A 57,671-nucleotide genomic window follows, 5' to 3' on the forward strand; every position below is an offset into this window, starting at 1 on the left:
CGGGCTGGACATCAGGCTGACCACACCGAACGCGCCCAGGCTGCTGAACAGGTAACCGGCCAGGTAAACCCCGGCAGTTTCCAGCGACAGCTGATGGGTTTGCACCGCAATCAACGCCACCAGCAGATAACCCAGGTGGGCGATCGACGAGTAACCCAGCAGACGCTTGATGTTGGTCTGGCTGATGGCCATCAGGTTGCCGAACAAAATTGAGCAGACGGCAATGATTGACAGCACCATGCGCAGCGCTTCGTTGTCGGCGGCCGGTGCATACAGGAACAAACGCATCACTACGGCAAAGATCGCAATCTTGCTGGCGGTCGCCAGGAAGGTTGAAACCGGCGCAGGCGCACCCTGATACACATCCGGCGTCCACAGTTGGAAGGGTACCAACGACAGCTTGAAGCCCAGACCAACAATCATCATGCCCATACCCGCCAGGATCAGCGGCTGGTGCATCATGTTTTCTTGCATGCTTTTGCCCAGGCCGGCCAGTGACAGGTCACCGGACTCCGCATACAGCAGCGCCATACCGAACAGCAGGAATGACGACGCGGCAGCAGACAGCAACATGTACTTGATAGCCGCTTCCAGCGGGCGCTTCTGGCGGTAGGCATAGCCCACCAGGCCGAACAGCGGCAGCGAGATCAGTTCAATACCGAGGAACAGCGACGCCAGATGGTTGGCGCTCGCCAGCAGAATGCCACCCATGGTCGCAATCAGCACCAGCAGGTAGAACTCTTCGCGGTTGTCCGGGTAACCGACCAGCCAAGGATAGGCAAAGGTACAGGTCGCCAGACTCGCCAGTATCACCAGCCCGGTATAGAACATCGAGTAGCCGTCTACCCGCATCAGCGGGGTGACGTCCATTGGGCCTACCTGGCCAACAAAGTACAGTGAAAGCAGCGCCAGGTTGAGACCGATCACGGTCAGGGTGGCGTTGATAAAGTGGTCGCGTCGCCACGCAATGCCTAGCATCACAACCACCACCGTCAATCCGACGATCAACAGTGGTAACAATGCGATCAGTTGTTGAGGAGTTATTGTCATGGCGAATTACGGCCTTGTTGTTGAAATTGCTGAAACTGACGAACCAAACCAGTGTTGCACGTTGCTCATCGCCGCATTGGAAGTATCCAGAATCGGCTGCGGGTAAACCCCGAGCAGAACCAACAATACCACCAGCAACAGAACGATAAACAGCTCACGCGCGGTCATGCCCGGCAACGGTTGGTCAGATTTGGCTTTGCCGTAATAGGCACGCTGCATCATGATCAACGAGTAAACCGAAGCAAACACCAGACCGAAGGTAGAAATCACGGTGATCACCGGCACAACCTGGTAGCTGCCGAACAGGATCATGAATTCACCGACGAAGTTACCGGTACCCGGCATCCCCAGCGTCGCCACTGCGAAGAACAGCGACAGCGCAGGGATGTATTTGATACGACCCCACAGACCGCCCATTTCACGCATGTCACGGGTATGCAGACGTTCGTACAGCTGGCCACAGATGATGAACATACCGGCCGCAGACAGGCCGTGCGCAATCATCTGGATCACCGCGCCCTGGTAAGCCAGTTGGCTGCCGGTGTAGATGGCGATCAGCACGAAGCCCATATGGGAAACCGAGGTGTAAGCAATCAGACGCTTGATGTCGGTCTGCGCAAACGCCATCCAGGCGCCGTAGAAGATACCGATCACACCCAGCCACATGGCGATAGGCGCAAACTCGTGCGACGCTTCCGGGAACAGCGGCAGGCTGAAACGCAACATGCCGTAGGCCGCGGTCTTCAGCAAGATCCCCGCCAGGTCCACAGAACCTGCGGTAGGGGCCTGGCTATGCGCATCAGGCAACCAGCCGTGCAGCGGTACCACCGGCATTTTCACCGCGAAGGCAATGAAGAAGCCCAGCATCAACAGGTATTGCACGTTGTGCGACATTGGCGTCTGCAGCAGATCTTCGTAATCGAAGGTCCACACGCCGGTCGCGTTATAGTGCACGAACACCAGGCCCATAATCGCAATCAGCATCACCAGACCGCTGGCCTGGGTATAGATGAAGAACTTGGTGGCCGCAGTGATGCGGGTTTTCCCGTCCGACGCCTTGTGACCCCAGAGCGCAATCAGGAAGTACATCGGCACCAACATCATTTCCCAGAAGAAGAAGAACAGGAACATGTCGATGGCGAGGAACACGCCGATTACCCCACCCAGGATCCACAGCAGGTTCAGGTGGAAGAAGCCCTGATATTTCTGGATTTCACGCCAGGAACAGAGGATCGCCAGCACGCCCAGCAGGCCGGTCAGCACCACCATCAGCAGTGACAGGCCGTCCAGCGCCAGGTGGATGGAAATACCAAAGCGTGGGATCCACGGCAGCAGGAATTCAGACTGCCACTGCGGAATGCCTTTCGGCGTAGTCAATGTGTAGCCACCCTGCATCCACAGATACAGAGAAAGCGCCAATGTCAGCCCCATTGCGATCAACGCAATCCAGCGCGGCACCTTAGTACCGAAGCGCTCAAACTGCCAGCACAGCAGACCGCCAATAAAGGGGATAAGAATTAGCCAAGGTAATAGCATGGCGTTTTGTGTCCCTTATACGAATAATTTCAAACTTTGTACGTAGCGCCTGCCCTGCAGGGCGCTACGCCCGAAAAATGCGTCTGTTTAAATTATTCAATTAAACCAGAATCAACAGAGCCAATACGACCACTGCACCCACACCCATAGACGCTATATACCAACGCACCTGACCGTTCTCGCTCACTGTCAGACCTCGGTTCCCCCAGCGGGAGAAGATGGCCGGCAGATTCATCATCGAGTTCAGCGGATCACGCTGCAGCAACTTCGCAATACCCAGGTACGGCTTGACGAACACTTTGTCGTACAGCCAGTCGAAGCCCCAGGCATGGAACCACCAGGTCGAGAAGAAACGTCCCGGTGCGCTCTTGGCAATGCGGGTCACCAGGCTACGTTTGCCCAGCCACAGTGCCGCCGCCAACAGGATGCCGACAATAGCCACTACGCCGGAGGTGATCTCCAGTTGCAGTACGCTACCGTGCGCCAGCTCGGTGGTGTCTGGCAGTACGCCCTGCAGTGGCGGAACGATCATCGCGCCAACGAAGGTGGACAGCACCAGCAGAACCAACAGCGGCAGGTGGTGAGTGATGCCTTTACCGGCATGCGCTTTGATTTTCTCTTCGCCATGGAACACGATGAAAATCATACGGAAGGTGTACAGCGAGGTCATGAACGCACCGATCAGACCGGCAATCATCAGGTTGATGTGACCGTTAGCCATCGCACCGGCCAGGATCTCATCCTTACTGAAGAAGCCTGCGGTGATCAGCGGCAAGGCCGACAGCGCAGCGCCACCCACCAGGAAGCAGACGTAAACCAGTGGAATGCTCTTGCGCAGGCCACCCATCTTGAAGATGTTCTGCTCGTGATGGCAGGCCAGGATCACCGAACCGGAGGACAGGAACAGCAGCGCCTTGAAGAACGCATGGGTCATCAGGTGGAAGATAGCCGCATCCCACGCCTGCACGCCCAACGCCAGGAACATGTAGCCAATCTGGCTCATGGTGGAGTAGGCAAGTACGCGTTTGATATCGGTCTGCACCAGCGCAGCAAAGCCGGCCAGCACCAGGGTCACCGCCCCGATAATCCCCACCAGATGCAGCACTTCCGGCGCCATCAGGAACAGGCCGTGAGTACGGGCAATCAGATAAACGCCTGCGGTCACCATGGTCGCTGCGTGGATCAGTGCGGAAACCGGGGTTGGACCCGCCATCGCATCTGCCAGCCAGGTCTGCAACGGCAACTGCGCCGATTTACCGACCGCACCACCCAGCAACATCAGGGTAGCCCAGGTGATCGCGGTATCGCCGATCGCCAGTTTTTGCGGTGCCAGGATCATCAGTTCACGGATGTTCAGCGTGCCCAGCTCGTTGTAGAGAATGAACAGCGCAAACGCCAGGAACACATCACCAACGCGAGTCACGATGAAGGCTTTCATCGCCGCCGCACCGTTGGCCGGATCCTTGTAATAGAAGCCGATCAACAGATAGCTGCACAGGCCCACGCCTTCCCAGCCCAGGTACAGCAGCAACAGATTGTCTGCCAGTACCAATATCACCATGCTGGCGATAAACAGGTTGGTGTAAGCGAAGAAGCGTGAGTAGCCCTCTTCACCGCGCATGTACCAGGAAGCGAACATGTGGATGAAGAAGCCCACGCCGGTCACCACTGACAGCATGGTCAACGACAGGCCATCCAGCGTCAGAGTCACGCCAATGTTGAAGTTACCGACGCTCATCCAGTTCCACAGGCTTTGCTCAAACAGCTGCACGCCAGTGGCTTTCTGGGCGAAGAAATCCATCCCCACATAGACCGTGACCAGAGCAGCCAGGCCGATAGAGCCTACGCCGACGGTTGCCGAGGTGTTCTCAGACCAGCGGCCACGGGAAAAGGCCAACAGCAGGAACCCGATCAGCGGTAGCAGAATAGTTAAATATAATAGGTTCATCCGCGCATCTCACTGACAGTATCAATATTCAGGGTATGACGACGACGGTAAAGCTGCAGCAGCAATGCCAGACCAATACTGGCCTCGGCGGCTGCCAGGCTGATCGCCAGGATATACATCACCTGCCCGTCCGGTTGGCCCCAGTAGCTGCCCGCAACGATAAACGCCAATGCTGCGGCGTTGATCATCACTTCCAGACTGATCAGCATAAACAGCAGATTGCGACGGACCAGCAACCCGGTCAGACCCAGGACGAACAGGATCGCCGCCAGGATCAGGCCATGTTGAAGAGGGATCATGCTTGCTCCTCCGATTTTCTTCTCGCCATTTCGCTACTGGCCGGGGCGTTGCTCAACACCTCACCCGGTTTGTGCTCACGGCCAATGTGGAAGGCAACAACCAGACCTGCCAACAGCAGCATTGAAGCCAGCTCAACCGCCAGAACGTAAGGACCAAACAGGCTGATCCCCACCGCTTTAGCGTCAACCATCTCACCGCTGATGCCCTGATCGGACACGCTGCGGATAGCGACAATCAGCACCGCCAACAGCGCCAGCGACAAGATGCCAGGGCCGATCCACACCGACGGCTTCAGCCAATCGCGCTCTTGCTGCTGCACCGCGTTGCCGAGGTTCAGCATCATCACCACGAACACGAACAACACCATGATGGCGCCGGCGTAGACGATGATTTCCAATGCCGCGGCGAAGTACGCGCCGAGCGAGAAAAAGACTGCAGAGATCGCCAGTAACGAAACGATCAGATACAGCAACGCATGCACAGGATTGGTATGCGAGATCACGCGAATTGTCGAGATCACCGCAATAAAACCTGCCAGATAAAAGGCAATTTCCATGCTTGCTGGCTCCTTAAGGCAACAGACCTTTGACGTCGATCGGTTTGGCTTCGTTTTCGGCTTCGCCCTTGGCTTTGCCGTCAATCGCCATACCGGCCATCCGGTAGAAGTTATATTCCGGATATTTACCCGGCCCCGAGATCAACAGATCTTCTTTTTCGTACACCAGATCCTGACGCTTGAACTCACCCATTTCGAAATCCGGCGTCAGCTGGATCGCGGTAGTTGGGCAAGCTTCTTCGCACAGGCCGCAGAAAATGCAGCGCGAGAAGTTGATGCGGAAGAACTCCGGGTACCAACGGCCGTCTTTCTGTTCTGCTTTTTGCAGCGAGATACAGCCCACCGGGCAGGCAACCGCACACAGGTTACACGCCACGCAGCGCTCTTCGCCGTCCGGATCGCGCGTCAGCACGATGCGGCCACGGTAGCGCGGCGGCAGGTAAACCGGTTCTTCCGGATACATCTGGGTTTCGCGTTTGGCGAAGGCGTGCAGGCCTATCATCCAAATACTGCGCACCTGGGTGCCGAAACCAACCAATAACTCTTTCAATGTCATGGTTTATTCACCCCTTATTGAGCGTTGTACAAAATGACTGCGGCAGTCGCCAGCAGGTTCAGTAGCGTCAACGGCAGACAGACTTTCCAGCCGAAGGACATCACCTGGTCATAGCGCGGGCGTGGCAGAGCAGCACGAATCAGAATGAACATCATCATGAAGAAAGCCGTTTTCAGCGCGAACCAGATGAATGGCGGTAGGAAAGGACCCTGCCAGCCACCGAAGAACAACGTCACAATCAGGGCAGAAACGGTGACGATACCTATGTATTCACCCACGAAGAACAGACCGAACTTCATGCCGGAATATTCAATGTGGTAACCGTCAGCCAGTTCCTGCTCGGCTTCCGGTTGGTCAAACGGGTGACGGTGACACACCGCCACGCCGGCAATCGCAAAGGTAATGAAACCAAAGAATTGCGGGATGACGTTCCACATGTGCGCCTGAGATTCAACAATCGCCTGCATGTTGAAGGAGTCCGCCTGCGCCACCACACCCATCAACGACAGGCCGATGAACACTTCGTAGCTCAGGGTTTGCGCAGAAGCACGCATCGCCCCCAACAGCGAGTATTTGTTGTTGCTCGACCAGCCGGCAAACAGCACGGCGTAAACCGCCAGGCCGGCCATCATCAGGAAGAACAAAATACCGATGTTGAGGTCGGACACCGCCCAGGTCGGACTGACCGGGACGATGGCAAATGCCAGCAACAGGGAAGTAAAGGCGATCATCGGCGCCAGGGTAAAGATCACCCGGTCGGAGAATTTCGGTACCCAGTCTTCCTTGAAGAACATTTTGATCATGTCGGCGACCAGCTGCAGTGAGCCACCCCAGCCGACACGGTTCGGTCCATAACGGTTCTGGAACAAGCCGAGCAAACGGCGTTCGCCGAAGCTCATGAATGCCCCACAGGTGACTACGACCAGCAGGATCACTACCGCTTTAAGAATGGAGATCAGAATGTCGATCACCTCAGGGGTAAACCAGCTCATCGTGTTGCCTCCCGCAGATTTTCAACCGTTGCACCCACCAGTACCGGCGAGATCCCTGGCAAGCCGAGCGGTAAGCCCACCTGGCCCTGGGCCAGGGTTTCACTCAGACGCACCGGCAGACGCAAGGTCTGGCCCGCACAGCTAAACTCCACCAAGGCACCGGCATTGACGCCAAGTGCAGCAGCATCGGTCGGGTTGACCATCACATAAGCATCCGGCATGCGCTGCTGAATCACCCCGGAACGCTGTGACATTTCATCACTGCCGAACAGGTGGTAATACGGCGCGACACGCCAGCCTTGCTGTTGACCAAAGGCGGCAGGCACTTGGGTGAAGTAACCCAGCTTGCCCTCCCCCGCTTCGATCAAGCGCACGCCCGGATCGCCATGACGCAGCTTGCCACCCACTTCGGCTTGGAATTTGTTCCAGGCTTGCGGTGAGTTCCAACCTGGTGCCCAGGCGAACGGGATCTGCTGACGATCGGCAAACGGGCTGTTGTTCCCTTCCATTGAGAAGGCGAACATGGTGTCTTTATCCTGCGGCTGACGCGGTTCGTGCACGCTGATATTGGCGCGCATCGCCGTACGGCCACTGGAGCGAATCGGAGAACGTGCCAGTTTCTGGCCGCGGATACGGAAACTCGCGTCCGGTGCGGCGTCGACAATACCCTGCAACTGCGGCAACGCGGTGACACAGGCTTCGATCACATGGTCGAGCTGCGTCCAGTCCACGTGGCGGCTGGTATAGGTGGAATGCAGCGAGTGCATCCAACGCCAGCTTTCCAGCATCACGGTGTAAACGTCTTTCTTCGCATCGTCGTAGTACGCCGGATCGTAAACCTGGAAGAAACGCTGTGCGCGGCCTTCCTGGTTGACCAGAGTACCGTCGCTTTCGGCGAAGCTGGCCGCCGACAGGATCAGGTTAGCCTTGTCCATGATGGCGGTACGCTGGTGATCGACCACGATCAGGTTGCTGACCTTGGCCAGCGCAGCGTCCACTTTCGCCGCCGGCGCATGCCGGTAGAGATCGTTTTCCATCACGATGGCCGTGTCGGCTTCGCCGCTTTCCAGCAGGGTCAGAGCCTGATCGAGCGAACCGCCGCCGATCATTGACAAACCGATGCTGTTGGCAGCGCTGGCGACAAAGGTGATGCCGACGTCAGAACCGCGATCCTTCAGCGCTTTGGCGATGTTGGCCGCCGCTTCGATGATGGCTTCGCTGCCGGCGTTGCTGCCGGTAACGATCAGCGGTTTACGCGCGTCGGTCAGCGCCTGCACGATGATATCGACTTTCTTGTTCAGGCCGTCAGCCAAATCGTTGACCGCCGGTGCCGCGTTGTCCAGCGCATGGGCGATAGCGAAGCCGAAGCGCGCCTGCTCATCCACCGGTGCACGGTAGTTCCATGCCGCGATATCGTCCAGACGGGTGTTATCCACGTTGGTAACGAACAGCGGGTGTTTGGCGTGCTGGCCGATGTTCTGCACCGCAGCAATCTGCCAGTCGGCAACGCGTTGGGCCGCAGCCATGGCGCGAGCCTTGCCCTTCACCGCCTGACGTACCGACAGGGCAATACGTGCGCCGGTCTGGGTCAAATCTTCACCCAGCACCAGCACCGCGTCGTAACCTTCGATTTCGCGCAGCGCAGGGGTGTGAACACCGCTGTTTTGCAGCACGTTCAGCATCAGGTCCAGACGGCCCTGCTCGGCCTGCGAGATACCGGTGTAGAAGTTCTCGGCACCCACCAAATCACGCAGTGCGAAGTTACTTTCCAGGCTGGCGCGTGGTGAGCCAATGCCGATGGTTTTCTTCGCCTGACGCAGAATATCCGCCGCGCCCTGCATCGCCTGCTCGGCGTTCAGGGTGATCCAGTCGTTGCCACGCAGTTGTTGTGGCTGACGCGGACGATCTTTCTGGTTCACGTAGCCATAACCGAAGCGGCCGCGGTCACACAGGAAGTAGTGGTTCACGCTGCCGTTATAACGGTTTTCGATACGACGCAGTTCACCATAGCGCTCGCCCGGGCTGGTGTTACAGCCGATGCTGCACTGCTGGCAGATGCTTGGCGCAAACTGCATGTCCCACTTACGGTTATAGCGCTCGGAGTGGGTTTTATCGGTGAACACGCCGGTCGGGCACACTTCTACCAGGTTGCCGGAGAACTCGCTTTCCAGCGTGCCGCTCTCGGTACGACCGAAGTAGACGTTATCGTGCGCGCCGTACACACCGAAGTCGGTGCCGTCCGCATAATCCTTGTAGTAGCGCACACAACGGTAACAGGCGATACAGCGGTTCATCTCATGCGAGATAAACGGCCCCAGCTCCTGGTTGTTGTGAGTACGCTTACTGAAGCGGTATTTACGGAAGCTGTGGCCGGTCATTACTGTCATATCCTGCAGGTGACAGTTACCGCCTTCTTCACATACCGGACAGTCGTGCGGGTGGTTGGTCATCAACCACTCAACCACGCTTTCACGGAACTGTTTGGCTTCGCCATCGTCGATGGAAATAAAGGTTCCATCGGATGCCGGTGTCATACAAGACATCACCAAACGGCCACGCGTATCTTCCGCGTTTTGGTATTGCTTTACCGCACATTGGCGGCAAGCGCCGACGCTTCCCAGCGCCGGATGCCAGCAAAAGTAAGGAATATCGAGCCCGAGGGAGAGACAAGCCTGCAGCAGGTTGTCGGCCCCATCTACGTCGTATTCTTTGCCGTCTACATGAATCGTAGCCATAGTCAGCATGCTTCCAAGTGGCCTGCCTTGCGGCAGGCGTTAATCAAAAATTCTGGCCGTGTCGTCGGGGCGAGTCGGCTTACCAGCGTTGCTTCAGCAGATTGTTCGGCTGAATACCGCCAATCGCATGCGCGTTACTGAAGTGCTTCACGGCAATGCCCGCTTCGAACTCTTCACGGAAATATTTAATCGCGCTTTGCAGTGGCTCTACGGCACCTGGCGCATGGGCGCAGAAGGTTTTGCCCGGGCCGAGAGAACGGCACAGCTGCTCAAGGGTTTCGATATCCCCCGGCTGCCCTTCGCCATTCTCCAGCGCACGCAGGATCTTCACGCTCCACGGCAGACCGTCACGGCATGGCGTACACCAGCCGCAGGACTCGCGAGAGAAAAATTCTTCCAGGTTACGCACCAGCGGAACCATGCCAATCTCGTGGTCTACGGCCATCGCCAGCGCGGTACCGAGACGGCTGCCGGCTTTACCGATGCTCTCGAAGTCCATCGGCAGATCGAGGTGATCGGCGGTCAGGAAGTCGGTGCCCGCGCCGCCTGGCTGCCAGGCTTTGAAACGCAGACCGTCACGCATGCCACCGGCGTAATCTTCCAGAATTTCACGTGCGGTGGTGCCAAACGGCAGCTCCCAAACGCCTGGGTTTTTCACCCGGCCGGAGAAGCCCATCAGTTTGGTACCGGCGTCGTTACTCTTGCCGGCGGAGATCCCCTTGTACCAGTCAACGCCGCTTTCAAGGATCGCCGGAACGTTGCACAGGGTTTCTACGTTATTGACGCAGGTCGGTTTGCCCCAGACACCGGAGGACGCCGGGAAAGGTGGCTTGGAACGCGGGTTGGCACGACGGCCTTCCAGCGAGTTGATCAGTGCGGTTTCTTCGCCACAGATGTAGCGACCGGCGCCGGTATGAACAATCAGCTCGAAGTCGAAGCCGCTGCCCATGATGTTCTTGCCCAAATAACCGGCTTCGGTGGCTTCAGCGATCGCCCGGCGCAAATGCACCGCAGCTTCGATGTACTCACCACGCAGGAAGATGTAGCCGCGATAGGCCTTCAGCGCGAACGCCGAGATCAACATGCCTTCCACCAACAGGTGCGGCAGTTGCTCCATCAGCAAGCGGTCTTTATAGGTGCCCGGCTCCATTTCATCGGCGTTACACAGCAGGTAACGGATATTCATGGATTCGTCTTTCGGCATCAGGCTCCACTTCAAACCGGTGGAGAAGCCCGCACCGCCACGACCTTTCAACCCGGCGTCTTTCACCAGGGTGACGATCTCGTCCGGAGCCATGCCCTTGATGGCCTTTTCGGCACCGGCATAGCCGTTCTTGCTGCGGTATTCATCCAGCCAGACCGGCTGTTTGTCATCGCGCAGCCGCCAGGTCAGCGGGTGCATTTCGGGAGTGCGCACAATGTCTTTAATCATTGATACTGCTCCAGTAGCGTCTCGATATCTTCAGGCTTCAGCTGACTGTGAGTGTCCTCATCAATCATCATGGTCGGCCCTTTATCGCAGTTGCCCAGGCAGCAGGTTGGCAGCAGAGTGAAACGGCCATCAAAGGTGGTTTGACCCGGTTTGATGCTCAGCTTCTTCTCAATAGCGGCCTGAATGCCCTGGTAACCGGTGATGTGACAAACAACGCTGTCACAATAACGGATCACGTGACGTCCTACTGGCTGACGGAAAATCTGGCTGTAGAACGTGGCCACGCCTTCTACGTCACTGGCAGGAATGCCCAGCAGTTCCGCGATGGCATAAATCGCCCCATCCGGAACCCAGCCACGCTGCTTCTGCACAATTTTCAGTGCTTCGATAGAGGCGGCGCGTGGGTCCTCGTAATGGTGCTTTTCGTGCTCGATCGCATCACGTTCTTCCGCACTCAGCTCAAATACATCAACGCCGCTCTGAGGAGCGGCCGCATTGATAGGTTCAAGCGCGGGGTTATTCGCGTGATTGTCTTTTTGATCATGCATAGTTAGCGGTCCACATCTGACATTACAAAATCGATACTACCCAGATAGACGATCAGGTCGGAGACCAGGCTGCCACGGATTACCGCTGGGATTTGCTGCAGGTGCGCAAAGCTTGGCGTACGTACCCGGGTGCGGTAGCTCATGGTGCTGCCGTCGCTGGTCAGGTAGTAGCTGTTGATCCCTTTAGTGGCTTCAATCATCTGGAATGATTCGTTGGCTGGCATCACCGGGCCCCAGGAAACCTGCAGGAAGTGGGTGATCAGCGTTTCAATGTGCTGCAGCGTGCGCTCTTTCGGCGGCGGCGTGGTCAGCGGGTGATCGGCCTTGAACGGGCCTTCCGGCATGTTGTTCAGGCACTGTTCGAGAATGCGCAGGCTCTGGCGCAGCTCTTCCACCTTCAGCATCACACGGGTGTAGCAGTCGCTGTTACCGTCACCGACCGGAACTTCGAAATCGAAATTCTCATAGCCGGAATACGGACGCCATTTGCGCACATCGAACTCGATACCGGTGGCACGCAGACCCGCGCCAGTGACACCCCACTCCAACGCTTCTTTCGCATTGTAGGATGCCACGCCAACGGAACGGCCCTTCAGGATGCTGTTCTTCAGTGCGGCCTTGACGTAAGAATCCAGACGTTTTGGCATCCACTCAAGGAACTCGCGCAGCAGACGATCCCATCCGCGCGGCAGGTCGTGTGCAACACCGCCAATACGGAACCAGGCCGGGTGCATACGGAAACCGGTGATCGCTTCAACCAGATCGTAGATTTTCTGACGGTCGGTAAAGGCGAAGAACACCGGGGTCATGGCGCCGACGTCCTGAATGAAGGTACTGATGTACAGCAGGTGGCTGTTGATACGGAACAGTTCGGACAGCATCACGCGGATGGTATCTACGCGATCCGGCACCTTGATACCTGCCAGTTTCTCAACTGCCAGCACGTAAGGCATTTCATTCACGCAGCCGCCGAGGTACTCGATACGGTCGGTGTACGGAATGTAGCTGTGCCAGGACTGACGCTCGCCCATCTTCTCGGCGCCACGGTGGTGGTAACCGATATCCGGTACGCAGTCGACAATATCTTCACCATCCAACTGCAGAATGATACGGAATGCACCGTGCGCAGACGGGTGGTTCGGGCCGAGGTTAAGGAACATGAAGTCCTCGTTCTCGGTACCGCGCTTCATGCCCCAGTCTTCCGGTTTGAAAGTCAGCGCTTCCATTTCCAGATCTTCTTTCTGTTTGGTCAACACAAAGGGATCGAATTCGGTGGCACGCGCCGGGTAATCTTTACGCAACGGGTGGCCTTCCCAGGTTTGCGGCATCATGATGCGCGTCAGGTGCGGGTGGCCGTCGAAGGTAATACCGAACATTTCCCAGGTTTCACGCTCATACCAGTTGGCATTAGGGAATACCTTGGTCGCTGTGGGCACGTGCAGGTCTTTTTCAGACAGCGCCACTTTCAGCATGATGTCGCGGTTGCGTTCGATAGAAATCAGATGATAGAAAACAGAAAAATCCGCAGCAGGCAGGCCGTCGCGGTGGGTACGAAGACGCTCGTCCATGCCATGCAGATCGAACAGCATGACATAAGGCTTCGGCTGCTTTCTCAAAAACGTCATTACTTCCAGTAACTGATCGGCTTTGACCCATACCACGGGTATTCCGGTACGGGTAGGCTGAACAGTAAAGGCTTCCGGCCCAAAACGGTTGCGCAGTTCGCCAATCACCGGATCGTCAAGGTGATCTCTGGTTTGCCAGGCCGGCAATGCGTCGTGCGTCGTTGAATCTGTCATAATTTTTTTCACCACACTGAAGGGTTATTTCGCCGCAAGTTCACTTTTCGCTGTGTTAACCAATAGCGCACTAAGATGGACGTTAAATGAACGTCTTAAATCTCGTCAGGCGTCCGAAGGTTGGTCACCGCGATACGCTCGCCGTGTTTACGCTCTCTTTCAGACTGCATGTTGGCGCGGTAAACACCCTGATCGCCGACAACCCAGGACAGAGGGCGGCGTTCTTTGCCAATAGATTCCTGCAACAGCATCAGTGCCTGCATGTAAGCTTCCGGGCGCGGTGGACAGCCAGGAATGTACACGTCGACCGGCAGGAACTTGTCCACACCCTGTACCACGGAATAGATATCGTACATGCCGCCGGAGTTGGCACAGGCACCCATGGAGATCACCCATTTTGGTTCCAGCATCTGTTCGTACAGACGTTGAATAACCGGGGCCATCTTGGTAAAGCAGGTACCGGCCACCACCATCAGGTCAGCCTGACGCGGTGATGCACGCAGAACTTCAGCACCAAAACGCGCCACGTCGTGAACGGCGGTAAACGACGTCACCATCTCCACGTAACAGCACGAAAGGCCGAAGTTATACGGCCAAATAGAGTTTTTACGCCCCCAGTTCACCATGTCATGCAATGCATGTTCGAGTTTACCCATGTAAACCGTGCGGTGAACCTGTTGGTCCAGGGGATCAGCAACGATCTCCTGTTTTTGCAGGGGGTAACGGTCGTTCTCACCGTTCGGGTCTATGCGGGTGAGCGTATAGTCCATCTTAATGCCTCGTTTTTAACCGACTACTGCGGATGACTGTTAGTGGCGTTTTTGATTGTGCCTGGCTTGCTCTGGCGCCGGGAGCGCACCGGAGTCCAATCCAATGCGCCAATACGCACCAGATAAACCAGCCCAGCCAATAACACCAAAATGAAAATGGCGGCTTCGATAAAGCCTACCCACCCGCTCTCACGTATGGAGACCGACCAGGCGTACAGGTACAAGGCTTCAACATCGAAAATAACGAAGAACATGGCGACCAGGTAGAACTTGGCGGACAGACGCATGCGCGCCGTACCGACCGAGTCGATGCCTGATTCAAACGGGGTATGTTTGGCGCGCGCACGGGCTCTCCCACCCAGGAAGAACGCACCCATAAGCATTAAACAGCAAAGCCCGATTGCCACGACAAAAAATACGGCGAACGCCCAGTGATGAGCGATAACTTCAGTGGTTGTTGACATACTCTATGCTTACTCATCAAAAGTGGCGTCGATCGCTCTGCTCTTGTTTCTGGCAGTTAGTGCACCACATCGATTTAAGGGAAGGATAAATAAACCACACAAACAAACTGCTATTACAGCAAGTTAGCCAGCGTTTTACTGTGGGCTTTTTACTCCTTTCTATAACCTTTTGTCAACTTTGACAAAAGTATCTACACACTAGTTTACATACATATCATTTAATTAACATTTGATGCGCCTGGCTTAGGCTAAATCGTGTCAGTTAATTGACGTGTAGAAACAGATAGATATAAACCAACATGCTCATTTCAGTTTTACTATACCATTGTCTCAGGAATCTCCTGTTCTTCCACTCACTACCTAGGGGTATTTTTTTGATCCAGGACACGTTTTTAGCATAAACCCTCAAAAAAAGTGTGGCCCTTTAATAAATTTTGTCAATTACGCCGGTCAAATAATCCCGGCACAAACTACCAAAATAACCATATTGATTCCAGGCCTTTACCTTTATAATTATTCGTTCGAAAAATAACCGAAAGGCTATTTCTTCGTCTGATAACCGTTCTCATCGGCAACGCTTTAGCCAAACAAATAACCACTTCGCTATGAAAATAAAACGAACCCCTCATAAATTAAATTTTCACTGAATTCAGAGCAAAAAAAACCTCCGCCGAAGCAGAGGTTTTATCACCGGATTTAACGCGTTTTGGCGTTATTCCTCATCGTCAACCAGGCAGGTGTCATCCTGCAACGAGGCACTCGGTCCATTGAAGCTGTAGTTGTCGTTACCGATCTGCATGGCACTGAAAATGGCCATCGCCAGCTCGTTGCCGCACTGCAGGTCCTTGCACAAGCTGTATTGCGTGTCCGGCAGCGTTGGCAAGCCTTCCGCTGCGCCGAGCACCCGCAGGTCCGGGCTCATCATTTCAATTGGCCGAACGGTGATGCCCAACCCAGCCTTGCAGGCGGCACGAACGGCGGACAGCGTCGAGGCCACATAGGCAATGCGCCATGGGATCCCGGCGTCATCCAGGTGTTGAATCGCCATCGCGCGGAACGGACTGGGTTCGTCCATCACCACCAACGGGATCGGTTCACCGGCCTGAAAATGGTAATCCGCCGCGCAATACCACAGGGTTGGCGAAGTACGCAGCACAATGTGCGGGCGATCTTCGGTAGCCATCGTGGTAATCGCCAGATCAACTTCACCGTTTTCCAACATCTCGATCATGAACGAGCTGGGTTTCACCCGCACATCAATCGCCAGTTTTGGATACACAGAAGTGACGCGGTTAAGCAGGAAAGGCAGGATGGTATCGGCGGTATCATCAGAAGCGCCAATAGTCAGAACACCTTTAATATTGTTGTACATCAGAGAGGTACAGGCTTCGTCGTTAAAGCGCAGAATTTTTCTGGCGTAGCCGAGAAGCTGAATACCGTGTTCAGTCAGTAATTTATTGCGCCCGTGACGGGCAAACAACTCTTTGCCAACCAGTTGCTCTAACCGCTGCATTTGTTGGCTGACGGCTGATTGAGTACGACAAACGGCGACTGCCGCCGCCGCAAAAGTATTCAAATCAGCAACAGCTACAAAGGTTCTTAGCAGATCGAGGTCGAGATTGAGTATCGGACGATTTGCAGTTGTCATAGTGTTTTCTTCACTTTTTAAATTCTAATTTACAAACTACCCTGGTGTGTTTCTAAGACATCGTTTAAAAGGGACGATGCCAGACATGACAGTACCCCACTCATTAGTGGAGGGCAAAAAAATTACTTTTATTTCGTTACCTCTATCGCCTTTTAAAATGTGATCTATCGAGAATGCTTATACAACGTCTGACGTTATAAGTGGTGCAAGGGTTTCATTTTTACCGAACAAAATATTTTACTCATTCAGATAGCGGGATTACCACACCAATTGTGCTGCACAACCTCCGCAGCCAGACTGGCCTCAGCGTATTCTCATACGTAAAAGAGTAAGACGATCCTCTTGTAACAGCCGGTACATTTTTTAATGATTTTAATAAATTCAATCAGTAACATTTACCCCGTGAATAACTAAGGAATAACTACTTAAACGCGGCTTAACAGAGAAACTAAAATAGCGCTAATGTGAATTTTCTTATGATTCAGTTTGGAGTGAGCCTGGACAAGCGACTATCAGACTACTCTGGCATTATCATTTCTTTACAGTTTATCTCCGCTAAATCCCCGATGTGGCTTAACAGTGAGTACGGTTCTGTCAGCATTGCATCAATAACATGGGGCCATTATCTCTACCCGGCCTCATCGATACAGAACAAAAAACCAATAAAATAACAAACACTGGAATTAAACACCAACAAACCACTTTGGCATTGTTCATCATCCCTGAAATCCCCCGTTGAGCCCTTCGTTTGCACCAAAGGCGTGCACAACCCTTCAAAAGCATCTGCGCCAGGAGTACATTGAGCAGGTTGCGGTGTTCCACGGTAGGAACGCCCCTATCCCAGCAAAAGGCTCAACTTTCTATGTCCCCCATTGAGAAATCCAGCAAACTGGACAACGTCTGTTATGACATTCGCGGCCCAGTGCTCAAAGAAGCTAAACGTCTTGAAGAAGAAGGCCATAAAGTCCTCAAACTGAACATCGGCAACCCTGCCCCGTTTGGTTTTGACGCCCCTGATGAAATCCTGGTCGACGTGATCCGCAATCTGCCCACGGCGCAAGGCTATTCCGATTCCAAAGGGCTCTTCTCGGCGCGTAAAGCGATCATGCAGCACTATCAGGCGCGCAACATACGTGACGTGACCGTTGAGGATATCTACATCGGTAATGGGGTTTCCGAGCTGATTGTGCAATCCATGCAGGCGCTGCTCAACAGCGGCGACGAAATGCTGGTACCGGCACCGGATTACCCGCTGTGGACCGCAGCTGTTTCGCTTTCCGGCGGCAAAGCCGTGCATTACCTGTGTGATGAAGAAGCCGGCTGGTTCCCGGATCTGGACGATATCATCAGCAAGATCACCCCACGCACCCGCGGCATTGTGATCATCAACCCAAACAACCCGACCGGCGCGGTCTACAGCAAGGCACTGCTGGAGCAGATTGTTGAGATCGCCCGTCAGCACAACCTGATCATCTTTTCTGATGAAATCTACGACAAGATTCTGTATGACGAAGCCGAGCACCATTCGATCGCTGCGCTGGCGCCGGACCTGCTGACCGTGACCTTTAACGGACTGTCAAAAACCTATCGCGTGGCGGGTTTCCGCCAGGGCTGGATGGTGTTGAACGGGCCGAAGAAGCACGCCAAGGGGTATATCGAAGGGCTGGAAATGCTGGCATCCATGCGGCTATGCGCCAACGTGCCGATGCAGCATGCGATCCAAACCGCGCTGGGTGGCTACCAGAGCATCAACGAATTTATTCAACCGGGCGGGCGTCTGTATGAACAGCGCAATCGTACCTGGGAACTGTTGAACCAAATCCCGGGCGTTTCCTGCGTGAAACCTCAGGGGGCGCTGTATATGTTCCCGCGCATCGACGCTAAACGCTTTAACATTCATGATGATCAGAAATTGGTGCTGGACCTGTTGCTGCAGGAAAAAGTGCTGCTGGTACAGGGTAGCGCGTTCAACTGGCCGTATCCGGACCACGTGCGCATCGTGACTCTGCCACGGGTGGATGAACTGGAAATGGCAGTGGGCAAACTGGGCCGTTTCCTGGAAGGCTACCGTCAGTAATCTCCGCCGGGGCAGCCTGCTGCCCCACGCCCCCACCCGCAGACCCATACCGCACAGCCCGAGTTGCATAACCCGCCGTCACTGCTCACAATGGAACCCTCACTTGCCGTTGTAAAAGAGAGCACCATGAGCCAGAGCCACTTTTTTGCCCATCTGTCCCGTTTGAAACTGATTAACCGCTGGCCGCTGATGCGCAATGTTCGCACCGAGAACGTTTCCGAACACAGCCTGCAGGTGGCATTTGTTGCCCACGCTCTGGCGGTGATCAAAAACCGAAAATTCAATGGCAACCTGAGCGCCGATCGCGTCGCCCTGCTGGCGATGTACCACGATGCCAGCGAAGTGATCACCGGCGACATGCCAACGCCGATCAAATACTACAATCCGCAGATCGCCCACGAGTATAAGAAGATCGAAAAGATCGCCCAGCAGAAACTGCTGGATATGATCCCGGCGGAATTACGCAACGATTTCCGCTCGATCCTCGACGAACACTATTACACCGAAGACGAAAAGTTGGTGGTGAAACAGGCCGATGCGCTGTGCGCCTACCTGAAATGTCTGGAAGAGTTGTCTGCCGGCAATAACGAATTCAAGCTGGCAAAAGCACGACTGGAAAAAACCCTGCAGCAGCGTAGCAGCCCGGAGATGGATTATTTCATGAACGTGTTTATCCCCAGCTTCAGCCTGTCGCTGGATGAAATCAGCCTGGATTCTTCCCTGTAATTCTCATGGCGCAGCACGCTGCGCCGTTTATTAGAATGCATACAGCCAGGGCACGATAATCACGCTGACCACCATCACCAACAGCGTGAACGGCACGCCCATGCGGATAAAATCACCAAACTTATAGTTTCCCGGCCCCAGCACCAGCGTGTTTACCGGTGAAGAAACCGGCGTCATAAATGCGGCCGAAGCGGCGATGGCGATAATCATCGCAAAGGGGTAAGGCGAAACGCCCATTTCACGCGCGGCCGCAATGGCGATCGGCGCCATCAGCACCGCGGTGGCGGTGTTGGAGATAAACAGGCCGATAGTGGCGCAAAGGGCAAACAGGCACACCAGCATCACCCGCGGTCCGGCATCGCCCGCCACGTCCATTAAGCCACGCACGATCAAATCGACCCCGCCGGTTTTTTGCAGCGCCTGGGCAAACGGCATCATACCGACAATCAAAATAATGCTCGGCCAGTGAATCGACTTATAGGCGCTTTCCATGTCGATGCAGCGGAACTTGCCCATCAGCAGACAGGCAATCAGCGCGGCGATCGGGTTGGGGATTTCATCGGTCAGCATCATCGCGACCATCAGCGCCAGACAGAACAGTGCGTGCGGCGCCTGGGTAATGGCCGGTGCCACTTCATCAACCTCGGCCGGCAGATTGAGTACGATAAAATCATGGGTTTTCGCCTGCAACTGGCGGATCGCCTTCCAGTCGCCGATCACCAACAGAATATCGCCCAATGCCAGAGGCTCATCCACCAGCTTGCCTGCCAGGGTTTCGCCATTGCGACGAATACCAACCACGTTCAGATCGTAGCGGCTGCGGAAGGCTGACTCGCGCAGGCTTTTGCCCAACAGGGTTGAATCGGGGATCAACGACACTTCCGCCATGCCGACGTTACGTGACTGTTCAGAGAAATAGTCGCCGCGCAGGACCATCGGCTCCAACTGCTGCTCGCTGCAGAACTCACGCAGATCGACCTGACTGTCCGACATGTCGAGCAGCAGCACATCCCCTTCGCGCAACTCGGTGCTGCCAGATGCGCTGACCATCACCCGCCGGAAACGTTTCCAGCGTTCAATCCCCACCACGTTAGCACCGTAGCGGGCGCGCAGGTGCAGCTCGTCCAGCGAGTGACCGACCAGCGGCGAGCCGCTGCGCAATGCCAAGCGCCGGGCACGACCGGTCAGCTTATAGTCGCGGATCAGATCGCGGAAGGTACGGCGCTGCCAGGTTTCACGCGTTTTATCACCGTCGTCACTGGCCAACCAGCGCCGGGCCACCAGCATGTACCCCACGCCCAACACCAGCACCGCCAGACCGACCGGGGTTACGCCGAAGAAGCCAAAACCACTGATACCCTCGCGGACCAGCTCACTGTTGACCACCATGTTCGGCGGCGTTGCCACCAGGGTCATCATGCCGCTGATCAAACCGGCAAAGCTCAGTGGCATCATCAACCTGCCCGGTGCGATTTTCATCCGCGCCGCCACGCTGAGTACCACCGGAATAAAGATCGCCACCACGCCGGTCGAGCTCATAAAAGCCCCGAGTCCGGCCACGGTGACCATCAACAACATCAGCATTCTGGTTTCGCTGCTGCCGGCCACCTTCACCAGCCAGTCCCCCACCTGATAAGCCACGCCGGTACGCACCAACCCTTCACCAATCACGAACAGCGCGGCGATCAGGATCACATTGGGATCGCTGAAGCCCACCGTGGCCTCCGCCAGGGTCAGCGTGCCGCTCAACACAAAAGCGATGATCACCAGCAACGCCACGACGTCCATCCGCAGCTTGTTGGTGGTAAACAGCACGATGGCAATCAACAGTAAACTCAGCACCCACAGTAATTCGCTGTTCAAAACGGCCTCATCCGGCAGAGATATCCAAGGGCTTAAAAATTAGCATAAAAAAACCCCGCCGGTGCGGGGTCTAATCAATTTGGGTGAAGATAGGCTCGGTCAGGCGACCAGGCTTATCGCCGCCCCCTGTTCCGTTTTACTCACCGCAATCTGCTCCAGCGAGGTTAACAGCAGATCAACCAGCTCCAGCTTGGGGGCGTCCGCTGGTGCGTTGACCGCAATCACCTGGCAGCCCGCAGCCAACCCGGAAAGAATACCGGCAGCGGCGTCTTCCACCACCACACAGTCCTGAGGCGCCATCCCCAGGCGCTCCGCACCCAGCAGGTAGGCATCCGGCTGTGGCTTGCCATGTTTTACCTGCTCGGCGGTGATGAACACCTCCGGCTGCGGCAAACCACCGGCATTACGACGAGCAGTAGCCACCGGGATCGAACCAGAAGTCACGATCGCCCACGGGATATCGAGGCGGTTCAAGCGTTCCAGCAAGGCTGCAGCCCCAGGCAATGCCGTGACGCCATCGGTATCCTGCGCTTCCACCTGCTCCAGCAGCAGGAACTCCTGTTGAATGGCCTCCTCACTTTCACCCGGCATAAAGTGACGTAACGAGGTAATGGCCTGTTTACCGTGAATGAAATCCAGTACGTCCTGCGGATTAATACCGCGGCGTTTGGCCCAGTTAATCCAGGCGCGCTCTACCGCCGGCAGTGAATCAACCAACGTCCCATCAAGATCGAACAGAAAACCCTTACACTCCACAGGAAACCTCTTTTAATCAGGCATTGATAATTTGCGCTATCTCTACGGCGCTCAGATGATACTGGCGTGGGCATGACAGCCAGATGGCCAGCATCCGCTGGTACTTTTCCCACATTTTGGTTTGGGCATTAAAGCCGTGGCTGCCGGAATCGAAATGAGTATAGCGTCCCTCGGTGGTCACAAGGAACCGCACATAGCTCAGATAACGCGCTTCGGTTGCGGCGTCAAAGCCGAGAAACGCCAGGCGGCGCGCCTCAATCCCCTGTTTTTCCTTCAGGTTATCCCAGGAGACCTGCAACGCATGGTGCATTTCCATCACGTTGATAATGGTGCGGCACACTTCTTCGCTCATTTCGCCGAAGTCGCGATCCAGCTCGCGCATCTGCAGGCCAAAACCACGTTCGATAACGGTCTGCAGGCGGCGGTAACGCTCGGCGTTATCCGGATCCAGCATGGTCATCATTTTGTATTGGTTCGACAGGATCAGCCGTTGGGCGTGGGTCATTTCCATTATAATTTCCTCGAAAAATTACTAATGGCGGAAGCATCGCACAGCGCAATATCGCAGGAAATCACAACTCGCCGGTTCTTTGATTTAAACCGGGGTTATTGGCTGGAACAAGCTATGCCCAGGCCTATTATTAGGGAGAGCATGCCGAAGGGGTCGTAGCAGCTTCAGCTGCCGGAGCGCCCCTCGGTGCGCTAGGCCCGGGTATCTCAGACTAGACATCAAACTTAATCAGGCCGCAATCAATGCGGCCATTTTTGTGGTTACAGGTCATCCAGGAAGGTTTTATCCAACTGCTTGAAGGCGCGTTTCAGCAGGTCCGCCAGCGCCTGGTAGGTCGGCGGGCCTTCTACTGGTGCTACCGCCTGACCGGCTTCCGCCAGCTTGTTGCGGACTTCATGGAACCATTGCAGCAGCGTTGGCGGCAACGGGGTGACCGAACGACGGCCCAACCACCACAGACCCTGCATCGGCATGCTGCACGCAAACAGCGCGGTGGCGATCGCCGGACCCAACTGGCCACCCAGGGCAATCTGCCAGGTCAGGGCGAACACCGCCAGCGGCGGCATAAAGCGGACGGCAAAACGGGTGGCACTCGCAACGCGATTCTCCGGAAAGACCGGAGCCAGACGTTTGTCCGACGGCCAGGTTTTCATATAATGCTGCCCGCGCTGGAAGACCTGAAACCAGCTAACGGAACCGGACGGTTTGCTCGTCATTGCGTACCTCAACGTCACAAAGAAAAATAAGGACACAGCCAACACAATACTAAAAAAGTTGAAGCTTTAAATTTATTTTGTGTTTGCCTCAGGCTATCGGTATCCTAAGCCGGCCTTTTGGCCGGTAGAAGATGACAAGAATTCTGTCAACTTTTAGCCCTATAAAAATCAAGATTACTTAAACCGCAGAGAAATCATCGGTTTTTTCATCGTCATGTGGTTTGTGCAATTCACATGATGTTAATCATAAATGTCAACGGCATTATGCGCTACGCTTGTTGTCTGATTGACGATTAATTCACCACGTGTTTTGGTCTTTCCTTTAACAACACGAACTATTTAAGTAGGTACTTCCATGTCGAGTAAGCTAGTACTGGTCCTGAACTGCGGCAGTTCTTCCCTGAAGTTCGCTATCATCGATGCTGTCAACGGTGAAGAACACCTCTCCGGCTTAGCCGAATGTTTCCACCTGCCTGAGGCTCGCCTCAAGTGGAAGATGGACGGCGCGAAACACGAAGCGGCTCTGGGCGCCGGCGCTGCGCACAGCGAAGCACTGAACTACATTGTTAATACAATTCTGGCACAAAAACCTGAGCTCTCTGCACAGCTGACCGCTATCGGTCACCGCATTGTGCACGGCGGCGAGAAGTTTACTGCTTCTGCCGTGATCAATGACGAAGTCCTGCAGGGTATCAAAGATTCGGTGCCTTTTGCACCACTGCATAACCCGGCGCACCTGATCGGTATCGCTGAAGCATTGAAATCTTTCCCTAAACTGGCGGATAAAAACGTTGCCGTGTTCGACACCGCGTTCCACCAGACCATGCCGGAAGAATCCTACCTGTACGCCCTGCCGTACAGCCTGTACCGTGACCACAGCGTTCGTCGCTATGGCGCACACGGCACCAGCCACTTCTACGTAACTCAAGAAGCGGCCAAGGCGCTGAACAAGCCGGTTGAAGAAGTTAACCTGATCACCTGCCACCTGGGCAACGGCGGTTCCGTTACCGCAGTGCGCAACGGCAAATGCGTTGACACCTCCATGGGTCTGACCCCGCTGGAAGGCCTGGTCATGGGTACCCGTAGTGGTGACATCGATCCTGCCATTATCTTCCACCTGCACGACTCCCTGGGCATGAGCGTTGATCAAATCAACAAAATGCTGACCAAAGAATCCGGCCTGCTGGGCCTGACCGAAGTCACCAGCGACTGCCGTTATGTTGAAGACAACTACGAAAGCAAAGCCGATGCCAAGCGTGCGATGGACGTATTCTGCCACCGCCTGGCCAAGTACATCGGTGCCTACAGCGCACTGATGGACGGCCGTCTGGACGCAGTCGTCTTCACCGGCGGTATCGGTGAAAACGCCGGTATGGTGCGTGAGCTGACCCTGAACAAACTGGGCCTGCTGGGCTTCGAAGTTGACCACGACCGCAACATGGCTGCTCGCTTCGGTAAATCCGGTGCCATCACCAAAGACGGTAGCCGCCTGGCGCTGGTTATCCCGACCAACGAAGAGTTGGTCATCGCGCAAGACGCATCCCGTCTGACCGCGTAACGCTCTCCGACACCGTCAGCCCAGGCTGACGGTGCTGTTTTAGCCTCATGTTAATTCGTGAAGAGGACTATTCTGTGTCACGTACAATTATGTTGATCCCCACTGGCACCAGCGTCGGCCTGACCAGCGTCAGCCTGGGTGTCATTCGCTCCATGGAGCAAAAAGGCGTTAGCCTGAGCGTGTTCAAACCTATCGCACAGCCACGTACTGGCGGCGACTCGCTCGATCAGACCACCACCATCATCCGCAGCAGCAACTCCACCATCACCGCGGCCGAACCGCTGCGCATGAGCTACGTTGAGGGCCTGCTGAGCTCCAACAAGCAAGATGAGCTGATGGAAGAGATCGTGGCTCGCTACCACGAAAACACCAAAGACGCAGAAGTGGTGTTGATCGAAGGTCTGGTACCAACCCGTAAACATCAGTTCGCCAACGCGCTGAACTACGAAATCGCCAAAACGCTGAATGCAGAAATCGTCTTCGTGCTGGCGCTGGGTAACGACTCCCCGGCACAGCTGAAAGAGCGCATCGAGCTGGCCCGCAGCAGCTTCGGCGGCAGCAAAAACAAAAACATCACCGGCGTGATCATCAACAAGCTGAACGCCCCGGTTGACGAGCAGGGCCGCACCCGTCCTGACCTGTCCGAGATCTTCGACGACTCCACCAAGGCCAGCGTGACCAACGTTGACCCGGCGCAGCTGTTCGCCAACAGCCCGCTGCCGATTCTGGGTTGCGTGCCGTGGAGCTTTGATCTGATCGCCACCCGCGCTATCGACATGGCTCGTCACCTGAAGGCCTCCGTGGTCAATGAAGGCGACATAATGACCCGCCGCGTGAAGTCGGTGACCTTCTGTGCGCGCAGCATCCCGCACATGCTGGAACACTTCCGCCCAGGCTCACTGCTGGTGACCTCGGCAGACCGTCCTGACGTGCTGGTTTCTGCCTGTCTGGCTGCGATGAATGGCGTAGAAATCGGCGCCATCCTGCTGACCGGTGGTTATGCCATCGACGAGCCGATCAGAAAGCTGTGTGAACGTGCCTTCCAGACCGGCCTGCCGGTATTTATGGTCGACACCAACACCTGGCAGACCTCGCTCAGCCTGCAAAGCTTCAACCTTGAAGTGCCGGCGGACGACCATCAGCGCATCGAGAAAGTGCAGAACTACGTGGCCAGCCACATCAACGCCGAGTGGATCGAGTCTCTGACCGCCACCTCCGAGCGTTCACGTCGTCTGTCTCCACCGGCATTCCGTTACGAACTGACCGAGCTGGCACGCAAAGCCGGCAAACGCATTGTCCTGCCTGAAGGTGACGAGCCGCGTACCGTGAAAGCGGCAGCTATCTGTGCCGAACGCGGTATCGCAGAATGCGTGCTGTTGGGTAATCCGGAAGAGATCAAGCGCGTTGCTGCCGCTCAGGGCGTTGAACTGGGCAAAGGCATCGAAATCGTTGATCCGGTCGCCGTCCGCGAACTCTATGTGCCGCGTCTGGTTGAGCTGCGTAAGAGCAAGGGCATGACCGAAGTGGTTGCGCGTGAGCAACTGGAAGACAACGTGGTTCTCGGCACCCTGATGCTGGAGAAAGGCGAAGTTGACGGGCTGGTTTCCGGCGCGGTTCACACTACTGCCAACACCATCCGTCCACCGCTGCAGTTGATCAAAACCGCACCGGGCAGCTCGCTGGTGTCCTCCGTGTTCTTCATGCTGCTGCCTGACCAGGTTCTGGTGTACGGCGACTGTGCGATCAACCCGGATCCAACCGCTGAGCAACTGTCTGAGATCGCAATCCAGTCAGCCGACTCCGCCGCCGCTTTCGGTATCGAACCACGCGTAGCGATGATCTCCTACTCCACCGGCAACTCCGGTGCGGGCAGCGACGTTGAGAAAGTGCGTGAAGCGACCCGTCTGGCACAGGAAAAACGTCCTGACCTGATCATCGACGGTCCGTTGCAGTACGACGCCGCGATCATGGCTGACGTAGCCAAATCCAAGGCGCCTAACTCGCCGGTTGCGGGCCAGGCTACCGTGTTCATCTTCCCGGACCTGAACACCGGTAACACCACCTACAAAGCGGTACAGCGTTCTGCTGACCTGGTGTCCATCGGGCCAATGCTGCAAGGCATGCGCAAGCCGGTGAACGACCTGTCACGTGGCGCACTGGTAGACGACATTGTTTACACCGTGGCGCTGACCGCCATTCAGTCTTCCCAGGCTGATGAAGCTGTAGTGAAAGCCTGATAACCTCTGGGTTATCCGATAAAAAAAGCCGGTCAATTGACCGGCTTAGTCTGATGACAAACACCCGAAAAACGTGGTTTTCGGATGTTTGGAGTAAATCAGAAGACATAATCCTTTGTTTTTTATTAGCCATCAGTTCAAGACTTTTAACTGCAAAGAACTTTGTCAGCAATCTGAGCCGGTCACTCGACCGGCTTTTTCATTTCTGAAACTCCATCAGGCATTTTCATCGCTATCGCGTAGCGGTTTACCGTAAGCCTGCTCGTTGTTGCGTGTCAGCCAGAGCGACAGCGCTTTTAGCGAATCCGGCGTGAATTCGTCGCAGCGTGCGGTGATCTCTTCCGGCGTCAGCCAGCTCACCTCAGCCACTTCTTCTTCCTGCAGCGCAAACGGGCCGTGAGATACGCAACTGAATAATGCGCCCCACACCCGGCACTGATCTTCTTCAAAGTAGAACAGGCCGTGTTCGGCGAAAGGCACGCCGGCAATGCCCAGCTCCTCTTCCGCTTCGCGACGGGCGGAATCCAGTACATTCTCCCCGCTCTGCACCACACCACCCGCAGTGGCGTCCAGCCAGCCCGGATAGAAATCTTTAATGTCGGTGCGACGCTGCACCAGAATTTTTCCCATTCCATCATGCACCACAATATAGGTAGCACGATGACGCAGCCGTTGGGCACGCATCTGTTGGCGACTGGATTGAGCAATCACTTCGTTTTGCTCGTTGACGATATCAACCCACTCGGTATCTGCAGCCTGATCCTGTTCCGCCATCCTCTAAAACCTTCTATTTTGGCGCGATGCATCCCGCGCACTGGTTAATCAATGAGTGTTTTTCAAAGATTTTTATTGTGTGTGTATAAATTAGTGCGTTAATGCCACCTCTGCAACAGCCTTGCCGCCGAGCAAAGTGACCACACTTAAAACGCCGTCCTCCAGTATGCCATAGCTGGCAGGAAAGCCCCCTTTCGGAATGCTGACCGACCCTGGATTAAAGCAGTAAATTTCTCCCTGCCGTTCCGCCTGCGGCAAATGGCTGTGTCCGTAGACCAACACATCACCGGCAGATAACGGCGGCAGTGCCGAGGGATGATAAAGGTGACCGTGGGTTAAAAACAATCGTCTTTTTTGTAATAGCACCTGCTGCCAAGACGCGGTGATAGGGAAAGACAGTAGCATCTGATCGACTTCACTGTCACAGTTGCCGCGAACGGCGATGATCTTGTCGCTATAGCGATTCAATTGTTCGGCAACCTGCGCCGGCTGATAACCCACCGGCAGTGCATTGCGCGGCCCATGATTCAGCAAATCGCCCAGCAGGATCAGCCAGTCGGCGCCGCTTTGTTCAAAACGCTCCAGCACGCTTTCGGTGGCGGGGAGCGAACCATGTATGTCCGAGGCAAATAACAGCTTCATAACCTTGTCCCTGTTAAGGAAATAAGCCCTATTTTAGCGCGCTGGCACCGTGCGGCAAACCGCAGATACGCCTGCAAAGCATTGTGATGCATCTTGTGGAGATAGCATCAGACGAATCTCACATAGCCTGCTATTCTTAGCTGCTATTGTTGGTAACCCTAGAGAAAGATCTCTGATATACCTTTGTGCGCGGCGAAGACCGCAACAACGTGTAATGACTTACAGATCACCTTACCGCAGGAGGCAACATGATTGACCTGTATTACGCGCCTACTCCCAATGGTCACAAGATTACCCTGTTTCTGGAGGAGGTTGGCTTACCCTACCGTATCCACCGCGTAAATATCAGCGCCGGCGACCAGTTCAAGCCGGATTTTCTGAGCATTTCACCCAACAACAAAATCCCGGCGATTGTCGACCAGCAACCGGTTGATGGCTGTACGCCGATCAGCCTGTTCGAGTCCGGCGAAATTCTGCTGTACCTGGCGGAGAAAACCGGCAAGCTGCTGAGCAAAGGGCTGCGTGAGCGCGCTGCCACGCTGCAGTGGTTGTTTTGGCAAGTGGCGGGCTTTGGGCCCATGCTCGGGCAAAATCACCACTTCAACCACTACGCACCACAGCCGGTACCTTACGCCATCGAACGCTACCACCTGGAAACCAAGCGCCTGTATGCCGTGTTGGAAGCCGAGCTGCAAAAGCACCCCTATCTGGGCGGTGACAACTACAGCATAGCCGATATCGCGACTTATCCCTGGGTGGTGTCACACCCGCGTCAGCGCATCGATCTGGCGGATTATCCTGCGGTACGCAACTGGTTCGAACGCATCAGCAACCGCCCGGCTACCGAGCGTGCCTACAAGCTGGCTGAGCAGGGTTAAATTTCCAGCTCCCCGGCCTCCGGGGAGTTTCCCCCGACTCGTTATCTTTTCCCTGCTTTCCGTGTATTCTGAGCACCAATAATCAGACCTGTGGAGACTCTCTGATGTCATTCAGTCAACCCGACGCCATTATTCGTATAAAAAATCTGCGGTTGCGTACATTCATCGGTATCAAGGAAGAAGAAATCAACAACCGTCAGGACATCCTGATTAACGTGGTGATCCATTACCCGGCGGACAAGGCGCGCGACAGTGAAAATATCGACGACGCGCTCAATTACCGCACCATCACCAAAGCCATCATCCGTCATGTGGAAGATAACCGCTTCGCCCTGCTGGAAAAATTAACTCAGGATGTGCTCGATATCGTGAAACAACACGCCTGGGTAACCTATGCTGAAGTGGAGATAGATAAACTACTGGCCCTGCGCTACGCCGACTCGGTTTCGATGACCATGAGCTATCGCCGGGCCTGAAAACCACAGTTTCAGGGAGAATCGACCATGCGGATCCTGATCACCGGTGCCACAGGATTGATAGGGAGCAGCCTGACACAGCGGCTGCTGGGCCTTTCTCACCAAATTACGGTGCTGAGCCGCAACGTGCAGCGCGCACGTGAGCAATTCGGCGAGCAGGTCAGCTACTGGTCAACGCTGCAGGATCAGCCCTCGCTGGACGGTTTTGACGCGGTGATCAATCTGGCCGGGGAGCCGATCGCCGACAAGCGCTGGAGCAAAGCGCAGAAAGAGCGACTGTGTCACAGCCGTTGGGATCTGACCGAGCAGTTGGCCAAGCTGATTAATGCCGGCAGCGCGCCACCCAGCGTGCTGATTTCCGGTTCTGCGATTGGCTACTATGGCGATCAGGGCCAGGCGGTGGTCACCGAAGACGAAGCCCCACACGACGAATTCACCCATCAGCTGTGCCAACGCTGGGAGTCTCTGGCTTTGCAAGCGCAAAGCGATGCCACCCGCGTCTGTTTGCTACGTACCGGCGTGGTGCTGGCGCCCAAAGGTGGTGCCTTGGCGAAAATGCTGCCGCCGTTCCGTTTTGGGCTGGGCGGTCCCATAGGCGACGGCCGCCAATATCTGCCATGGATCCATCTGGAAGACATGGTCGATGGCATTGTCTATTTGCTGGAACACCAAACCCTGCAAGGGCCGTTCAATATGGTTGCCCCCTACCCGGTTCACAACGAACAGTTTACCGCTCAGCTCGCCAACGTGCTCGATCGGCCGGCATTTCTACGCGTACCGGCATTCGCCATGCGTTTATTGATGGGGGAAGCGGCAGTATTAGTGTTGGGTGGGCAGCGAGCAGTACCCAGAAGGCTGGAGGAAGCCGGTTTTAGCTTCCGCTTTTTGGAGCTGGAACAGGCATTGGATGATGTGATTAATCAGCGGGCCGAAACCCGCTGACGATCCGCTCGGGGCCAGAAAGATCCGGCCCCGACAGGTCACTATTTTAACGCGCCGGACAGGAACTGCTGCAGGCGAGGACTTTTCGGATTGCCAAACAGCTCAGCCGGTGGCCCCTGCTCTTCGATCAACCCTTTGTGCAGGAAGATCACGTGGCTGGAAACATGACGCGCAAACTCCATTTCGTGGGTTACCACCACCATGGTTTTGCCCTCTTCCGCCAGCTTCTGCATGATGCGCAGGACTTCCCCCACCAACTCCGGATCCAGCGCTGACGTCGGCTCATCGAACAGTAAAACTTCCGGCTCCATCGCCAGGGCGCGCGCGATAGACACACGCTGTTGCTGGCCGCCAGACAGATGCACCGGGTATTTGCCGCGAGCCCGCTCGTCGATACCCACCTTATCCAGATAACGTATCGCGCGCTCACGCGCTTCGGTCTTGCTCAGCCCCAGCACCTGTACCGGCGCCTCCATCACGTTCTCCAGCACCGTCATGTGGCTCCACAGGTTAAAATGCTGGAACACCATGGTCAGGCGGGTACGCAGCAGCTGCAGCTGTTTCTTGTCGAAGACCTTCAGTTGGCCGTCCTTGTCACGCACCATGCGGATATCTTCGTTGTTCAGGCTGATGGAGCCTTCACTCGGCTTCTCCAGGAAGTTAATGCAGCGTAAAAAGGTACTTTTACCAGAACCGGAAGACCCGATGATGCTAATCACATCCCCTGCGTTGGCCGCCAGCGAGACGCCTTTCAGCACTTCGTGTTCGCCATAGCGTTTATGCAGTTCGGTGACGGCTAATTTATTCTCAGACATAGTAGGTTCCCGTCATTATCAGTGATTAACGTGTGCCATCCAGCGCTTTTCCGCCTTGCGGAACAGGCTGATTAACCCGTAAGAGATGATCAGATACAGCACCGCCGCAATGCCAAAGGCATAGAACGGCTGGTAGGTCGCCGCATTGATATCTCGCGCTATCTTCAACAAGTCCGGCACGGTGGCGGTAAACGCCAGCGCGGTGGAATGCAGCATCAGGATCACTTCGTTGCTGTAGGCCGGCAGTGCGGTGCGCAGCGCAGAAGGCAAAATGATGCAGCGGTACATTTTGAAGCGTGAGAAACCATAGGCATTGGCCGCCTCGATCTCACCGTGCGACACCGAGCGGATCGCCCCGGCGAAGATCTCGGTGGTATAGGCACAGGTGTTCAGCGTCAGCGCCAAAATGGTGCAGTTAAGCCCGCTGCGGAAGAAGGCATTGAGGAAGTCCGTCCCACGGACGATTTCCAGGCTGTACATACCGGAGTAAAACACCAGCAGTTGCACATACAGCGGCGTGCCGCGGAAAATATAGGTGTAGAGCCAGACCGGGAAACGCACCCAGGTGATGGAAGAAACGCGCGCCACCGCCATTGGGATCGCCAGTAAACCGCCCATCACCACCGAGGAAATCAGCAGCCATAAGGTGACGGCGACACCGGTAAAACGGTAGCCGTCACTCCACAGCAGCGATTGCCAGTACTGTTGCAAAATTTCGATCATAGCTCAGCCCTCCGGACGCCCAGGGAATAACGCCGTTCAAGCCACAGCAACACGCCATTGGAGAGAGTAGTGAAAATCAGATAAACCACCCCGGCGACGATCGCAAAGAAGAACGGCTGATAGGTACCTTTACCGGCCAATTGAGTGGCTTTCACCACGTCATTCAGGCCCAGAATAGATACCAGCGCCGTCGCCTTCAGGATCACCTGCCAGTTGTTGCCAATGCCCGGCAGGGCAAAACGCATCATCGCGGGAAACAGAATGCGGCGGAAAATCTGCGAACCGGTGAAGCCATAGGCGGTTGCCGCCTCGATCTGCCCCTTCGGCACGGCCATATAGGCACCGCGGAAGGTTTCAGTGAAATAGGCACCGTAGATAAACCCGAGGGTAATGATCCCCGCGCTGAGCGGATCAATATCGATTTGCGAGAAGCCAAGCAGTTCGGTGAGGTTGTTGAGCGCAATTTGCAGGCCGTAGAAAATCAACAGCATCAGCACCAGGTCAGGCACGCCGCGGATCAGCGTGGTATAGGCGCCAAACAGCGTTGAAAGCAGGCGATTTTGGGAAAGCTTGCCACCGGCACCGATCAAGCCGATCACCAGCGCCAGCAGTACAGAACTGAGGGCCAGCTCCAGCGTCACCAGAGCGCCCTCAAATATCAATTGGGAATAGCCTTGCAGCATTTACTTCACCCTGTCGTCATTGGATCCCGAACCATCGGGGCCGGCGAGCCAGCCCCGAAGTCACAACACGGAACGGTTGCGGCATTAACCGCCGTAGACGTCAAAATCGAAGTATTTCTTCGCGAACTTGTCGTAAGTGCCGTCTTTGCGCATTTCAGCAAAGGCTTTATCCAGCGCCGCTTTCAGCTCGGTATCGGTCTTGCGCAGGCCCATGCCGGTACCCACGCCGAAGAATTTGTCATCCTTCACCGACTCACCGGCAAAAGCATAATCCTTGCCTGGAGGCTGTTTCAGGAAGCCATCGCTGCCCGCCACTTCGTCCTGGAAGGCGGCATCGATACGGCCGGATGCCAGGTCAGCATACACCAGATCCTGGTTCTGATAAGGCACAACGGTGATGCCCTTAGGCTGCCACATGGCGTTGGCATAGGCTTCCTGGGTGGTGCCCTGCAACACGCCGACGCTCTTGCCTTTCAGCGCGTCCACGGTTGGCAGCAGCTTGGAGCCTTTCGGTGCAATCAGACGGGCGTTAGCGGCGTACAGCTTGTCGGTAAAGGCTATTTCCTGCTGGCGTTTTTCGGTGATCGACAGAGAAGAGATGATGGCGTCAATTTTCTTCGCCTTCAGGGATGGGATCAGCGCGTCAAAATCGCTTTCCACAAAGGTACATTGGGTATTTATGCGTTTACACAGCTCTTTGGCCAGATCGATATCAAAACCGACCAGCTCACCTTTGGCATTTTTGGATTCAAATGGTGCATAGGTCGGATCGGTACCTATCTTCAGCGTCGATGGTACCGCGGCAAATGCGCTGCTTGCTGCTGCTAAAGCCAAGACTAAAGGGAGAACCTTAACCAGCTTTTTCATAAATTACCCTCAAATTGATTTTTTGATGCCACTGCGGGCATTACTTTTCCACCAAATCAATTTGCAGTAATCGTGCCACATTTGTTGCTGTAGGCGGAGGGAACGGCTCCGGCCTTCACAAAACTGTTTCCTGGGACGATAACCGCAAAATTAAATCGGCCAGTGTTGGCCGCGCCACGGGCAATGGAGAAATACCAGAGCCTTGAAACAGTGAGCGTGATGAAGTGGGATCATTATGGTGCATGCGCCGCCCTAATTCAGTGCGGTGTTGCACAAATGTACCAAATTGGGGAAAAATTTGTTAATTCGTGCCTTGCCAGCGGGCAAATAAATCTTGCGGTAATTCAATGTCAAACTGATCGACCACCCGGTTGACGGTTTGATCGATGATATCTTCTACGCTTTCAGGACGATGATAAAACGCCGGCACGGGCGGCATGATCACCGCTCCCATTTCCGCCACCTGGGTCATCAGGCGCAGATGGCCGATATGCAACGGGGTTTCACGTACGCACAGCACTAACCGACGACGCTCTTTCAGCACCACATCGGCAGCCCGCGTCAGCAGACCGTCACTGTAGCTATTGGCGATACCCGATAAGGTTTTGATCGAGCAAGGTAAAATCACCATCCCGGCCGTTTTGAACGAACCGGAAGAAATACTGGCACCGATATCGCGTGAGTCATGCACCACATCCGCCAGCGCCTGCACTTCACGCAGGCTGAGATCGGTTTCCAGCGCCAGAGTTTGCCGGGCCGCGTTACTCATCACCAAATGGGTTTCCACCTCTGCGACGTCGCGCAATACCTGTAACAGGCGCACGCCGTAGATTGCGCCGCTGGCGCCGGAAATACCGATGATGAGTCGTTTCATAAAGCTGGCCTCTGCCAAGGAAAAAATAGGATCAGGCAGACTTTGCCGCAATGGGGCTACATAAGCAAGTCAGGGAGGGATAATGCACCGCAGCGAGCGCCACGGTGCACTGTTTTGGTCAAGGCCAAGGCTTAGCCTTCGTTGTGCATTTCCAGATTTTCCGCTTCGGTCTGCCCACGCATTTCTTTGGCGTCGTCATTGCGCAGCGATTCCAGATACTCGAGGTAGCTCTGGTCGACGTCTTTGGTGACGTAGATACCGTTGAATACCGAGCATTCGAACTGGCTGATGTCCGGGTTCTCTTCGCGCACCGCTTCGATCAGATCGTCCAGGTCCTGGAAGATCAAGCCGTCGGCACCGATGATCTGGCGGATTTCATCCACTTCACGGCCGTGGGCAATCAGTTCATTGGCGCTCGGCATGTCGATGCCGTACACATTAGGGAAACGGATCTCCGGCGCAGCGGAAGCCAGATAAACGCGTTTCGCCCCGGCGTCACGCGCCATCTCTACGATCTGCTCGGAAGTGGTACCGCGCACGATGGAATCATCCACCAGCAGCACATTCTTGTCGCGGAACTCGGCACGGTTGGCGTTCAACTTGCGGCGTACCGACTTACGGCGCGCCTGCTGGCCCGGCATGATGAAGGTACGGCCGACATAGCGGTTCTTCACAAAGCCCTGACGATACGGCTTATCCAGGATACGCGCAATTTCCAACGCGATATCGCAGGAGGTTTCCGGGATGGGGATCACCACGTCGATGTCCAAATCTTCCCACTCACGGGCAATCTTCTCACCCAACTTCTGCCCCATACGCACACGGGCGCTGTAGACCGAAATCTTGTCCATAAAGGAGTCTGGACGAGCAAAGTAGACGTATTCGAACAGGCACGGGTTGGTTTTCGGGTTCTCTGCACACTGGCGAGTGAACAGTTGGCCTTTATCGGTGATGTACACCGCTTCGCCCGGCGCCACGTCGCGCAGGAATTCGAAGCCCAGCGTGTCCAGTGCCACGCTCTCGGAAGCCACCATATACTCGTTACGGCCATCTTCCAGCGTGCGTTTGCCAATCACCAGCGGGCGGATACCGTTAGGGTCACGGAACGCCAGCAGACCGTGGCCGATGATCATCGCTACGCAGGCGTATGCGCCACGCAGTTGCTGATGCATGGCGGCAACGGCGGTGAAAATGTTGTCGGACTCCAGCGGATAATGTTGGAAACGGTCCAGCTCACTGGCCAGTACGTTCAGCAGGATCTCGGAATCGGAGGTGGTGTTGATATGGCGGCGGCCGCTTTCAAACAGCTTTTGGCGCAGCTCATGGGCGTTGGTCAGGTTACCGTTGTGGGCCAGCGTAAGGCCGAACGGCGAGTTGACATAGAAAGGTTGAGCCTCTGAGGCACTGGAGCTGCCAGCCGTCGGGTAGCGCACATGGCCAATACCCATGTTGCCCTGCAAGCGCTGCATATGGCGTGCCTCAAACACATCCTTCACCAGACCGTTGGCTTTACGCAGACGGAACCCATTATGGGCATCTATGGTGACGATGCCTGCGGCATCCTGGCCACGGTGCTGAAGCACCATCAACGCATCATAAATCGACTGGTTTACCGGCATAAAACCGGCGATACCGACAATACCGCACATGTTGTCTTTTCCTCATCAGCGCTACCGCCCCGGTAAATGGGTCGGCAAGAAACTCGACGTGCTCTGCAGGTAGTCAAAGAACCACCTGATGATGTAACTGAACTGGGGGATCAGCTGCGACTGTTTCCAGTCGGTACTTTGTGAAAAGCCGGTAAAGGTATCCAGGAAAAACAGTATCGCCGAAACGATCAACACGCCGCGCAGTGCGCCGAAACAGACGCCCAGCACCCGGTCGGTGCCTGATAACCCGGTTTTCTCTACCAGTGAGCTAATCACATAGTTAACAATAGCGCCTACGATCAGGGTCGCGATAAACAAGATGGCAATCGCGATGCCGTTTCGCACCAGTTCATCTTCAAAACGAGTGAAGTAGACTGCAAGGTAAGAGTAAAAATGGCTGGCAACAAAAAACGCACATCCCCATGTCACAAGTGACAATGCTTCGCGAACAAACCCTCGGATCAGGCTCACCAGAGCCGAAAATCCAATCACCGCTATAATGACGTAATCAATCCAGACCATGAACTATTCCAATGATGAATCGCCCCTGCATCCATTTCGCGGCGAATTCTAACAGAAAACGTAAACGTTTGCGTAGGGGTTTTCCTACCACGTTACAAATAAAAAACGGCGATAAAAAAATTCCCAATCGCCGCGCCTACATAGGCCATTTCAGCTACGAAAGGCACATTATTTTTAATGATTATATCGGCATCCATCGTTTCAGGGGCACAGCATGCTGTGCCCCCTCATCTTAACGTACGCCGTACGGCTTCACCTGACCGCTCAAACCACTGATCGAGTTCAGCGCGGACAGCGAAGACTGCAGCTTCTGTTTCGAGGCGTCCGGACCGACATAAATCCGGGTGATCTGCCCCTGTACCGGCGTTGACGGCACGGTAAAGGCGCGATAGCCGGACAGCCTGAGCGATGCCACCACCTCATTGACCTTGGCGGCGTTCTTCAGCGCGCCGAGCTGCACCACATAAGCCTGCCCCGCCGGCGCTTTCTCTTCCGCCGGCTTCTGCACAGGTGCAGGTTCAGGCTTGGGTACTGGCGTTGGCTCAGGTTTCGGCTCCGGCCGGGTTTCAGGTTTCACCACCGGCTTCACTTCTACCGGCTTCGGCTGCTGCACCGGTTTTGGCTTCACCTCTACCGGTTTCGGTTTTGGCTGTGGCGTCGGCTGTAGTGTCGGCTGTGGACGGGTTTCGACCTGCGGCGTAACCAACGTCGGCTGCTGCGTCGGCTGGCGAACTGCCTGCTGCGCTGCGGCCTCATTGGCCGCCTGCTGCTCAACCAACGCGCCCGCCCCTTCCGGCGGCTGTGCCGGTAGCGGTTGGCTTACCGGTGGCAGCACGTCGTTTTCTTCCACATCACCGGCCTTTGGCACCAATGGAATGGCGGCGAATTCGTCCTCATAATGCTTCTTTTTACCGTCCAGCAGCCCTGGCAGGATAATCACCCCCAGCGCGACCAAAATAACGGTACCGACCAATCGGTTTTGAAATTTACTTGCCACTCACACTCCCCGCATCTCGTCTAACGCCGCCATAACCTGTGCAACGGTGTGGAACGATCCACAGACGATCACAATATCCTGAATATCTGCGTCCTGCATAGCCTGACGCCAGGCAGTTTCGACATCGGCAAACTGCCGCGGTTCCGTCAAATATTGCGCCAACAGTTCAACGCTGGCCCCGCGCGGCCCGTCCAGCGGTGCGCAATACCACTCATCGACCTGCTCACTCAAACAGGCCAGGGTGCCGGCGATGTCTTTATCCGACAACATCCCTACCACCGCACGCACCTTGCCACCCTTGCGCGGCAAAGTCGCCAGACGCCCGGCCAGATAGCCTGCCGCGTGAGGGTTATGCGCCACGTCGAGGATCAGCGTCGGCTCACGCCGTACAATCTGGAAGCGCCCAGGCAATGTCGCTTGCTGCAGCCCGGTGAAGATTGCCCGCTCATCAATTTCCAATGCAGAAAAATGCAGCGCTGCCAGCGCGGTCGCAGCGTTGGCCAAGGGGACGTTTGGCATCGGCAGGTCGGTCAGCAAAGTGCCGCCGCCTTGCCACTGCCAGCGTTCGCCCTGTTCACTGAAGGTCCAGGCATCGCCACGGCGGTACAGTTGGGCACCCAGGGTTTCCGCTACCTGCCCAATGGTGGCCGGCATATCAGGTTCACCTACCACCGCCGGCTTGCCGCTACGGAAGATACCGGCCTTTTCGCGGCCAATGCTTTCGCGATCGTTGCCCAGCCAGTCGGTATGATCCAGCGCGATGCTGGTCACCACCGCCACACTCGGATCGACGATATTGGTCGCGTCCAGGCGGCCACCGAGTCCGACTTCCAGGATCACCACGTCAAGCTTAGCCTGTTTAAACAGTTGCAGCGCCGACAGGGTGCCGAATTCGAAGTAGGTCAAAGAAGTTTCACCCCGGCCCGCCTCAATAGCGGCGAACGAACGGCAATGCTCGGCCTCGCTCAGTTCATCGCCCTGAATGCGTACCCGTTCGGTATAACGCACCAGGTGCGGCGAGCTGTAGACGCCAACGCGCAAACCGGCCGCCAACAGGATGGTTTCCAGGGTGCGACAGGTGGTGCCTTTGCCATTGGTACCGGCAACGGTGAATACCGTCGGTGCAGGAGTGAGTAAATCAAGATGCGCCGCAACGCGCTGTACGCGTTCCAGGCCGAGTTCGATCGCCTGACTGTGCAGACGTTCCAGATAAAAAAGCCACGAGCTCAATGGCGACGTGGCTTGGGGAATTTGGTGGTTTTGCATGAGTCCCGTCACTGAACTTGGGTTCATTAATCCATCGGGCACCACCCTCACCGCGGTAAAGGCGATGCTCTCCGTTTTCAGCCGTCATTTAGCCACAAAATGGCGGCTGAACCCACACCGACTGGTAGCGGTGTGGGTCACTTATTTGCCTCAGGCGTCGGCCTGATTTTCCTGCTCAGACACCGGCGCGGCTTCATCGAAATGCGGCTGCGGCTGGTTGGTCAGCTTGGAAAGGATACTCGCCAGGGTCTGGCGCATTTCCGGACGGCGTACAATCATGTCGATCGCGCCTTTTTCAATCAGGAACTCACTGCGCTGGAAGCCCGGCGGCAGCTTTTCACGTACCGTCTGTTCGATAACGCGTGGACCGGCAAAACCGATCAGCGCTTTCGGCTCGGCGATATTGATATCGCCCAGCATCGCCAGACTGGCAGAAACACCACCCATGGTCGGATCGGTCAATACCGAAATGTACGGCAGACCGCGTTCCTGCAGTTTCGCCAGCGCTGCGCTGGTCTTCGCCATCTGCATCAGCGACATCAGTGCTTCCTGCATACGGGCACCGCCACTGGCTGAGAAACACACCAGCGGGCAGTTGTCTTCCAGCGCCTGCTCAACCGCACGCACAAAGCGCGCGCCGACCACGGACGACATGGAACCACCGATAAAGGCAAATTCGAACGAAGCCGCGACAATCGGCATGCCGTACAGCGTGCCCTTCATCACGACCAGCGCGTCTTTTTCACCGGTCGCTTTCTGTGCGGCAACCAGGCGATCTTTATACTTTTTGGAATCCTTGAACTTCAGAACGTCTTTCGGCTCCAGTTCGCTGCCCAGCTCCACTTCACTGCCTTCATCCAGCAGGGTATGCAGACGCATACGCGCAGTCATGCGCATGTGGTGGTCGCATTTCGGGCACACTTCCAGATTACGCTCCAGCTCGGCGCGGTAGAGAACCTGACCGCAGCTATCGCATTTGGTCCAGACCCCTTCAGGAATACTCGCCTTACGGGTTTGGGTGATATTGCTCTTGTTAAGAATTCGTTCAATCCAGCTCATCGATGACCTTTCTGTTTGAACCTGGCAGACGCCAGTCCGCTGTTCATGCTTTAACAATCCCCCCGAAAACACACCAATGAAAAATGCCTGGGCAAAACGCGGCATGCGCGCGAGCAAGGCACAGGTTTCAAGGTTGTTAACAGGAACAGACCATAAATGTCGCTCATTAAACCATATCGGCCCGACTCTGTGGACAAAAAACTGGTCGAACCGACAGGTTAAGCGATGTTTTTACTGTTTTTGCTGGCGGGCAGCCGCGCGCTTATGGCGCCAAATTTCAATGACACCCGGCAGAATTGAAACAATGATGATACCCACGATCAACAGTTTCAGGTTTTCCTGCACGATCGGCAGATCGCCAAAGAGGTAGCCAGCATAAGTGAAGAGCAGCACCCAAACCAGAGCACCAATCACGTTGTAGGCAGCAAAATGGCGATAGGACATATGCCCCATACCGGCAACAAACGGCGCAAAAGTACGCACGATCGGCACAAATCGCGCCAGGATAATCGTTTTTCCACCGTGTTTTTCATAAAACTGGTGGGTTTTATCCAGGTAGCTGCGGCGGAAAATTTTCGAATTCGGGTTACTGAACAGCTTTTCCCCAAACAGCCGACCTATGGTGTAGTTGACCGCATCCCCGAGTATCGCCGCACCTATCATCAACGCAACCATGGTGTGCACATTCAGATCGTTGGTCGGCAATGCCGCCAGCGCACCGGCAACAAACAGCAGAGAATCGCCCGGCAGGAAAGGCGTCACCACCAGCCCGGTTTCACAAAACAGGATCAGGAACAGAATCGCGTACACCCACATACCGTATTGCGCCACCAGTTCGGCCAGATGCACGTCAATATGCAGAATAAAATCAATCACAAACTTGATAATGTCCATAGGTTCTCTCTTTTACCGGGTGTCTCACCCACCCGGCAGGTACACAAGGGAGTAACGCGTCGGGCGCGCCAGTATTTAGTCGTCGGGTAAAAACAGTGGCCCCATTGCCGGCCGGGGTATGGCAAAGTGCTCAGGGTAATCGACGCTAACCAGGTATAACCCGTCGGCCCGCGCCGTCGCCGCAGCCAGATTTCGATCCTTCAGTGCCAACAACTCGGCCATCCAGTTCTCATCCTGATTGCCGCAGCCAATTTCCATCAGGCTACCGACAATGTTGCGAACCATATGATGTACAAAGGCATTCGCCTTGATATCTACCACAAGATACTCGCCGTAGCGCGTAACCTTAACGTGTTTTACATTACGCCAGGGCGTGCGCGACTGGCATTGTACGGCGCGGAACGAAGTAAAGTCGTTCTCGCCCAGCAGCGCCTGAGCCGCCCTTTCCATCCGTTCGGCATCCAGCGGGTGATAAAAATGGGTCATCCCCTGCTGTAATACCGCCGGGCGGTAGCGGTGGTTATAAATAATGTAGCGATAGCGGCGTGCAGTAGCACTGAAACGCGCATGAAAATCTTCAGCCACGCCGGTCACCCAGCGCACGGCGATATCCGGCGGCAAATGGGTGTTGACCCCCATCGTCCAGGCGGCGTCCTTGCGCTGCGCGGTGGTTTCAAAATGTACCACCTGGCCGGTAGCATGCACCCCGGCGTCGGTACGTCCGGCGCACAGCACGTTGATCGGCGCGTTGGCCACCTTGCTCAACGCCTGTTCCAGACAGGCCTGCACGCTGGCCACTTCCTGCTGCCGCTGCCAGCCGTAATAATGGCTGCCGTCATATTCAATCCCCAGCGCGATTTTTAAGGTCGGCTGGGTGGGCAAGACAACTTCAGACATCAGTACATCTGCTCCTGCACCAGACGTTCGGCAGTTTCGATCGCCATTAACGCACCGCCAAAGCGTACGTTATCAGCGACCGACCAGAACTGCAGGATCTCCGGAATGCCGTAGTCATTGCGCAGGCAGCCGACGCTTAACACATCGCTGCCGGAGGCTTCCGTCACCTGGGTCGGGTAGTCGTCTTCTTCACTCAGTTGGATATCGTCCACCTGCTCCAGTTCACCGCGTGCTTCTTCCGCAGACATTGGGCGCAGCGCTTCCAGATGAACCACCTGCGCATGGCCGTAGAATACCGGCGACTGCACACAGCTCACGGAAATCGGCAACCCTTCGTCCTGCAGCACTTTACGCACCTGATCGACAATCAAACGTTCCTCGCGCACGCTGCCCTGTTCATCAGCCAGCAACGGCAACAGGTTGAACGCCAACTGCTTGGCGAAAACGCCCGCTTCAGCCGGAATGCCGTTCAACAGGCGTGCACTTTGGCCGGCCAGATCGTCGACCGCCACTTTGCCGCGTGCCGATACCGACATCAGGGTAGTGACGTGCAGACGGGAAAGCCCGGCCTGCTCGGTCAGAGGTTTGATCGCGGTCAGCAGTTGGCTGACCATGCTGTCGGCCACGGCAACGATATTGCGGTTACGGTAATCTGCCAGCACCTGCGGGTTCACCCCAGGGACCACCAGCGGCACGTCCGGCTCCAGCGCAAACAGGCCGCTGGTGTCGATCACCAGGCAGCCCATGTTGCCGGCTTCTTCCGCGTAGCGGGCCGAGGCCTCGGTACCGGCGACGAAGAACGCCAACTGCGCCTGTGACCAGTCAAATTCTTCCGCTTTTTGCACCAGTACCGATTTACCATTGAAGCGCACCGTAGCACCGGCACCACGTTCACTTGCCAAGGGATAGAGTTCGCCCACCGGGAACTGGCGTTCCTGTAATAATTCCAGCAACGCTTCACCTACCGCGCCAGTGGCGCCAAGCAGAGCGATATTCCAGCCGTCAGACATTGGGTTTCTCCAGAGTATTTATTCAAATGCAGATGGGCGGCTACTGCACCGCCCTGATAACAAAATTAGTCGCTGTGGCTTAAGAAAGCCTTATGCCGTCAGGAAACCCAGCTTGTGCAGCAGCTCCGCACTGGCGCTGTCATTGCACTGGACGCGCAATGAAGACCACTCGCGGCGTTCCTGATAATGCTTGCGCAGACGATCAAATTCGCCCGGTTGCCCGGCCACTTTGCGCAGCGGCGCATCATCGCGGCGCACATCATACACCAAGTGCATCAATCGTTTTAATTTGCCTTCATCCAGCGGCCCATTGAGCTGGATCTGGCTGAATTCGGGTACCGGCAGCAGCGAGGCCAGCTCGATCTGTTGCGGCTGCCCCAGGTGGCGGCTGAAGGCTTCAAACACCTGAGTGGTGCCGCGTGCCTTGCCTTCCAGCGTGTAACCGGCAATATGCGCGGTGCCGATATCCACCCGCGCCAGCAACGGTAGCGAGAGCTCCGGTTCCGGTTCCCAGACGTCCAGCACCGTACTCAGCTTTTTGCCTTTTTCCAGCGCCTGCAGCAGCGCAGCATTATCCACCACCGCACCGCGGCAGGCGTTGATCAGAATACGATTGTCCGGCAGTGCCGCCAGCAGCTCAGCGTCCACCAGATGCAGCGAGTTGTAAGGGCCGGATTTATTCAGCGGCGTATGGAAGGTCAACACGTCAGCTTGCGCCACCAGTTTTTCCAGCGGCCAGAACTCACCGGCATCACCACGTTCGGCACGCGGTGGATCGCATAACAAGGTGCGCACCCCCAGGGCTTTCAGGCGGGCATCCAGACGCGAGCCTACGTTGCCCACGCCGATAATGCCGACGGTTTTATCCCGCAGTTGAAAACCGTCACGTTCGGCCAGCAGCATCAGCGCGGAGAACACATATTCCACCACCGCAATGGCATTACAGCCCGGTGCCGCAGAAAAACCGATGCCCTGCTGTTGCAGCCAGGCATCGTCTACGTGGTCGGTCCCGGCGGTGGCGGTGCCGACAAAACCAATACGGGTACCGGCCAGCAGCGCTTCATTGACTTTCGTCACTGAACGCACCATCAACGCATCGGCATCAGCCAGCGCATCACTCGGGATCGGACGGCCAGGCACCGCCTGCACATTCCCCAAACGACTGAACAATTCAGTCGCGTATGGCATATTTTCATCAACCAGGATTTTCACTTATTGCTCCGACGGTTTACGGCTATTTCGCTGGGAAATAGTGTGCCACCGAATCATGCCCGGCGAAAGCGCTCGGGGGTGGTACCGGCGATTTGCTGAAACATGACAATAAACGCCGAGGCCGAGCTGTACCCTACCTCGAGCGCCACTTCCTGCACGGTTTTTCCCTGTTCCAGTAAGGATACGGCATGCAGGAAACGCAACCGCTGGCGCCATTCGCTGAATGACATCCCCAGATCCTGCTGGCAACGGCGCGACAGCGTACGTTCGGTGGTATAAACCCGGGCAGCCCAGGCGGCGAGCGACGTGTTGTCCGAAGGGCAGTGCTCCAGCGCCTCCAGCACCGGTGCCAGGAATTTGTCTTCGGACGACGGCAGGTAGGTTTGCTGAATCGGCGACAGATGCAGTTGGTCGATCAGTGCCCGGCACAGGCGCAAATCCTGTTTGCTCTGAGGGATATATTGTTTGCGTGCGTAAAAATCTTCGGCAATGGCGCGGAAAATCGGCGTTACGCTGATCAAACAGGGGTCAACCGGCAGCCCGGCGCACAGCGGCAACGCAATATCGACCATGCGGCACTGCGCCAATCGCTGGTTATAACAGGAGTGTTCAATGCCCGCCGGTGCCCACAGCACAAACTCCGGCGGAGCCAAAAAACGCTGGCCGCCGATGCGCAGCACCATCACACCGGCCTTGACCCACATTAACTGCCCCCAACTGTGCTGGTGTGGCTGAAACTCCGTACGGGCGTTGAACTCCTCGCAGCGGAATTGCACCGGCCGTGGCGCCGGGATCAGCGCTTCGGGATAATGACGAATTTCTGGCATGGTTTCGCCCCGTGACTTGTCTTGTTTAGGGAAAATATTGTCTGGATATCGCTATATATAATAAACCGGACACGAGTAAACTAGCCAGCATGTCCGTTGTTAATGAGAATAATTATCATGAATATGCTATTCCCTCTGCTGGCGGTGTTGATTTGGTCAATCAATGCCGTGGTCAGCAAGCTCTCCGCCACCGCCATCGATCCGGCAGCCATCTCCTTCTACCGCTGGCTGCTGGCGTTGATCGCTCTGACGCCTTTCGTCCTGCCAGGGGTGATCCGTCACTGGGGGGCAATACGCGCCAACTGGTGGAAGTTGCTGGTTCTCGGCATGTTGGGCATGGTGCTGTATCAGAGCCTGGCCTATTACGCGGCACAGAGCGTCAGCGCGCTGTTTATGGGGATTATTGTTTCCCTGATCCCGTTACTGACCATTCTGATCAGTATTGTGTTATTGCGGGTAGCACCGACGGTGGGCATTGCGATCGGCAGCCTGTTGTCGCTGGCTGGCTTAATCTGGCTGGTGAGCGCCGGTAACCCGGCCGAATTGTTGCAACATGGCATCGGCAAAGGCGAGTTGATGATGTTTGCCGCCACCGCCGCCTATGCGCTGTATGGCGTGCTGACCAAGCGCTGGGCGATCGCCCTGCCAAATTGGCAGTCATTGTATGTACAGATAGTCTTCGGCGTAGTGTTGCTGTTGCCTAATTTCCTGATGGCGCAGGACGTCGCGCTGACCAGCCAGAATATCCCGCTGGTGCTGTTCGCCGGTATCCCGGCCTCGATCATTGCACCTTACCTGTGGATCCACGGCGTAATGCGTCTGGGTGCCAATACCGCGTCGATCTTTATGAATCTGGCACCGGTATTTACCGCCATCATTGCGGTGCTGTTCCTGCATGAACATCTGCACAGTTACCATTTGATCGGCGGCGGCATCACCCTGCTGGGTGTGATCCTATCGCAGCGCCTGCGCACGCCGCTGGCACGCAAGGCAAAACAAGCCGCAGAGTGTGAAAGCTAAGGCAGCAGTTGAAAGCGCACCCGCACCAGCAGGCCTCCCAGGGTGGCCGAGGTCAACAGCTCCGGGCGGGTGCCGTGATAACGGGTAATGTCGCTGACCAGCGCCAGCCCCAGGCCGGCACCGGGCTGATTGCCCACGTTATCCAGCCGATGAAACGGCTGCAGCGCCTGCGCCGTGTCCTGTTCGGCAATGCCTGGGCCGCTGTCTTCAATTTCCAGCACGCACTCCCGTGCCAACGTATCCATGGTGAGTCGTGCCGTGACCGTACCCTGATTCGGGGTGTATTTCAGCGCATTGTCCAGCAGGTTGGCACACAGTTCAGTCAGCAGCAACGCCTCCCCACCGACCCAACAGACGGATTCCCCCTCATACCCCAGATCGATACGTTTACTGCGCGCCTGTGGCAGTCGTGAAAAACAGGCATCGCGCAGCACCTGCGCCAGATTCACCGGCTGCAACTGGCGATCCGCCTGGTGTTCATGGGCTTTGAGCCTGGAGAGATAGAGCAGACGATCGGTCAGCGCCACCGTGTTATCCAGCGTAGCGCTCATCGCTAACAGGCTTTCCCGCCACTGCTCCGGTTTATCGCTGGCCAGCGCGACCCCCACCTGAGTCTTCAGCACGGTTAACGGCGTGCGAAGCTGGTGCGAAGCGTCAGCACTGAAACGTTCCTGACGCGCCACCATCAGCCGCAGCCGTTCAATATAACGGTTAAATGCCAATAGCAGTGGCTGCATCTCCGACCAGGGCAATACCATCGGCAAGGGCGTCAGTTCACCCGGGTCGCGCCGCAGCATGATACCAGAAAGCTTGCGCATCGGTTTCAGCACCCGCTTGAGCAGCGCAAAGGCCAGGATCATGGTCAACACCACCACGGTACCCTGGCTGAGCAACGCGGAAAGCATCATTTGCCGCGCCAGATAGCGGCGTGACTCCAGCGTTTCCGCCACCAGAATGGTCGCCATGCCCATCACGCCGGATTCATTGATCGGCTGGTACAGCGCAGCTACGCGGATCGGCCGACCGCGATATTCGGCATCATAGAAATGCACCAGCGCTGGATACAGGCTGGAACGCAGAATATGGGGCGGCATCGGCGGCAGATCGTTATAGCCAGAAATACTTTCCCCCAGCGGGGAGATCACTTCGTAATACAGCTGATCGTTCATGTTGCGCTCGAAGCTGTCGAGGACCACATAGGGTACATCCGCTTCCAGCCGACCATTGCGCACCACCAGCCGCTCCGCCACGGTACGCGCCGATGCTAGCAGCGTGCGATCGTAGGCCAGCGTGGCAGCATTCATCGCGCTGAAGTAGTGGGTATAAATCGAGATGCCGCCCAACACCAGCAACGGTAAACCAAAGAATAACAACAGTTGATAAAACAGCGATCTCGGCGCGTTAAACCACCTCATTGCTGAGCTCCAGGCTGTAGCCCAGACCACGCAGGGTGATTATTGCCACATTGCTGCCCTGCAGCTTTTTCCGCAGCCGATGAACGTACAGTTCGATGCTCTCCGGATTGGCCTCATCGGACAGGGTAAACACCTGTTCAAACAGCTGCTGTTTGGCAACCGGTCGGCCACGCCGGTGGATCAACGCGGTCAGCACCGCCAGTTCCCGTGGCGTCAACTGCAAGGGTTTGTCGTCCAGTTGGAAATAGCCTTCATCATGATAGGTCAGCGCCCCGTACTGCAGCGCCTGTTGAGTGACGCCAACGCTGCGGCGCAGCAACGCCCGGATACGCGCTTCCAGCTCATCCAGCTCGAACGGCTTGGTCAGGTAATCGTCTGCGCCCAGATTCAGCCCTTTGACCCGATCGGCGACGTCGGTTCTGGCCGTCAGCAACAACACCGGCAAATCCTGTCCGCGCTTGCGCAGCCGGGCCAGCAGCTCCAGCCCATTCAGGCGCGGCAACGCCACGTCGAGCACCACCAGCGCATAGGTTTCGTTTAATAACAGATGGTCGGCCGCCAGCCCGTCCGGCGCGACGTCGACGGCAAAACCGACGCCGGTCAGCGCCTTTTGCAACCAGTGAGATAACTCGGGATGGTCTTCAACCAATAACAGACGCATTTTTCCATTCCATTGATTTATCTATACCTACAGGCCAGATGCGGTGCCGAGGGACCCGGCTCTGGTCAGTGGTTAATTAACATATTGATAACCGAAGAATGGCACGTAAGACCGGGGGATAGAAGGGTTATGCCGAGCCAGTTTTGGGAGCTGGGGCACAATTGTGACACGGAATAAACGCTGGCCAGCCGGCGCAGCCGTCTATTCCGTGGGGGGGCTATTATTTTCCGCTTTCGGCCAGGGCAATATCCAACACCGGCTGCAATTTGGTTGGGGTGAATGGCGGTGACACCAGCACCGAGCGATTATGGGCGGCAAAAACAATATCAATGCCGGTAATACAGGCCGTCATTGGGCAAACGTATTTATCGCCTTTTTCAGTAGAAAAATGCAGTTCAAAAACGCCAATCTCCGGTCGCAGGCGTTTCAGCCGACACTCTCCTGCCCCTCCGGACATCTCGGCATACGCCGACGGTAACATTTTAATAGCCCTTACTTTATCGCTATCCCTGCCACCGAATAATTTCCCTAATAAAAACATAATCCCGCACCCGTCATAATTTTAGTTTTAGGCATTTTATCTCAAAAAAACCTCGGCAAAACTGATAATACACAGGTTTTAAGCAAGGTTTACGGGCTGTAATTATCACAGGGCATGTGTTAGCGCAACGGCCGCCCCGTAAACACCGCTGTTTTGCCCCTAACAGGAGATGCGTATCACATCCCGTAAACTTTTCCGCGGGTTGAAAGGTAAATGAAAGGTTGTTGATTTAACAATCCAGCAACCCGTATCGGCGGGGATCGACACCGACTGAAAAAATACCTTGGGGAAAGCAATGAAAAAAATAATCACCCGCACTCTGACCGCTACCGCCCTGCTGCTGGCAACCCATCAGGCCTTTGCCATTGAAGCACCGAAACGTACCGAATGTATCGCCCCTGCCAAGCCCGGCGGTGGGTTTGACCTGACCTGCAAGCTGATTCAGGTCTCGCTGCAGGAAACCAAAGCCATCGATAAACCGATGCGCGTCACCTACATGCCCGGCGGCGTTGGCGCGGTGGCCTATAACGCCATTGTCGCCCAGCGTCCGGCGGAATTCGGCACCGTGGTCGCCTTCTCCGGCGGCTCATTGCTGAACCTGTCACAAGGGAAATTTGGCCGTTACAACGTCGACGACGTGAAATGGCTGGCCGCCGTCGGTACTGATTACGGCATGATCGCGGTCCGCGCCGACTCGCCGTACAAAACCCTGAAAGACCTGATGGATGCCTTCCAAAAAGATCCGAACAGCGTGGTGTTCGGCGCAGGTGCCTCTATCGGCAGCCAGGACTGGATGAAAACCGCCCTGCTGGCGCGTGAGGTCGGGATCGATCCTCACAAGATGCGTTACGTGGCATTCGAAGGCGGCGGCGAACCGGTTACCGCCCTGCTCGGCAACCACATTCAGGCAGTTTCCGGTGATTTGAGCGAAATGGTGCCCTACCTGCAGGGCGACAAAATCCGCGTACTGGCGGTATATGCCGATCAGCGTCTGCCGGGCCAGTTAGCCAACGTACCGACCGCCAAAGAACAAGGGTTCAATCTGGTTTGGCCGGTTATCCGCGGTTTCTACCTTGGCCCGAAGGTCAGTGAAGAGGAATACCAATGGTGGCTCGACACCTTCCAGAAAATGGCGGCGACCGATGAGTTCAAAAAACAGCGCGATCTGCGTGGCCTGTTTGAATTCAACCTGGCCGGCAAGGAACTGGATGCCTACGTGAAAACCCAGGTCAATCAGTACCGCGAACAGGCCAAAATTTTCGGCCTGGCCAAGTAACCGGGGGCATACCATGAGCGATCGCATTTTTGCCGGTTTCTGGCTGCTGCTGTGTATCGGCGGCCTGTTTATCGGCTGGGGTATCCAGAGCGAATACAGTTACGAGCCCCTGGGGCCACGTCCCTTCCCGCTGGCGATTCTCAGCCTGATGGCGCTGTGCGCAGCCCTGCTGCTGCTGAACAAACCTCAGGTGGTTGAATGGCCACATAACAAGGTCATGCAACGCCTGCTGGTGCTGGTGATTACCCTGGTGCTGTACGCCTGGGGCTTCGAGTGGCTGGGTTTTCCGCTGGCAACAACATTACTGACCTTCAGCATTGGCCTGCTGTTCCATGCCAGCCTGAAAGCTGCATTGGTGTCCGGCGTGGTGATGGGTGTAGCACTGTATTACGCCTTTGACCGCTTACTTGATGTGACACTGCCACTCGGCGTTTGGCTGAGCTAACGGGGGCGATGATGGAAACCTGGATGTATTTATCTCAAGGGTTCGAGGTGGCATTGGTGCCACAGAACCTGATTATTGCCCTGATCGGCTGCTTCGTTGGCACCATTGTCGGCCTGCTGCCGGGGTTGGGGCCGATCAACGGCGTGGCTATTTTGCTGCCGCTGGCGTTCGCCCTCAAACTGCCGGCCGAGTCCGCGCTGATCCTGTTGGCGACGGTGTATATCGGCTGCGAGTACGGCGGTCGTATCTCCTCGATACTGCTTAACGTACCGGGTGACGCGGCGGCCATCATGACCGCGCTGGACGGCTACCCGATGGCGCAGCAAGGCCGTGCCGGTGTGGCACTGTCGATCTCGGCAGTCAGCTCTTTTGTCGGTTCGATGATCGCCATCGGCGGGATTATCCTGTTCGCCCCACTGCTGGCACGCTGGTCGCTGGCGTTCGGCCCGGCGGAGTATTTCGCCCTGATGGTGTTCGCCATCGCCTGCCTGGGCAGCATGATGAGTCAGAACCCACTGAAGTCGCTGCTGGCGGCGCTGATTGGCCTGGGGCTGGCGACGGTCGGGGTGGATGCCAACACCGGCGTTTACCGCTTCACCTTCGACAGTGTTCATCTCTCCGACGGCGTGCAGTTCATCGTGGTGGTGATTGGCCTGTTCTCGGTCAGTGAAATCCTGTTGATGCTGGAAAGCACCAGCGGCGGACAAAAGCTGGTGCGCAAAACCGGCCGCCTGCTGTTCAACCGTAAGGAAGCCGCCCAGTGCGTTGGCCCAACCTTGCGTTCTTCGGTGATTGGTTTCTTCGTCGGCATTCTGCCGGGCGCAGGTGCCACCATCGCCAGTGCGCTCACCTACATGACCGAAAAGAAAATCAGCGGTAACAGCGACACCTTCGGTAAAGGGGATATTCGCGGCGTGGCAGCGCCAGAGGCCGCCAATAACGCCTCAGCCTGCGGCTCGTTTATTCCGATGCTGACGCTGGGCGTGCCGGGTTCCGGTACCACGGCGGTGATGATGGGCGCGCTGACGCTGTATAACATCACGCCTGGCCCGGCGATGTTCACCGAACAACCGGATATTGTCTGGGGCCTGATCGCCGCATTGTTGATTGCCAACGTGATCTTGTTGATCATGAACCTGCCGCTGGTCGGCCTGTTCACCCGCATGCTGACCATTCCGCTGTGGTTCCTGGTCCCGGCGATTGCCGCGGTGTCTGCGGTCGGCGTTTATGCAGTGCACAGCACCACCTTTGACCTGCTGTTGATGGTCGGGCTGGGGGTGTTTGGCTATATTCTGAGGAAAATGCACTTCCCAATGTCGCCGTTGATTTTGGGCTTCGTATTAGGGGAGATGCTGGAGCAGAACCTGCGCCGCGCGCTGTCGATCAGCAACGGGGAGTTTGGCATTTTGTGGAGCAGCAGCATCGCGCAAACCTTGCTGGTGTTGGCGGTGTCCGTGCTGGTGCTGCCGCCACTGCTGCGCATCGTACGCAAACGCCGCCAAAGGGCGGAAGCGGCCAAGGCCGAGTAAGCCAAAGGGCGGGGTGTTTACCCCGCCCTTGGTTTGATGACAAAGTTGTCTTTGAACCCTAGATACTCGGGCCTAGCGCACCGAGGGGCCATTATGGGACACGTCCATGTGTCCCACCCTGCGGGCCGACTGGAAGTCGTTCCAATTTGCTCCCGGCAAATTGGTCGGCGGGCAAGCTGCCACGACCCCTTCGGCACGCTCTCCCTAATAACGAGCTTTGTCAGCCGTCTGAGGGTGAGTGATTTCCGCCCTTTATCTACTGCAAGAAACAACATCCTAAAGCCTGAGGCATTGTTTTTGAGTAACAAATCACGCCTCAGCCGTCTTGCTCTTCAACATCAGCACCCCGCCCATCACCAGCGCGCTACCCAGCAACTGCAACTGATTCATGTTTTCCCCCAGCAGGAAATAGGCGATCACCGCCGTAAACACCAGCTCCAGCGACAAAATCAGGTTGGCCACCGCCAGCGGCAAGGTTTTCAGACTGATGTTGTACAAACCAAACCCCAACAGCGTCGGCCCGGCGGCCAGGGTCAGCAACAACAGCCAGCCACGCCACTCAATGCCCTGAACGCCGTGGGACAGGAACCACAAAGAACCGGTCATGCCGTGGAACGCCGCCAGCGGGTAGAACGTCAACGCGGCGTTGAACAGCCACTGGTAGATGGCCGAAAAGCCGAACACGTACAAGATGGTATTCCACACTGGATAATGACGCTCCGTCGCGACCCGCCCGCCCAGCGTGTAGAGGGTATAACCGATACCGGACAGCATACCGACCAGCAGCCCCAGCAGGTTAAAATGGCTGTTGCCCATGCTGTCACCGTTGCTGACCAGGAAACAGCCGCCCAGACTGACCACAATCACCACCAACTGACGCAGGTTCAGGCGCTCGCTGTAGATCATCCAACCGAGAAAGACGGTAAAGCCTACCGAACAGTAAGTCAGAATGGTCGCCACCGACGCGCCGTTCAGCGCCACCGACAACGTCCACAGGCTGTTGAATACCGCCAGCAGCAGGCCATAGCAGGCATAAAAGGGGATCTGCGAACGCCGTAAATGCGCCCACTCGGGCTTAAACAGCAACAACGCCGGCAATAAAACCAGCGCCACCAACGCCGCTCGCCAAAAGGCCAGCACAAAGGTCGGCAGGTGATAATACTGCGTCAGCACGCGGATAATAATGGCGGTAAAAGCCAGCAACATGGCGCTGATAATGGCAATCACATAACCCTGACTGCTGCCCTGTAAAATACCCGCGCCGGGGAAAACCGGCCTGGCTGAAACACCCGATGGTAATGACATGACACCCTCAAAAAATGGCGGTAATAGACTCAGGCTGAGATTCTAACGCCGCGCGATTTTGCCGCCAGAGCCACTTTCCCCCAATGTTATACAGGCCACTTTTATCCGCTTGAAGGCCTGCTGCTATGGGGTATAGTAAAAATCATCACCGTTAACCGAGCCAATTTCGCATGCATATCCCATTAGACCGCCAGCAGGACGTCCCGCTGTATCTGCAAATTGAAGAAGCGCTGCGGCGGGCGATCCTGAGCGGCGTGTTTGTCGATGGCGATAAGCTGCCTTCCACCCGTACGCTGGCGAGCGAACTGGCCGTCAGCCGGTTGACGGTAGATAACGCCTATGCCGAACTGGCGGCCAAAGGCTTCTTGCGCCAACGGCGCGGCAGCGGTGCCTATGTCCAGCACCCGCTGCCACAACCCGCTCAACCGCGCCCCAGCACCGACACAGCTTTCCCGACGGAACGTTTCACCACCCTGACCTCACGGCTGGATGGCTACCCCGATATCCCGCTGCCGGACAACATCATCAACTTTGCCGCCGGTGTCGGTAGCCCGAAGGTTTTCCCTCAGGAAGAATTCCGCAAGATATTGCTGTCAGTACTCAGCCGCCATGCGGAAGAGGCTTTCAGCTATGGCGAATACTGTGGCTACTACCCGCTGCGCGATACGCTGGGGCGGATCCTCACCGCGCAGGGCATTCCGACCCATGCAGAACAATTGCTGATCACCAACGGTTCGCAGCACGCCATCAGCCTGATTGTGCAAAGCCTGCTGGAGCCGGGCGATACGGTGATCGTCGAACAGCCGACCTACGCCGAAGCGCTGGGGCTGCTGCGCCTGCACCGCATCAATATCGTCACTGTCCCCAGCGATCGGCACGGCATGCTGGTTGAACAGTTGCCTGCCCTGCTGGAAAAACATCGCCCGAAGCTGATTTACACCATTCCCAATTTCCATAATCCCACCGGACGCTGCATGAGCGAAGCCCGCCGTCGACGCCTGTTGGCACTGGCCCAGCGCGCAGGGGTGGTGATCCTGGAGGACGATTTTGTCGGCGATCTGCGCTACAACGGCAAGCAGTTGCCCTCGCTGCGGGCACTGGCGCAGCCGGGTGCGGTGATTTACGTCAGCACTTTTTCCAAAATGCTGTTACCCAGTATGCGCATCGGCTATTTGGTGGCGGACAGCGAACATTATCAGCGCATCGCCCGGCTGAAACACGTCGACAGCTTTACCAGTTCCAACCTGATCCAGCGGGCGCTGGACGCCTTCGTCACCATAGGTCGCTACGACAAACAGTTGCGGCGCGCCGGGCGGATCTATCGCCAACACCGGGACGTGATGGTGGCGGCTTTGCAGCAACAACTGCCGCCAGGCTGCCAGTTTGAAACACCGGAGGGCGGGCTGTTTATCTGGCTGACGCTGCCTGCGACCGTTAACACCGAAGCCCTGATGCCGGTGGCCTGGCGACAGGGTGTGACTTTTGCGCGCGGAGAATGTTTTTATGCCGAGGAACAGCGTGGCGCACACGGCCTGCGATTGAATTTCGCCGCCAATACGCCGCCGCTGATTGAGGAAGGTATCGCCCGGCTGTGCCGGGCGATTAGTCAGGTGATGGCGTCAGAATAAGCCGCTGATTACAGCCCGGCCCACCACAGCCGCAGCTTCATGCCCCAGTAGCTGGTCCACCCAGTCGTGCTCTGCACCACCTGGCCTTTGGAGATGATCACCAGCGTCGGGGTGACGCCGATTTGCCACTGCGCCGACAGCTCGCCACGCGGATCATTCACCACCGGCAAGGTCACCCGTTTGCCCGCCAGCCACTGCGCTACCTGACTGTCGTCGCCGGAGCGCAGCGCTACGGTCAACACGTTATCCCCCTCGCCAACCAGTCTGGCGACATAGGGGGTGGTGAAGCGGCAAACACCGCACCAACTGGCCCAGAAATAGACCAGCAACGGCTTATCCTGACTGAGCTGCGCCAGCGACACCTGTTCACCGTTCAGCGTCGTCAGAACCTGCGAGTCGAAGGCTGCCGGTGCCTGCGGTGCGCGCAGCCAGTCCATCCCGAACGCCGCCACCAGGACGATCAGCAGCAGGATCAGCAGTTCGCGCGTCCAACGTCGCAGCCTAGCCATTTTTGACCTTCGCCAATTGTTGTTTCACCATCGTTTCCAGCTCCTCGTAAGACACGGCCCCCGGCAGCATCTGGTCACCAATCAGCGTCGCCGGCGTCCCCTGCACGCCCAGTTGCTCCGCCAGTTCCATGTTAGTGCGCAGCGTGGTCATGCTTACCTCGCTGGGGGCTACGGCTTTCACCCCGGTTTTCTGCTGTGCGGCGGCAATGCTGGCGGTGTCGTGGAAACCTTTCTTCGCCATCAGCCGCTGGTGCAACGCCCAGAACTGGTCAGGATGCTGCTGCCAGGTAGTCAAGGCCACGCGTGCCGAACTGACCGAGCTTTCCCCTTTGAACGGCAACAGTTTCACCACCAACGCCACATCCGGGTTCTCTTTAACGATTTTTTCCAGCATCGGATCAAAACGCTTGCAGTACGGGCAGTTGTAATCGGTAAAGGTTACCAGCGTCAGTTTGGCATTGGCTGCCCCCAGACGCGGACTGGCCGGGTCTTCATACAGGGTTTTGGCGTTTTGCTTAATCGCCTGGCTGATTTGTTGGCCGGCGGTTTGCTGCTGCCAGGCATCAACCGCCTGCGCCAGAATATCCGGGTTCGACACCAGGGTTTCGCGGATCAGCTCTTTAATACGCACTTCCTGCTCCGGGGTAAAAGGGGCGGCGGCCCAAACAGGGGTGGCGATCAACATCAGTAAAATCATTAGCTTTTTCATTGTGAGTTTCCTTTGGCGGCGGACAGAGTTTGCAATACGGCATCGCGGGTCAATAGCGGGGACAACACCACGCCATCTCGGCTGCCGGGGCCATAAATTTGATTAAAGGGCACGGCGACGCTGCCGCGTTGTTGCAGGAAGGCGCTAATTTCAGCCGATGGACGGCTCCAGTCCCCCCGCAGGGCAACAACGTCCTCAGCGCTCAGCGCCTTTTGCACGTCATCGCGCAGCAGTACGTTGAATTTGTTGGCTTTACAGGTTACACACCAGTCGGCAGTAACGTCGACAAACACCCGCTTGTTCTGGGCCAGCGCCTGGGTGATCGCCTCTTCGCTCAGCGGCTGCCAGGCTACATTGTCTTGCAGCGGCTGACGCCACAGCCCGGCGGTCAGCGAACCGGCCAATAGCACCACCCCGACCAGTACCAGGGTCCCGGCAGCCAGCTTAGCCGCCAGACGAATGCCATGTTGCCAGCCGACCGCCAGCAACAGGGTCAGCAGAGCGATAACCCCCACCACCAGCGTCGGCATCCCGCCGATATGGTTGGCCATCAGGCTTAGCAGCCACAGCGAAGAAGCCAGCATCAGCAGGCCCATCACCAGGCGCAGACTGTTCATCCAGCGCCCAGGGCGAGGTAGACGCAGCGCCAGCGCCGGCCAGGCGGCAATCAGCAGCCAGGGCAGGCTCATGCCGATGCCCAGCGCGACAAACATACCCCACAACACCGGCAACGGTGCGGCCAGGGCAAAGGCCACCGCGGTACCCAGGAAAGGTGCGGAGCACGGCGTCGCCAGCAAGGTGGCAAAAGCACCCTGCCAGAAATGGCCGCCCAAACCACGACCGTTATGGGTCGCCAGTTTGGTGTTCAGCGAAGAGGAAAGTTGCAGATGGAACAGGCCGAACAGGTTGGCACTGAATAACAGCGTCACCAACACCATAAAGCCGATAAACCACGGGTTTTGGAACTGGATACCCCAGCCAAGCGCCTGATTGCTCAACCGCAGCAGCGTCATCAGCAAGGCCAGCGCCATAAACGACGCCACAATGCCGAACGACGAGGCCAGAAATTGCAGCCGAATGCTGTGTCGGTCGCGCTGTTCGACCTGCAAAATCGAACCCAGTTTGATGCCCAATACCGGCAGCACGCAGGGCATCAGGTTGAGGATCAGCCCACCGAGCAGCGCCATCAGGACCGCCTGCCACAGCGAGAAACTCCCCGCAATCGGTGAGGCCAACGGCCCGCCAATCGGCAGAGTCACCTGTTGCGCCACGCCACCGTCACCGATCACCAACGTCAGAGTTTTGCCGCGTAAATCCGCTGCGCTGTCACCCCAGCCATCGCTGACCGGCACCCGCGCGAACATCTGTGAACCCTCACTGCTGACCTTCGGCTTGCCGAGGTCGGCATCTTCCAACGTATCGAAGAACAGCTCAGGCTGCTGCCAACCGGCGGTTCGCTCGGCGCTAATCTGCAGCTCCCCGTTCTGATAGCCGGCTTTAATGCTCTCCACCAGCCCATCAGCAATGGGTACCTGCCCCATCGCCTGGGCAAAGTCATGGGTAAACTGCGCGTCTGACGGCGTGCCAAGATCCAGACTGAACGGATAGTCGGTCAAGATGCAGACGTTGCTGCAGGTAGAAAGCGTCAGGGTGCCCGCCAACTGACGCGGCACCGCGCCTTTCATTACCATCGGCAACTCAACCCGGTCGTGATAACCCTGGGTAGAAATACCGGCAACGTCAAAACGCTGCGGCGTCGGCCAGTACCAGGTCGCCGGCGGTGGATTGCCCTGCCAGGTGATGGCCGGTGCAATACCGCCTTCCCCCGGCGAACGCCAATAGGTTTTC

General features: G+C 56.4%; 54 protein-coding genes (2 of these 54 only partly in view). 12 read left to right on the forward strand and 42 right to left on the reverse strand.

Features of this window, described 5'->3' with window-relative positions:
* The 14 genes from nuoN to lrhA form a co-directional block, all read right to left on the reverse strand.
* On the reverse strand, positions 1-1,050 hold the 5' portion of the coding sequence (nuoN, locus tag QOT07_RS17335) for an NADH-quinone oxidoreductase subunit NuoN (protein ID WP_112348849.1). Its footprint begins 408 nt before the window's first position; the window shows 1,050 of its 1,458 coding nt (coding positions 1-1,050); it begins with the start codon at positions 1,048-1,050; the stop codon falls past the left edge of the window.
* 6 nt (positions 1,051-1,056) lie between these two features.
* The gene (gene nuoM / locus QOT07_RS17340; protein WP_099061604.1) at positions 1,057-2,586 is read right to left on the reverse strand and encodes an NADH-quinone oxidoreductase subunit M; all 1,530 of its coding nucleotides are present in this window, start codon (positions 2,584-2,586) and stop codon (positions 1,057-1,059) included.
* A 100-nt stretch (positions 2,587-2,686) separates the two neighbouring features.
* A complete protein-coding gene (nuoL, locus tag QOT07_RS17345; RefSeq protein ID WP_099061605.1) occupies positions 2,687-4,534 on the reverse strand; it encodes an NADH-quinone oxidoreductase subunit L in 1,848 nt (615 codons plus the stop codon).
* Positions 4,531-4,833 carry an NADH-quinone oxidoreductase subunit NuoK gene (gene nuoK, locus QOT07_RS17350; protein WP_012146014.1) on the reverse strand — a complete coding sequence of 101 codons (303 nt, stop codon included), beginning with the start codon at positions 4,831-4,833 and terminating at the stop codon, positions 4,531-4,533. Before nuoK ends, nuoL begins: the two co-directional genes overlap by 4 nt.
* Positions 4,830-5,390, reverse strand: a complete 561-nt coding sequence (nuoJ, locus tag QOT07_RS17355; protein WP_085117771.1) for an NADH-quinone oxidoreductase subunit J — start codon at positions 5,388-5,390, stop codon at positions 4,830-4,832. The genes nuoK and nuoJ overlap by 4 nt, the downstream gene beginning before the upstream one ends.
* A gap of 13 nt (positions 5,391-5,403) precedes the next feature.
* Positions 5,404-5,946: an NADH-quinone oxidoreductase subunit NuoI gene (gene nuoI, locus QOT07_RS17360; RefSeq protein WP_004947256.1), complete on the reverse strand. Its 543-nt coding sequence runs from the start codon at positions 5,944-5,946 to the stop codon at positions 5,404-5,406.
* A 14-nt stretch (positions 5,947-5,960) separates the two neighbouring features.
* A complete protein-coding gene (gene nuoH / locus QOT07_RS17365; RefSeq protein WP_085117774.1) occupies positions 5,961-6,938 on the reverse strand; it encodes an NADH-quinone oxidoreductase subunit NuoH in 978 nt (325 codons plus the stop codon).
* Complete coding sequence (gene nuoG, locus QOT07_RS17370; RefSeq protein ID WP_099061643.1) at positions 6,935-9,673, reverse strand: NADH-quinone oxidoreductase subunit NuoG; 2,739 nt, start codon at positions 9,671-9,673, stop codon at positions 6,935-6,937. Before nuoG ends, nuoH begins: the two co-directional genes overlap by 4 nt.
* A gap of 79 nt (positions 9,674-9,752) precedes the next feature.
* Positions 9,753-11,105 carry an NADH-quinone oxidoreductase subunit NuoF gene (gene nuoF, locus QOT07_RS17375; protein WP_099061606.1) on the reverse strand — a complete coding sequence of 451 codons (1,353 nt, stop codon included), beginning with the start codon at positions 11,103-11,105 and terminating at the stop codon, positions 9,753-9,755.
* Positions 11,102-11,653 carry an NADH-quinone oxidoreductase subunit NuoE gene (gene nuoE, locus QOT07_RS17380; RefSeq protein WP_283603650.1) on the reverse strand — a complete coding sequence of 184 codons (552 nt, stop codon included), beginning with the start codon at positions 11,651-11,653 and terminating at the stop codon, positions 11,102-11,104. Before nuoE ends, nuoF begins: the two co-directional genes overlap by 4 nt.
* Before the next feature lie 2 nt (positions 11,654-11,655).
* Positions 11,656-13,452, reverse strand: a complete 1,797-nt coding sequence (nuoC, locus tag QOT07_RS17385; RefSeq protein ID WP_099061608.1) for an NADH-quinone oxidoreductase subunit C/D — start codon at positions 13,450-13,452, stop codon at positions 11,656-11,658.
* A 95-nt stretch (positions 13,453-13,547) separates the two neighbouring features.
* Positions 13,548-14,222 (reverse strand): NuoB/complex I 20 kDa subunit family protein, encoded by a 675-nt coding sequence (locus QOT07_RS17390; RefSeq protein WP_004947278.1) that lies wholly within the window; start codon positions 14,220-14,222, stop codon positions 13,548-13,550.
* A 23-nt stretch (positions 14,223-14,245) separates the two neighbouring features.
* A complete protein-coding gene (locus QOT07_RS17395; protein WP_012146022.1) occupies positions 14,246-14,686 on the reverse strand; it encodes an NADH-quinone oxidoreductase subunit A in 441 nt (146 codons plus the stop codon).
* A 712-nt stretch (positions 14,687-15,398) separates the two neighbouring features.
* Positions 15,399-16,334, reverse strand: a complete 936-nt coding sequence (lrhA, locus tag QOT07_RS17400) for a transcriptional regulator LrhA (RefSeq protein WP_283603651.1) — start codon at positions 16,332-16,334, stop codon at positions 15,399-15,401.
* A gap of 862 nt (positions 16,335-17,196) precedes the next feature.
* Between lrhA and QOT07_RS17405 the strand changes: the two genes are divergently transcribed.
* Both QOT07_RS17405 and yfbR read left to right on the forward strand, forming a co-directional pair.
* Positions 17,197-18,411 (forward strand): pyridoxal phosphate-dependent aminotransferase, encoded by a 1,215-nt coding sequence (locus QOT07_RS17405; RefSeq protein ID WP_099061610.1) that lies wholly within the window; start codon positions 17,197-17,199, stop codon positions 18,409-18,411.
* A 126-nt stretch (positions 18,412-18,537) separates the two neighbouring features.
* A complete protein-coding gene (gene yfbR / locus QOT07_RS17410) occupies positions 18,538-19,137 on the forward strand; it encodes a 5'-deoxynucleotidase (RefSeq protein ID WP_037421003.1) in 600 nt (199 codons plus the stop codon).
* Positions 19,138-19,167: 30 nt separating this feature from the next.
* Here the strand turns inward: yfbR and QOT07_RS17415 are convergent, their stop codons facing one another.
* From QOT07_RS17415 to yfbV, 4 genes are all read right to left on the reverse strand, one after another.
* Positions 19,168-21,000: an SLC13 family permease gene (locus QOT07_RS17415; RefSeq protein WP_099061611.1), complete on the reverse strand. Its 1,833-nt coding sequence runs from the start codon at positions 20,998-21,000 to the stop codon at positions 19,168-19,170.
* A 99-nt stretch (positions 21,001-21,099) separates the two neighbouring features.
* Positions 21,100-21,756: a sugar phosphatase gene (locus QOT07_RS17420; RefSeq protein ID WP_283603652.1), complete on the reverse strand. Its 657-nt coding sequence runs from the start codon at positions 21,754-21,756 to the stop codon at positions 21,100-21,102.
* A 16-nt stretch (positions 21,757-21,772) separates the two neighbouring features.
* A complete protein-coding gene (locus tag QOT07_RS17425; protein ID WP_099061613.1) occupies positions 21,773-22,267 on the reverse strand; it encodes a YfbU family protein in 495 nt (164 codons plus the stop codon).
* A gap of 260 nt (positions 22,268-22,527) precedes the next feature.
* On the reverse strand, positions 22,528-22,983 hold the full coding sequence (yfbV, locus tag QOT07_RS17430; protein ID WP_099061614.1) for a terminus macrodomain insulation protein YfbV: 456 nt from the start codon (positions 22,981-22,983) through the stop codon (positions 22,528-22,530).
* A gap of 355 nt (positions 22,984-23,338) precedes the next feature.
* Here yfbV and ackA point away from each other — a divergent pair, with 355 nt between their 5' ends.
* Together ackA and pta are read left to right on the forward strand one after the other, a co-directional pair.
* Positions 23,339-24,541, forward strand: coding sequence for an acetate kinase (gene ackA, locus QOT07_RS17435; RefSeq protein WP_129936559.1), 1,203 nt, complete (start codon positions 23,339-23,341; stop codon positions 24,539-24,541).
* 74 nt (positions 24,542-24,615) lie between these two features.
* Positions 24,616-26,778, forward strand: a complete 2,163-nt coding sequence (gene pta / locus QOT07_RS17440; RefSeq protein WP_099061644.1) for a phosphate acetyltransferase — start codon at positions 24,616-24,618, stop codon at positions 26,776-26,778.
* A 216-nt stretch (positions 26,779-26,994) separates the two neighbouring features.
* On the opposite strand, the gene yfcD is transcribed toward pta, so the two are convergent.
* Together yfcD and yfcE are read right to left on the reverse strand one after the other, a co-directional pair.
* The gene (yfcD, locus tag QOT07_RS17445; protein ID WP_099061616.1) at positions 26,995-27,552 is read right to left on the reverse strand and encodes an NUDIX hydrolase YfcD; all 558 of its coding nucleotides are present in this window, start codon (positions 27,550-27,552) and stop codon (positions 26,995-26,997) included.
* Positions 27,553-27,642: 90 nt separating this feature from the next.
* Positions 27,643-28,194, reverse strand: a complete 552-nt coding sequence (gene yfcE, locus QOT07_RS17450) for a phosphodiesterase (RefSeq protein WP_112348840.1) — start codon at positions 28,192-28,194, stop codon at positions 27,643-27,645.
* 248 nt (positions 28,195-28,442) lie between these two features.
* Between yfcE and yfcG the strand changes: the two genes are divergently transcribed.
* The 3 genes from yfcG (at position 28,443) to QOT07_RS17465 (ending at position 30,490) form a co-directional block, all read left to right on the forward strand.
* On the forward strand, positions 28,443-29,072 hold the full coding sequence (gene yfcG, locus QOT07_RS17455) for a GSH-dependent disulfide bond oxidoreductase (protein ID WP_283603653.1): 630 nt from the start codon (positions 28,443-28,445) through the stop codon (positions 29,070-29,072).
* 104 nt (positions 29,073-29,176) lie between these two features.
* On the forward strand, positions 29,177-29,548 hold the full coding sequence (gene folX, locus QOT07_RS17460; RefSeq protein ID WP_012146035.1) for a dihydroneopterin triphosphate 2'-epimerase: 372 nt from the start codon (positions 29,177-29,179) through the stop codon (positions 29,546-29,548).
* A 27-nt stretch (positions 29,549-29,575) separates the two neighbouring features.
* Complete coding sequence (locus QOT07_RS17465) at positions 29,576-30,490, forward strand: TIGR01777 family oxidoreductase (RefSeq protein ID WP_099061618.1); 915 nt, start codon at positions 29,576-29,578, stop codon at positions 30,488-30,490.
* Between the two features lie 41 nt (positions 30,491-30,531).
* Here QOT07_RS17465 and hisP read toward each other — a convergent pair whose 3' ends face one another.
* The 15 genes from hisP to QOT07_RS17540 form a co-directional block, all read right to left on the reverse strand.
* Positions 30,532-31,305, reverse strand: a complete 774-nt coding sequence (gene hisP / locus QOT07_RS17470; RefSeq protein WP_020827863.1) for a histidine ABC transporter ATP-binding protein HisP — start codon at positions 31,303-31,305, stop codon at positions 30,532-30,534.
* Positions 31,306-31,323: 18 nt separating this feature from the next.
* Entirely contained in the window at positions 31,324-32,028 is a 705-nt protein-coding gene (locus QOT07_RS17475) for an ABC transporter permease (protein WP_012146038.1), read from the reverse strand.
* A complete protein-coding gene (locus QOT07_RS17480; RefSeq protein ID WP_099061619.1) occupies positions 32,025-32,711 on the reverse strand; it encodes a histidine ABC transporter permease HisQ in 687 nt (228 codons plus the stop codon). Before QOT07_RS17480 ends, QOT07_RS17475 begins: the two co-directional genes overlap by 4 nt.
* A gap of 84 nt (positions 32,712-32,795) precedes the next feature.
* On the reverse strand, positions 32,796-33,578 hold the full coding sequence (hisJ, locus tag QOT07_RS17485; protein ID WP_099061620.1) for a histidine ABC transporter substrate-binding protein HisJ: 783 nt from the start codon (positions 33,576-33,578) through the stop codon (positions 32,796-32,798).
* A gap of 301 nt (positions 33,579-33,879) precedes the next feature.
* Positions 33,880-34,452: a UbiX family flavin prenyltransferase gene (locus QOT07_RS17490; RefSeq protein ID WP_099061621.1), complete on the reverse strand. Its 573-nt coding sequence runs from the start codon at positions 34,450-34,452 to the stop codon at positions 33,880-33,882.
* 131 nt (positions 34,453-34,583) lie between these two features.
* Positions 34,584-36,101 (reverse strand): amidophosphoribosyltransferase, encoded by a 1,518-nt coding sequence (purF, locus tag QOT07_RS17495; protein ID WP_099061622.1) that lies wholly within the window; start codon positions 36,099-36,101, stop codon positions 34,584-34,586.
* A gap of 21 nt (positions 36,102-36,122) precedes the next feature.
* On the reverse strand, positions 36,123-36,623 hold the full coding sequence (cvpA, locus tag QOT07_RS17500) for a colicin V production protein (protein WP_012146043.1): 501 nt from the start codon (positions 36,621-36,623) through the stop codon (positions 36,123-36,125).
* Between the two features lie 232 nt (positions 36,624-36,855).
* The gene (gene dedD / locus QOT07_RS17505; RefSeq protein WP_261427971.1) at positions 36,856-37,620 is read right to left on the reverse strand and encodes a cell division protein DedD; all 765 of its coding nucleotides are present in this window, start codon (positions 37,618-37,620) and stop codon (positions 36,856-36,858) included.
* Entirely contained in the window at positions 37,621-38,886 is a 1,266-nt protein-coding gene (gene folC / locus QOT07_RS17510) for a bifunctional tetrahydrofolate synthase/dihydrofolate synthase (RefSeq protein ID WP_099061624.1), read from the reverse strand. It abuts the gene before it with no gap.
* Positions 38,887-39,036: 150 nt separating this feature from the next.
* Positions 39,037-39,945, reverse strand: a complete 909-nt coding sequence (gene accD, locus QOT07_RS17515; protein ID WP_012146046.1) for an acetyl-CoA carboxylase, carboxyltransferase subunit beta — start codon at positions 39,943-39,945, stop codon at positions 39,037-39,039.
* A gap of 231 nt (positions 39,946-40,176) precedes the next feature.
* The gene (locus QOT07_RS17520) at positions 40,177-40,839 is read right to left on the reverse strand and encodes a DedA family protein (RefSeq protein ID WP_085117828.1); all 663 of its coding nucleotides are present in this window, start codon (positions 40,837-40,839) and stop codon (positions 40,177-40,179) included.
* 75 nt (positions 40,840-40,914) lie between these two features.
* Positions 40,915-41,736: a tRNA pseudouridine(38-40) synthase TruA gene (truA, locus tag QOT07_RS17525; protein WP_129936563.1), complete on the reverse strand. Its 822-nt coding sequence runs from the start codon at positions 41,734-41,736 to the stop codon at positions 40,915-40,917.
* Entirely contained in the window at positions 41,736-42,746 is a 1,011-nt protein-coding gene (locus tag QOT07_RS17530; protein WP_112348831.1) for an aspartate-semialdehyde dehydrogenase, read from the reverse strand. The genes truA and QOT07_RS17530 overlap by 1 nt, the downstream gene beginning before the upstream one ends.
* Positions 42,747-42,836: 90 nt before the next feature.
* Positions 42,837-43,958, reverse strand: coding sequence for a 4-phosphoerythronate dehydrogenase PdxB (gene pdxB / locus QOT07_RS17535; RefSeq protein ID WP_283603654.1), 1,122 nt, complete (start codon positions 43,956-43,958; stop codon positions 42,837-42,839).
* Positions 43,959-44,011: 53 nt separating this feature from the next.
* Entirely contained in the window at positions 44,012-44,785 is a 774-nt protein-coding gene (locus tag QOT07_RS17540; protein ID WP_099061628.1) for an AraC family transcriptional regulator, read from the reverse strand.
* 117 nt (positions 44,786-44,902) lie between these two features.
* Between QOT07_RS17540 and QOT07_RS17545 the strand changes: the two genes are divergently transcribed.
* The gene (locus QOT07_RS17545) at positions 44,903-45,805 is read left to right on the forward strand and encodes a DMT family transporter (protein WP_207978859.1); all 903 of its coding nucleotides are present in this window, start codon (positions 44,903-44,905) and stop codon (positions 45,803-45,805) included.
* On the opposite strand, the gene QOT07_RS17550 is transcribed toward QOT07_RS17545, so the two are convergent.
* The 3 genes from QOT07_RS17550 to QOT07_RS17560 all read right to left on the reverse strand — a co-directional run bounded on the left by QOT07_RS17550 (position 45,802) and on the right by QOT07_RS17560 (position 48,422).
* Entirely contained in the window at positions 45,802-47,220 is a 1,419-nt protein-coding gene (locus tag QOT07_RS17550; RefSeq protein WP_283603655.1) for a sensor histidine kinase, read from the reverse strand. The genes QOT07_RS17545 and QOT07_RS17550 overlap by 4 nt on opposite strands.
* Positions 47,207-47,881, reverse strand: coding sequence for a transcriptional regulator TctD (gene tctD, locus QOT07_RS17555; RefSeq protein WP_099061631.1), 675 nt, complete (start codon positions 47,879-47,881; stop codon positions 47,207-47,209). The genes QOT07_RS17550 and tctD overlap by 14 nt, the downstream gene beginning before the upstream one ends.
* Positions 47,882-48,101: 220 nt before the next feature.
* Positions 48,102-48,422: a hypothetical protein gene (locus QOT07_RS17560; protein WP_099061632.1), complete on the reverse strand. Its 321-nt coding sequence runs from the start codon at positions 48,420-48,422 to the stop codon at positions 48,102-48,104.
* A gap of 295 nt (positions 48,423-48,717) precedes the next feature.
* On the opposite strand from QOT07_RS17560, the gene QOT07_RS17565 reads away from it, so the two are divergent.
* Genes QOT07_RS17565 through QOT07_RS17575 form a run of 3 tightly spaced genes read left to right on the forward strand, consistent with a single transcriptional unit; the run spans position 48,718 to position 51,672 of the window.
* Positions 48,718-49,698 carry a Bug family tripartite tricarboxylate transporter substrate binding protein gene (locus QOT07_RS17565; RefSeq protein WP_099061633.1) on the forward strand — a complete coding sequence of 327 codons (981 nt, stop codon included), beginning with the start codon at positions 48,718-48,720 and terminating at the stop codon, positions 49,696-49,698.
* Between the two features lie 13 nt (positions 49,699-49,711).
* Positions 49,712-50,143 (forward strand): tripartite tricarboxylate transporter TctB family protein, encoded by a 432-nt coding sequence (locus QOT07_RS17570; protein WP_135317380.1) that lies wholly within the window; start codon positions 49,712-49,714, stop codon positions 50,141-50,143.
* A gap of 11 nt (positions 50,144-50,154) precedes the next feature.
* The gene (locus tag QOT07_RS17575; protein WP_085117845.1) at positions 50,155-51,672 is read left to right on the forward strand and encodes a tripartite tricarboxylate transporter permease; all 1,518 of its coding nucleotides are present in this window, start codon (positions 50,155-50,157) and stop codon (positions 51,670-51,672) included.
* Between the two features lie 309 nt (positions 51,673-51,981).
* Here QOT07_RS17575 and QOT07_RS17580 read toward each other — a convergent pair whose 3' ends face one another.
* Positions 51,982-52,977 carry a DMT family transporter gene (locus tag QOT07_RS17580; protein ID WP_099061634.1) on the reverse strand — a complete coding sequence of 332 codons (996 nt, stop codon included), beginning with the start codon at positions 52,975-52,977 and terminating at the stop codon, positions 51,982-51,984.
* Positions 52,978-53,147: 170 nt separating this feature from the next.
* On the opposite strand from QOT07_RS17580, the gene pdxR reads away from it, so the two are divergent.
* A complete protein-coding gene (pdxR, locus tag QOT07_RS17585; RefSeq protein WP_283603656.1) occupies positions 53,148-54,605 on the forward strand; it encodes a MocR-like pyridoxine biosynthesis transcription factor PdxR in 1,458 nt (485 codons plus the stop codon).
* 8 nt (positions 54,606-54,613) lie between these two features.
* Here the strand turns inward: pdxR and QOT07_RS17590 are convergent, their stop codons facing one another.
* The 3 genes in view from QOT07_RS17590 to QOT07_RS17600 are tightly spaced (each overlapping or abutting the next) and all read right to left on the reverse strand, a layout consistent with a single transcriptional unit that may run on beyond the window.
* Positions 54,614-55,114, reverse strand: coding sequence for a protein disulfide oxidoreductase (locus QOT07_RS17590; protein ID WP_099061636.1), 501 nt, complete (start codon positions 55,112-55,114; stop codon positions 54,614-54,616).
* Positions 55,107-55,823: a DsbA family protein gene (locus QOT07_RS17595; protein WP_099061637.1), complete on the reverse strand. Its 717-nt coding sequence runs from the start codon at positions 55,821-55,823 to the stop codon at positions 55,107-55,109. Before QOT07_RS17595 ends, QOT07_RS17590 begins: the two co-directional genes overlap by 8 nt.
* A protein-coding gene (locus QOT07_RS17600) for a protein-disulfide reductase DsbD family protein (protein WP_283603657.1) crosses the window boundary here: on the reverse strand, positions 55,820-57,671 show its 3' portion. Its footprint extends 185 nt past the window's final position; only the last 1,852 of its 2,037 coding nucleotides appear in the window; the start codon falls outside the window, past its right edge; the stop codon is at positions 55,820-55,822. Before QOT07_RS17600 ends, QOT07_RS17595 begins: the two co-directional genes overlap by 4 nt.

This window comes from Serratia proteamaculans (assembly GCF_949794035.1).
GTDB lineage: Bacteria > Pseudomonadota > Gammaproteobacteria > Enterobacterales > Enterobacteriaceae > Serratia > Serratia proteamaculans.

Coding starts and splice junctions, on each gene's coding strand:
- QOT07_RS17425 (WP_099061613.1), bottom strand. CDS start 22,267: ATGGAAATGACCCACGCCCAACGGCTGATCCTGTCGAACCAATACAAA.
- QOT07_RS17480 (WP_099061619.1), bottom strand. CDS start 32,711: ATGCTGCAAGGCTATTCCCAATTGATATTTGAGGGCGCTCTGGTGACG.
- hisJ (WP_099061620.1), bottom strand. CDS start 33,578: ATGAAAAAGCTGGTTAAGGTTCTCCCTTTAGTCTTGGCTTTAGCAGCA.
- nuoM (WP_099061604.1), bottom strand. CDS start 2,586: ATGCTATTACCTTGGCTAATTCTTATCCCCTTTATTGGCGGTCTGCTG.
- QOT07_RS17565 (WP_099061633.1), top strand. CDS start 48,718: ATGAAAAAAATAATCACCCGCACTCTGACCGCTACCGCCCTGCTGCTG.
- QOT07_RS17395 (WP_012146022.1), bottom strand. CDS start 14,686: ATGTCAACAACCACTGAAGTTATCGCTCATCACTGGGCGTTCGCCGTA.
- QOT07_RS17540 (WP_099061628.1), bottom strand. CDS start 44,785: ATGCCAGAAATTCGTCATTATCCCGAAGCGCTGATCCCGGCGCCACGG.
- QOT07_RS17560 (WP_099061632.1), bottom strand. CDS start 48,422: ATGTTTTTATTAGGGAAATTATTCGGTGGCAGGGATAGCGATAAAGTA.
- ackA (WP_129936559.1), top strand. CDS start 23,339: ATGTCGAGTAAGCTAGTACTGGTCCTGAACTGCGGCAGTTCTTCCCTG.
- QOT07_RS17550 (WP_283603655.1), bottom strand. CDS start 47,220: ATGAGGTGGTTTAACGCGCCGAGATCGCTGTTTTATCAACTGTTGTTA.
- QOT07_RS17545 (WP_207978859.1), top strand. CDS start 44,903: ATGAATATGCTATTCCCTCTGCTGGCGGTGTTGATTTGGTCAATCAAT.
- lrhA (WP_283603651.1), bottom strand. CDS start 16,334: ATGACAACTGCAAATCGTCCGATACTCAATCTCGACCTCGATCTGCTA.
- folX (WP_012146035.1), top strand. CDS start 29,177: ATGTCATTCAGTCAACCCGACGCCATTATTCGTATAAAAAATCTGCGG.
- QOT07_RS17590 (WP_099061636.1), bottom strand. CDS start 55,114: ATGGCTAGGCTGCGACGTTGGACGCGCGAACTGCTGATCCTGCTGCTG.
- yfcG (WP_283603653.1), top strand. CDS start 28,443: ATGATTGACCTGTATTACGCGCCTACTCCCAATGGTCACAAGATTACC.
- QOT07_RS17390 (WP_004947278.1), bottom strand. CDS start 14,222: ATGGACTATACGCTCACCCGCATAGACCCGAACGGTGAGAACGACCGT.
- QOT07_RS17405 (WP_099061610.1), top strand. CDS start 17,197: ATGTCCCCCATTGAGAAATCCAGCAAACTGGACAACGTCTGTTATGAC.
- nuoL (WP_099061605.1), bottom strand. CDS start 4,534: ATGAACCTATTATATTTAACTATTCTGCTACCGCTGATCGGGTTCCTG.
- QOT07_RS17575 (WP_085117845.1), top strand. CDS start 50,155: ATGGAAACCTGGATGTATTTATCTCAAGGGTTCGAGGTGGCATTGGTG.
- pdxR (WP_283603656.1), top strand. CDS start 53,148: ATGCATATCCCATTAGACCGCCAGCAGGACGTCCCGCTGTATCTGCAA.
- yfcD (WP_099061616.1), bottom strand. CDS start 27,552: ATGGCGGAACAGGATCAGGCTGCAGATACCGAGTGGGTTGATATCGTC.
- yfcE (WP_112348840.1), bottom strand. CDS start 28,194: ATGAAGCTGTTATTTGCCTCGGACATACATGGTTCGCTCCCCGCCACC.
- truA (WP_129936563.1), bottom strand. CDS start 41,736: ATGTCTGAAGTTGTCTTGCCCACCCAGCCGACCTTAAAAATCGCGCTG.
- folC (WP_099061624.1), bottom strand. CDS start 38,886: ATGCAAAACCACCAAATTCCCCAAGCCACGTCGCCATTGAGCTCGTGG.
- nuoJ (WP_085117771.1), bottom strand. CDS start 5,390: ATGGAAATTGCCTTTTATCTGGCAGGTTTTATTGCGGTGATCTCGACA.
- QOT07_RS17475 (WP_012146038.1), bottom strand. CDS start 32,028: ATGATCGAAATTTTGCAACAGTACTGGCAATCGCTGCTGTGGAGTGAC.
- nuoI (WP_004947256.1), bottom strand. CDS start 5,946: ATGACATTGAAAGAGTTATTGGTTGGTTTCGGCACCCAGGTGCGCAGT.
- cvpA (WP_012146043.1), bottom strand. CDS start 36,623: ATGGTCTGGATTGATTACGTCATTATAGCGGTGATTGGATTTTCGGCT.
- QOT07_RS17465 (WP_099061618.1), top strand. CDS start 29,576: ATGCGGATCCTGATCACCGGTGCCACAGGATTGATAGGGAGCAGCCTG.
- QOT07_RS17595 (WP_099061637.1), bottom strand. CDS start 55,823: ATGAAAAAGCTAATGATTTTACTGATGTTGATCGCCACCCCTGTTTGG.
- QOT07_RS17580 (WP_099061634.1), bottom strand. CDS start 52,977: ATGTCATTACCATCGGGTGTTTCAGCCAGGCCGGTTTTCCCCGGCGCG.
- tctD (WP_099061631.1), bottom strand. CDS start 47,881: ATGCGTCTGTTATTGGTTGAAGACCATCCCGAGTTATCTCACTGGTTG.
- QOT07_RS17570 (WP_135317380.1), top strand. CDS start 49,712: ATGAGCGATCGCATTTTTGCCGGTTTCTGGCTGCTGCTGTGTATCGGC.
- QOT07_RS17490 (WP_099061621.1), bottom strand. CDS start 34,452: ATGAAACGACTCATCATCGGTATTTCCGGCGCCAGCGGCGCAATCTAC.
- yfbV (WP_099061614.1), bottom strand. CDS start 22,983: ATGACGAGCAAACCGTCCGGTTCCGTTAGCTGGTTTCAGGTCTTCCAG.
- nuoK (WP_012146014.1), bottom strand. CDS start 4,833: ATGATCCCTCTTCAACATGGCCTGATCCTGGCGGCGATCCTGTTCGTC.
- QOT07_RS17530 (WP_112348831.1), bottom strand. CDS start 42,746: ATGTCTGACGGCTGGAATATCGCTCTGCTTGGCGCCACTGGCGCGGTA.
- nuoG (WP_099061643.1), bottom strand. CDS start 9,673: ATGGCTACGATTCATGTAGACGGCAAAGAATACGACGTAGATGGGGCC.
- nuoF (WP_099061606.1), bottom strand. CDS start 11,105: ATGATTAAAGACATTGTGCGCACTCCCGAAATGCACCCGCTGACCTGG.
- hisP (WP_020827863.1), bottom strand. CDS start 31,305: ATGTCTGAGAATAAATTAGCCGTCACCGAACTGCATAAACGCTATGGC.
- nuoE (WP_283603650.1), bottom strand. CDS start 11,653: ATGCATGATCAAAAAGACAATCACGCGAATAACCCCGCGCTTGAACCT.
- nuoC (WP_099061608.1), bottom strand. CDS start 13,452: ATGACAGATTCAACGACGCACGACGCATTGCCGGCCTGGCAAACCAGA.
- purF (WP_099061622.1), bottom strand. CDS start 36,101: ATGTGCGGTATTGTCGGTATCGCCGGTTTTATGCCGGTAAACCAGTCG.
- nuoH (WP_085117774.1), bottom strand. CDS start 6,938: ATGAGCTGGTTTACCCCTGAGGTGATCGACATTCTGATCTCCATTCTT.
- yfbR (WP_037421003.1), top strand. CDS start 18,538: ATGAGCCAGAGCCACTTTTTTGCCCATCTGTCCCGTTTGAAACTGATT.
- QOT07_RS17520 (WP_085117828.1), bottom strand. CDS start 40,839: ATGGACATTATCAAGTTTGTGATTGATTTTATTCTGCATATTGACGTG.
- accD (WP_012146046.1), bottom strand. CDS start 39,945: ATGAGCTGGATTGAACGAATTCTTAACAAGAGCAATATCACCCAAACC.